Annotated in this window: 47 protein-coding genes; 29 read left to right on the top strand and 18 right to left on the bottom strand. The window is 75.5% G+C overall.

The genetic code is table 11. The features are described 5' to 3' along the window. The first annotated feature begins 142 nt into the window (after positions 1-142). On the top strand, positions 143-1,519 hold the full coding sequence (locus ACIQBJ_RS00235; RefSeq protein WP_400700883.1) for a collagen-binding domain-containing protein: 1,377 nt from the start codon (positions 143-145) through the stop codon (positions 1,517-1,519). Positions 1,520-1,576: 57 nt separating this feature from the next. Here ACIQBJ_RS00235 and ACIQBJ_RS00230 read toward each other — a convergent pair whose 3' ends face one another. Continuing rightward, positions 1,577-2,092, bottom strand: a complete 516-nt coding sequence (locus ACIQBJ_RS00230) for a protein phosphatase (protein ID WP_400700880.1) — start codon at positions 2,090-2,092, stop codon at positions 1,577-1,579. Positions 2,093-2,328: 236 nt separating this feature from the next. On the opposite strand from ACIQBJ_RS00230, the gene ACIQBJ_RS00225 reads away from it, so the two are divergent. After that, complete coding sequence (locus tag ACIQBJ_RS00225) at positions 2,329-3,711, top strand: lamin tail domain-containing protein (protein ID WP_400703406.1); 1,383 nt, start codon at positions 2,329-2,331, stop codon at positions 3,709-3,711. Between the two features lie 53 nt (positions 3,712-3,764). Here ACIQBJ_RS00225 and ACIQBJ_RS00220 read toward each other — a convergent pair whose 3' ends face one another. Together ACIQBJ_RS00220 and ACIQBJ_RS00215 are read right to left on the bottom strand one after the other, a co-directional pair. Beyond that, on the bottom strand, positions 3,765-4,781 hold the full coding sequence (locus ACIQBJ_RS00220; protein WP_400700877.1) for a hypothetical protein: 1,017 nt from the start codon (positions 4,779-4,781) through the stop codon (positions 3,765-3,767). A gap of 166 nt (positions 4,782-4,947) precedes the next feature. After that, the gene (locus ACIQBJ_RS00215) at positions 4,948-5,610 is read right to left on the bottom strand and encodes a hypothetical protein (protein ID WP_400700874.1); all 663 of its coding nucleotides are present in this window, start codon (positions 5,608-5,610) and stop codon (positions 4,948-4,950) included. 79 nt (positions 5,611-5,689) lie between these two features. Here ACIQBJ_RS00215 and ACIQBJ_RS00210 point away from each other — a divergent pair, with 79 nt between their 5' ends. Then, entirely contained in the window at positions 5,690-6,112 is a 423-nt protein-coding gene (locus tag ACIQBJ_RS00210) for an SRPBCC family protein (RefSeq protein WP_400700871.1), read from the top strand. A 24-nt stretch (positions 6,113-6,136) separates the two neighbouring features. Here ACIQBJ_RS00210 and ACIQBJ_RS00205 read toward each other — a convergent pair whose 3' ends face one another. Beyond that, complete coding sequence (locus ACIQBJ_RS00205; protein WP_400700868.1) at positions 6,137-6,844, bottom strand: TetR/AcrR family transcriptional regulator C-terminal domain-containing protein; 708 nt, start codon at positions 6,842-6,844, stop codon at positions 6,137-6,139. Between the two features lie 124 nt (positions 6,845-6,968). On the opposite strand from ACIQBJ_RS00205, the gene ACIQBJ_RS00200 reads away from it, so the two are divergent. Together ACIQBJ_RS00200 and ACIQBJ_RS00195 are read left to right on the top strand one after the other, a co-directional pair. Then, positions 6,969-8,510 (top strand): FAD-dependent monooxygenase, encoded by a 1,542-nt coding sequence (locus ACIQBJ_RS00200; protein WP_400700865.1) that lies wholly within the window; start codon positions 6,969-6,971, stop codon positions 8,508-8,510. Between the two features lie 55 nt (positions 8,511-8,565). Next, complete coding sequence (locus ACIQBJ_RS00195; RefSeq protein ID WP_400700862.1) at positions 8,566-8,916, top strand: hypothetical protein; 351 nt, start codon at positions 8,566-8,568, stop codon at positions 8,914-8,916. Between the two features lie 64 nt (positions 8,917-8,980). Here ACIQBJ_RS00195 and ACIQBJ_RS00190 read toward each other — a convergent pair whose 3' ends face one another. Then, the gene (locus ACIQBJ_RS00190; protein WP_400700859.1) at positions 8,981-10,669 is read right to left on the bottom strand and encodes a glycoside hydrolase family 13 protein; all 1,689 of its coding nucleotides are present in this window, start codon (positions 10,667-10,669) and stop codon (positions 8,981-8,983) included. Positions 10,670-10,974: 305 nt separating this feature from the next. Here ACIQBJ_RS00190 and ACIQBJ_RS00185 point away from each other — a divergent pair, with 305 nt between their 5' ends. Continuing rightward, positions 10,975-11,478 carry a PadR family transcriptional regulator gene (locus tag ACIQBJ_RS00185; RefSeq protein ID WP_400700856.1) on the top strand — a complete coding sequence of 168 codons (504 nt, stop codon included), beginning with the start codon at positions 10,975-10,977 and terminating at the stop codon, positions 11,476-11,478. Positions 11,479-11,543: 65 nt separating this feature from the next. On the opposite strand, the gene ACIQBJ_RS00180 is transcribed toward ACIQBJ_RS00185, so the two are convergent. Further along, positions 11,544-12,308 (bottom strand): TetR/AcrR family transcriptional regulator, encoded by a 765-nt coding sequence (locus ACIQBJ_RS00180; RefSeq protein ID WP_400700853.1) that lies wholly within the window; start codon positions 12,306-12,308, stop codon positions 11,544-11,546. Positions 12,309-12,495: 187 nt separating this feature from the next. Then, on the bottom strand, positions 12,496-14,076 hold the full coding sequence (locus ACIQBJ_RS00175) for an MFS transporter (RefSeq protein ID WP_400700850.1): 1,581 nt from the start codon (positions 14,074-14,076) through the stop codon (positions 12,496-12,498). 193 nt (positions 14,077-14,269) lie between these two features. Between ACIQBJ_RS00175 and ACIQBJ_RS00170 the strand changes: the two genes are divergently transcribed. From ACIQBJ_RS00170 to ACIQBJ_RS00160, 3 genes are all read left to right on the top strand, one after another. Next, the gene (locus ACIQBJ_RS00170; protein WP_400700847.1) at positions 14,270-14,551 is read left to right on the top strand and encodes a DUF1905 domain-containing protein; all 282 of its coding nucleotides are present in this window, start codon (positions 14,270-14,272) and stop codon (positions 14,549-14,551) included. Further along, positions 14,545-15,123, top strand: a complete 579-nt coding sequence (locus ACIQBJ_RS00165) for a GNAT family N-acetyltransferase (RefSeq protein ID WP_400700844.1) — start codon at positions 14,545-14,547, stop codon at positions 15,121-15,123. Before ACIQBJ_RS00170 ends, ACIQBJ_RS00165 begins: the two co-directional genes overlap by 7 nt. Positions 15,124-15,259: 136 nt before the next feature. Beyond that, complete coding sequence (locus tag ACIQBJ_RS00160) at positions 15,260-15,928, top strand: DUF6193 family natural product biosynthesis protein (protein WP_400700841.1); 669 nt, start codon at positions 15,260-15,262, stop codon at positions 15,926-15,928. A gap of 34 nt (positions 15,929-15,962) precedes the next feature. Here ACIQBJ_RS00160 and ACIQBJ_RS00155 read toward each other — a convergent pair whose 3' ends face one another. Beyond that, on the bottom strand, positions 15,963-16,280 hold the full coding sequence (locus ACIQBJ_RS00155) for a hypothetical protein (RefSeq protein WP_400700838.1): 318 nt from the start codon (positions 16,278-16,280) through the stop codon (positions 15,963-15,965). 661 nt (positions 16,281-16,941) lie between these two features. Then, positions 16,942-17,511, bottom strand: coding sequence for a GNAT family N-acetyltransferase (locus ACIQBJ_RS00150; RefSeq protein ID WP_400700835.1), 570 nt, complete (start codon positions 17,509-17,511; stop codon positions 16,942-16,944). A 590-nt stretch (positions 17,512-18,101) separates the two neighbouring features. Here ACIQBJ_RS00150 and ACIQBJ_RS00145 point away from each other — a divergent pair. From ACIQBJ_RS00145 to ACIQBJ_RS00110, 8 genes are all read left to right on the top strand, one after another. Continuing rightward, on the top strand, positions 18,102-18,281 hold the full coding sequence (locus tag ACIQBJ_RS00145; protein WP_400700832.1) for a thiazolylpeptide-type bacteriocin: 180 nt from the start codon (positions 18,102-18,104) through the stop codon (positions 18,279-18,281). A gap of 168 nt (positions 18,282-18,449) precedes the next feature. After that, positions 18,450-18,617, top strand: coding sequence for a thiazolylpeptide-type bacteriocin (locus ACIQBJ_RS00140; protein WP_400700829.1), 168 nt, complete (start codon positions 18,450-18,452; stop codon positions 18,615-18,617). A 142-nt stretch (positions 18,618-18,759) separates the two neighbouring features. Next, on the top strand, positions 18,760-18,954 hold the full coding sequence (locus ACIQBJ_RS00135) for a thiazolylpeptide-type bacteriocin (protein ID WP_400700826.1): 195 nt from the start codon (positions 18,760-18,762) through the stop codon (positions 18,952-18,954). Between the two features lie 215 nt (positions 18,955-19,169). After that, positions 19,170-21,938, top strand: a complete 2,769-nt coding sequence (locus tag ACIQBJ_RS00130) for a lantibiotic dehydratase (protein ID WP_400700823.1) — start codon at positions 19,170-19,172, stop codon at positions 21,936-21,938. Beyond that, the gene (locus ACIQBJ_RS00125; RefSeq protein ID WP_400700820.1) at positions 21,935-23,071 is read left to right on the top strand and encodes a hypothetical protein; all 1,137 of its coding nucleotides are present in this window, start codon (positions 21,935-21,937) and stop codon (positions 23,069-23,071) included. Before ACIQBJ_RS00130 ends, ACIQBJ_RS00125 begins: the two co-directional genes overlap by 4 nt. Next, entirely contained in the window at positions 23,068-24,774 is a 1,707-nt protein-coding gene (locus ACIQBJ_RS00120; protein ID WP_400700817.1) for a hypothetical protein, read from the top strand. The genes ACIQBJ_RS00125 and ACIQBJ_RS00120 overlap by 4 nt, the downstream gene beginning before the upstream one ends. A gap of 69 nt (positions 24,775-24,843) precedes the next feature. Further along, complete coding sequence (locus ACIQBJ_RS00115) at positions 24,844-26,793, top strand: TOMM precursor leader peptide-binding protein (RefSeq protein ID WP_400700814.1); 1,950 nt, start codon at positions 24,844-24,846, stop codon at positions 26,791-26,793. 19 nt (positions 26,794-26,812) lie between these two features. Next, positions 26,813-28,417 (top strand): thiopeptide-type bacteriocin biosynthesis protein, encoded by a 1,605-nt coding sequence (locus ACIQBJ_RS00110; RefSeq protein WP_400700811.1) that lies wholly within the window; start codon positions 26,813-26,815, stop codon positions 28,415-28,417. 112 nt (positions 28,418-28,529) lie between these two features. Here ACIQBJ_RS00110 and ACIQBJ_RS00105 read toward each other — a convergent pair whose 3' ends face one another. The 3 genes from ACIQBJ_RS00105 to ACIQBJ_RS00095 all read right to left on the bottom strand — a co-directional run bounded on the left by ACIQBJ_RS00105 (position 28,530) and on the right by ACIQBJ_RS00095 (position 35,034). Continuing rightward, positions 28,530-29,189 carry an Ig-like domain-containing protein gene (locus tag ACIQBJ_RS00105; RefSeq protein ID WP_400700808.1) on the bottom strand — a complete coding sequence of 220 codons (660 nt, stop codon included), beginning with the start codon at positions 29,187-29,189 and terminating at the stop codon, positions 28,530-28,532. Positions 29,190-29,601: 412 nt separating this feature from the next. Further along, the gene (gene yicI / locus ACIQBJ_RS00100) at positions 29,602-31,872 is read right to left on the bottom strand and encodes an alpha-xylosidase (protein ID WP_400700805.1); all 2,271 of its coding nucleotides are present in this window, start codon (positions 31,870-31,872) and stop codon (positions 29,602-29,604) included. 246 nt (positions 31,873-32,118) lie between these two features. Next, positions 32,119-35,034 carry a glycoside hydrolase family 3 C-terminal domain-containing protein gene (locus tag ACIQBJ_RS00095; RefSeq protein WP_400703403.1) on the bottom strand — a complete coding sequence of 972 codons (2,916 nt, stop codon included), beginning with the start codon at positions 35,032-35,034 and terminating at the stop codon, positions 32,119-32,121. Positions 35,035-35,262: 228 nt separating this feature from the next. On the opposite strand from ACIQBJ_RS00095, the gene ACIQBJ_RS00090 reads away from it, so the two are divergent. The 8 genes from ACIQBJ_RS00090 (at position 35,263) to ACIQBJ_RS00055 (ending at position 46,868) form a co-directional block, all read left to right on the top strand. After that, positions 35,263-36,945 carry an ABC transporter substrate-binding protein gene (locus ACIQBJ_RS00090; protein WP_400700802.1) on the top strand — a complete coding sequence of 561 codons (1,683 nt, stop codon included), beginning with the start codon at positions 35,263-35,265 and terminating at the stop codon, positions 36,943-36,945. Continuing rightward, positions 36,942-37,922: an ABC transporter permease gene (locus ACIQBJ_RS00085; protein WP_400700799.1), complete on the top strand. Its 981-nt coding sequence runs from the start codon at positions 36,942-36,944 to the stop codon at positions 37,920-37,922. Before ACIQBJ_RS00090 ends, ACIQBJ_RS00085 begins: the two co-directional genes overlap by 4 nt. Continuing rightward, positions 37,919-38,914 carry a carbohydrate ABC transporter permease gene (locus ACIQBJ_RS00080; protein ID WP_400700796.1) on the top strand — a complete coding sequence of 332 codons (996 nt, stop codon included), beginning with the start codon at positions 37,919-37,921 and terminating at the stop codon, positions 38,912-38,914. The genes ACIQBJ_RS00085 and ACIQBJ_RS00080 overlap by 4 nt, the downstream gene beginning before the upstream one ends. Before the next feature lie 114 nt (positions 38,915-39,028). Next, on the top strand, positions 39,029-40,126 hold the full coding sequence (locus ACIQBJ_RS00075; protein WP_400700793.1) for a LacI family DNA-binding transcriptional regulator: 1,098 nt from the start codon (positions 39,029-39,031) through the stop codon (positions 40,124-40,126). A gap of 6 nt (positions 40,127-40,132) precedes the next feature. Continuing rightward, positions 40,133-41,593 (top strand): glycoside hydrolase family 43 protein, encoded by a 1,461-nt coding sequence (locus tag ACIQBJ_RS00070; RefSeq protein WP_400700790.1) that lies wholly within the window; start codon positions 40,133-40,135, stop codon positions 41,591-41,593. Positions 41,594-41,610: 17 nt separating this feature from the next. Then, positions 41,611-43,605, top strand: a complete 1,995-nt coding sequence (locus tag ACIQBJ_RS00065) for a beta-galactosidase (RefSeq protein ID WP_400700787.1) — start codon at positions 41,611-41,613, stop codon at positions 43,603-43,605. After that, on the top strand, positions 43,602-45,881 hold the full coding sequence (locus ACIQBJ_RS00060; RefSeq protein ID WP_400700784.1) for a glycosyl hydrolase family 95 catalytic domain-containing protein: 2,280 nt from the start codon (positions 43,602-43,604) through the stop codon (positions 45,879-45,881). Before ACIQBJ_RS00065 ends, ACIQBJ_RS00060 begins: the two co-directional genes overlap by 4 nt. 6 nt (positions 45,882-45,887) lie before the next feature. After that, positions 45,888-46,868 (top strand): acetylxylan esterase, encoded by a 981-nt coding sequence (locus tag ACIQBJ_RS00055; RefSeq protein WP_400700781.1) that lies wholly within the window; start codon positions 45,888-45,890, stop codon positions 46,866-46,868. 78 nt (positions 46,869-46,946) lie between these two features. Here the strand turns inward: ACIQBJ_RS00055 and ACIQBJ_RS00050 are convergent, their stop codons facing one another. Further along, positions 46,947-49,121, bottom strand: coding sequence for a tetratricopeptide repeat protein (locus ACIQBJ_RS00050; protein WP_400700778.1), 2,175 nt, complete (start codon positions 49,119-49,121; stop codon positions 46,947-46,949). A gap of 171 nt (positions 49,122-49,292) precedes the next feature. On the opposite strand from ACIQBJ_RS00050, the gene ACIQBJ_RS00045 reads away from it, so the two are divergent. Further along, entirely contained in the window at positions 49,293-50,156 is an 864-nt protein-coding gene (locus tag ACIQBJ_RS00045; protein WP_400700775.1) for a CHAD domain-containing protein, read from the top strand. A 64-nt stretch (positions 50,157-50,220) separates the two neighbouring features. Here the strand turns inward: ACIQBJ_RS00045 and ACIQBJ_RS00040 are convergent, their stop codons facing one another. Further along, positions 50,221-51,057: a uracil-DNA glycosylase gene (locus tag ACIQBJ_RS00040; protein ID WP_400700772.1), complete on the bottom strand. Its 837-nt coding sequence runs from the start codon at positions 51,055-51,057 to the stop codon at positions 50,221-50,223. A 159-nt stretch (positions 51,058-51,216) separates the two neighbouring features. Here ACIQBJ_RS00040 and ACIQBJ_RS00035 point away from each other — a divergent pair, with 159 nt between their 5' ends. After that, a complete protein-coding gene (locus ACIQBJ_RS00035; RefSeq protein ID WP_400700769.1) occupies positions 51,217-52,149 on the top strand; it encodes an SPFH domain-containing protein in 933 nt (310 codons plus the stop codon). Here the strand turns inward: ACIQBJ_RS00035 and ACIQBJ_RS00030 are convergent. Further along, entirely contained in the window at positions 52,121-52,975 is an 855-nt protein-coding gene (locus tag ACIQBJ_RS00030; protein WP_400700766.1) for a hypothetical protein, read from the bottom strand. The two genes, ACIQBJ_RS00035 and ACIQBJ_RS00030, sit on opposite strands and share 29 nt — an antisense overlap. Positions 52,976-53,140: 165 nt before the next feature. On the opposite strand from ACIQBJ_RS00030, the gene ACIQBJ_RS00025 reads away from it, so the two are divergent. Beyond that, positions 53,141-53,590 carry a CBS domain-containing protein gene (locus tag ACIQBJ_RS00025; RefSeq protein WP_400700763.1) on the top strand — a complete coding sequence of 150 codons (450 nt, stop codon included), beginning with the start codon at positions 53,141-53,143 and terminating at the stop codon, positions 53,588-53,590. 112 nt (positions 53,591-53,702) lie between these two features. Here the strand turns inward: ACIQBJ_RS00025 and ACIQBJ_RS00020 are convergent, their stop codons facing one another. From ACIQBJ_RS00020 to ACIQBJ_RS00010, 3 genes are all read right to left on the bottom strand, one after another. Beyond that, positions 53,703-54,647, bottom strand: a complete 945-nt coding sequence (locus ACIQBJ_RS00020) for an SGNH/GDSL hydrolase family protein (protein ID WP_400700760.1) — start codon at positions 54,645-54,647, stop codon at positions 53,703-53,705. 133 nt (positions 54,648-54,780) lie between these two features. Continuing rightward, positions 54,781-55,569 (bottom strand): metallophosphoesterase, encoded by a 789-nt coding sequence (locus ACIQBJ_RS00015; protein ID WP_400700757.1) that lies wholly within the window; start codon positions 55,567-55,569, stop codon positions 54,781-54,783. 321 nt (positions 55,570-55,890) lie between these two features. Then, complete coding sequence (locus tag ACIQBJ_RS00010; protein ID WP_400700754.1) at positions 55,891-56,313, bottom strand: PaaI family thioesterase; 423 nt, start codon at positions 56,311-56,313, stop codon at positions 55,891-55,893. 108 nt (positions 56,314-56,421) lie between these two features. On the opposite strand from ACIQBJ_RS00010, the gene ACIQBJ_RS00005 reads away from it, so the two are divergent. After that, on the top strand, positions 56,422-57,579 hold the full coding sequence (locus tag ACIQBJ_RS00005) for a PP2C family protein-serine/threonine phosphatase (RefSeq protein WP_400700751.1): 1,158 nt from the start codon (positions 56,422-56,424) through the stop codon (positions 57,577-57,579). The last annotated feature ends 92 nt before the right edge of the window (positions 57,580-57,671 follow it).

Genomic DNA, 57,671 nt, shown 5'->3' with positions numbered 1-57,671 from the left:
GCCCGTGGCCCCGACCCCGGGGCGGGCCCGGTGGCCGTTCTGTCGCGGACGCGCCGGTGGGGCCGGACGGGGTACGGCCGTACGGTGGACGGGCCGCGTGGCGTGGCGGGATCGGGGGCCGCGCCTGCCTAGTGTCCCGGCTATGTCCGCACGCCCCCTCGTGCTCGCCGCCGCCTCGCTCGGCCTCGCCGCCGCCCCCGTGCTCGCCCTGCTCGCCCCCGCGGCCGGGGCCGCCAGGGTGTCGGGCCGGGCCGTGATCGGGAACCCGGTCGCCGGGAACCACGGCTACAACGCCTTCGTGGAGCAGGACGCCACACTGGGCAGCACCGAGGCGGAGGGGCCGGTCGCCGTCGGCGGGAACCTCGCCTTCGGGTCCGGCTACAACGTCAGCCTGCACAGCACCGGGACGTTCACCGCCCCGGGCGACGCGCGGCCCGCCGCGCTGCTGGTCGGCGGACGGGTCGACTTCGCGGGCAGCTCCCCGGACGGGGTGCTCAAGGTGCTGAGCGACGGCTACCTGAAGATCGGCGACCTGACGGGCTCCACCGTCCTCGCCACTGACAGCAACAACGCGCAGGTCGACACCCAGGTGGTGGCCGCGGGCACGGCCCACGACTCGGTGCCCCGGATCGAGCTGACCACCCGTCAGCCGGTCGCCTCGGTCGGCCCCGCGCCCGGGCTGATCGACTTCGGCGCGGCCTTCCGGACCTTCCGCGAGCGGGCCCGGGCGATGGCCGCCTGCCCGCAGAACGTCACCCTGGTCGACGACGCCGGACGCCCGCTCCCCGCCGACTTCGCCCCCGGCACCACCGGCCGCCTCACCCTCGTCCAGGGCCGCACCAACGTGCTGCACCTGACGGGCGCCCAGCTGAACGACCTCGCCGAGATCAACTTCCAGAACCGGCCGACCCGGGACACCCCGCTGGTGGTCCTCGTCGACACCACCGCCGAGGGCGGCGTGTACGCCTGGTACAACCCCAACACCCCCGGCATCAGCGGCCCGCAGGTCCCCTACGTGCTCTGGGACTTCCCCGACGCCACCGAGATCACCATGGTCGCCGGGGACTCGCTGGAGGGCACGGTCTACGCCCCGAGCGCGCACCTGAAGGACGTCAACGCCTCCAACATCGAGGGCGACGTGATCGCCCGCGCCTACGAGGCCGGTCCGCTGGTCGGCGGCGCCGCCGCAGGGGCCGGCGAACTCCACTACCGGCCGTTCGACGCCACCGTCTCCTGCGAGGACACCAGCCCGAGCCCCAGCCCTTCGCCCAGCTCCAGCACGGCGGCACCGACTCCGAGCCCCAGCGCCAGCACCGCCGCGCCCACCCCGTCCCGGACGCTGCCCGCGCCGACCCCGAGCGCGACCGGTCCGACCGGCCCCGGGGGCGAACTCGCCGAGAGCGGCGCGGCCACCACCCTCCCGCTGACCGCCGCCACGGCCGCCGCCGCGCTCGGCGCGGGCGCGCTCCTCGTCCTGCGCCACCGGGAACGCGGGGGACGCGGGGGACGCCGGGGCTGACCGGGTTGACCGGGCGGACGGGGCTGACGGGTGTTCGGGGCCGACGGGTGTTCGGGCTCAGGGCGGCGGCGGGGACAGCGCGGCCAGCAGCCGCGCCGTCTCCAGGCCGGTCGCCAGGTAGTCCACCAGCAGGCCGTCCCGCAGCGCCAGGGGCGAGCGGCGCTCGCGGACCAGGCGGACCGCCTCGTCCGGCGCCGACCCCAGCTCGACCAGGGCCTGCGCGGCGACCAGCGCCGAGCGGTTGCGGCCGGTGCGGCCCCGCACCAGCACGCTCTGGCCCGAGACCACCGCCTCCGCGACCGTCCGGGACAGCGACTGCACGGCCGTCAACTGCCAGGCGTCCAACGGCCCGTCCGGCAGCGCCAGCACCCGGTGCGGCCGCCCCGGGGCGGGCCCGTGACCGGCCGCCGCGCACAGGCTGACCACCAGGTCGAACTCCGCGTCCACCACCACCGGCAGGCGCCGCCCCGCGGCGTCCGTCCGGTGCAGGCCGCCGAGCCACAGCCCGGGGGCGATCTCGTTCCACGGCGCCGACGGCTCGGGCGCGCCGCTGCCGTTCTGACGGGTACTCATCCCAGCTGCCTCCCGCCCTGGAACGCGGACGGCCGCGCGGTGGTTCCCGCCCGGGCCGGAAAACCGGTTCGGGGCCCGGGGATTCGCCCGGCGTTCACGGGGGGAACAGGCCCCGGTGAGGCCGCGTTGGGGCGGGGCCGGAACGTTGGTCGGCACCGCTCCGCACACCCACGACCCGAGGGACGGAACCCGTGACCGAACCGCGCGCCCCCAGGTGGCGTCGTCGACTCTCCCCGCTGCTGGCCGCCGTCGTCCTGCCGGCCGCCGCCCTGGGAGCCCTGACCGCGCCCCCCGCCGCCGCCGCGCCGGCCGCCGACATCCGGATCAACGAAGTGGTGACCACCGGATCGGTCGACGACTCGATCGAGCTGTACAACAAGGGCACCGCGACGGTCGACCTGTCCGGCTGGGTCCTCAAGGACAACGACAACAGCAGCAAGTACAAGGTCGCCTCCGGCACCACCCTCGCCCCCGGCGGCTACAAGGCGTTCGACGTGCACGGCAGCTTCGGCCTCGGCTCCGCCGACAGCGCCCGGCTCTACCTGGCCGACGGCACCACCCTGGTCGACTCCTACAGCTGGACCTCGCACTCCGACCCGTCCTGGTCGCGCTGCCCCGACGGCACCGGCGCCTGGGGCAAGGCCGCCGCGCTCACCCTCGGCAAGGCCAACAGCTGCTCCGGCGGCGGCGGTTCGACCAGCCCCGTCGCCTGGCCCGGCAGCTCCGCCGTGACCACCGCCGACGCGGCGAACGTGTTCGGCGAGGACCTCTCCGGCCTCCAGTTGGAGGGCGGCGTGCTCTGGGGCGCGCAGAACTCCGGCAAGCTGTGGCGGCTCGTCCCGAACGGCTCCGGCGGCTGGAAGCCCGACACCGCCAACGGCTGGGGCAGCGGCAAGGCCCTGCGCTTCCCCGGCGGCAGCGGCACCCCCGACGACGAGGGCGTCACCCTCACCGGCGCGGGCTCGGCCGGCGGCGTCTACGTCTCCAGCGAGCGCAACGCCGACTCCTCCTCCACCAGCCGGCTCTCCGTGCTGCGCTACGACGTCTCCGGCAGCGGCGGCACGCTGACCGCCACCCGGGAGTGGAACCTCACCCCCGACCTGCCGTCCACCGGCGCCAACCTCGGCCTGGAAGGCATCACCTGGGTGCCCGACGGCTACCTGACCGGCGCCGGCTTCAAGGACGCCGCCACCGGTGCCGCCTACGACCCGGCCCGCTACGGCGCGCACACCGGCGGCGTGTTCTTCGTCGGCGTCGAGGGCACCGGCACCGTCTACGGCTACGTCCTGCTGGAGGCCGGCGGTTTCACCAAGGTCGCCACCGTCGCCAGCGGCATGGCCGGCGTGATGGAACTGTCCTGGGAGCCGCAGGCGAACCGGCTCTGGGCGGTCTGTGACGACACCTGCTCCGGCCAGCTGCGCACCTTCAAGGTCAACGCCTCCGGCGCGTTCGCCCTCAGCGCCGTCCACAACCGCCCCACCGGCATGCCGAACCTCAACAACGAGGGCTTCACCCTGGCCGGCGCGGGCGAGTGCACGGCCGGCAGCAAGCCCGTCTACTGGTCCGACGACAGCAACACCGGCGGCCACGCGCTGCGCAGGGGCAGCATCACCTGCTGAGCCGCCCGCCGGCGCTCCGTCCCCCGGAAGGCGACGGAGCGCCGGCGCGACGGTCAGGTGCGGAAGCCCGCGTGGACGTGGTCGTGGTGGGTGTCGTCGCTGAAGAACTGGTTGGCCGTCCCCCCGCCGGGGAGCAGGTACGGGCCGCCCACGTTGTACGAACCGGCCGCCGCCGCGTCCCGCATGAAGGACCGCACCAGCTCCGCCGGGGTCGCCGGGTCGACCACCGGGTGCCCGTCGATCCGCCAGGTGTCGAAGGCCCGCCCCTGCGGATGGTCGCTGGGCCGGTCGGTGCCGAACACCAGCAGCGGGTGGCCCGAGCGCAGCACGCTCGGCTCGAACGCGTACGTCCCCGCCAGCGCCAGCATCGCCGCCAGCACCGACGCGTGCACCTGCCCCGAGCGGACGTCCGCCGCCCCCGCCGGGGGCAGCACGATCCGCGGAGAGGCCAGCACCCGGGTCGCCGGGTCCGGCAGCGCGGCCGCCGCCGCGCCCGGGTCGGCCGGGTGCAGGGCGGTGACGGTCCACCGGGGCGCCGCCCGGGACAGCCGGACGTCGACCGTGCTGCCCGCCGACACCACCGCGCCGTCCGGGCCCGCCAGCCACTGCCGACACACCACCAGCACGCTCGCCGAATCCGCCAGCAGCCCGCCGTACTGCGCGTACACCACCTCCAGGGCCGCCCGCGGCGCGTCCGCGAGCAGCGCGCCGCCCTGCTCGGCCAGCCCTGGGTCCAGCCCCAGCGCCGCCACCCGCGCCCGGGCCGCCGCCACCCCCTGCCCGCCCGCCGGCCACCCGCCGACCGCCTCCACCAGCTGCGCCGCCCGCAGCTTCACGTCCGGCCGCAACTCGCCCGCGCCGGGCTGCCAGGCCGCGGGGGAGGGGAAGGGCGACGGGCTGGCGACGGGGCTGCTGGGGCTGCTGGGGCTGCTGGGAGTACCGCCGGGGGTGCTCGGGGTGCTCGGGGTGCTCGGCGGGGTCGTCGCACCGGACGAACACGCCGTCAGGGCGCAGCCGAGCCCGGCCAGCAGGACGGCCCGGCGGCCCGGGACGGCATCGGGGAGGCGCACGCTCCCACTATCGGCCGCCCCCGGCCGGACGGGAAGGCCGACCCGCCGGGGACGCCCCCGAGGGTCAGCCGGTCGGGGCCCGCCAGGAGCGGAACCACGGGTCGGGCCAACTGCTCGGCGGGCGGCTGCGCCGGGCTCGTGACGAGGTGACGGGCCGTCGGGGGCGTCAGGTGAGTTGGAGGAGCAGGTCGGCGGTGAGGGTGAGGGTGAGGACGGCGGCCGCGGTGGCGGTCAGGCGGCGGATCAGGGTGGGGCGGCGGAGGGCGGGGAGGCGGGTCGGGGCGAAGGTGCGGGTGAGAATGACGGTCAGGGCGCAGAGGCAGGCTCCGGCGAGGAGGGGGCCGCCGGTGGTGATCAGGGCGGTGACGGCGTGTCGGCCGACGCCGAGGGTGGTGCAGGAGCCGTCCGGGGCGCAGTGGACGTCGGCGACGGTGCCGGGCCGGTAGGAATCCGGTGCGCCGTCGTAGGTCAGCGGCCGCCCGGCGGGGTCGGTGCCCCGGCAGTGGCGGGTCAGGTTCCGGTACTCGCCGGTGGTGCGGCACTCGGTGACGGTCATCCCCAGCACGGGTTGGTGGTGCCGGTCGCGGATCTCCGCCGAGGCGATGGCCCCGGCCACCGTCAGGGCCACCCCGAGCGCGACCCCGGCCAGTGCGAACAGGGCGCCGAGCAGGGCGGCGGCGAGGGCGGCCGAACGCCGCCCCGGCCGGTCGCGTCCCGCGTCGCGCCTCGGGGTGGGGCCGTGCTTGGTCCGGTCCGTCCCGGCGGTGCGCGGCCTCCCGGCTCGCGGTCCCCCCGACGGCGATTTCTTGGCCTGCGGCTTCCCGGACATGGCTGGACCTCGGACTTTCCCCCGTGCGACGCGACGGCACACCGTACCGCCGACCGCGACCGGTGGGTAGCATCGGCGGGTGACCGAGTTCCGGATCGTGCAGGCCGTCCCGCTGGACGTCGAGGAGACGTGGCGGCGGGTCACCGACTGGCCCCGGCACGGCGCCTCGGTGCCGTTCACCCGGCTCGACGTGGACGCGGACGGACGGCGCCTGGTGGCCCGCACGGGCATCGGCCGGTTCGGGTTCGACGACGTGATGGACGTCGTGCGGTGGGAGCCGCCGCGGGACGGCGGCCCCGGCCGCTGCCGGCTCGTCAAGCGCGGCCGGGCGGTGACGGGTTGGGCCGAGATCGAGGTCCGGCCGCTGCGCGACGGGACCGGGTCCGCGGTGCGCTGGCGCGAGGACCTGCGGTTCGGCCCGCTGCCCGCGCTGCTCGACCGCCCGACCGCGTGGGTCGGGCGGATCGTGTTCCGGCAGGCGCTGCGGGCGCTGCTGCGCTGAGCCGGGGCACCGAGCCGGGCCTGCTCAACGGGCGGTGCGGGTGGCGAGGCCGTCCAGGACGCAGGCCAGGCCGAAGGCGAACTCGGCCTCCGGGTCCGGCTCGTCGGTCTCGGCGATCCGGCGGGCGATCAGCGGGTGCTCGCCCGCCGCGATGACCTGCCGGACGTACGGGCCGACGCTGTGCTGCCACTGCTCCTCGGTCAGGCCGGTGCGGCGCTCGGCGCTCCGGGCGGCCTGCTGGGTCGCCACCGAGCCGAGCACGTACGCGCGCACCACGCCGAGCGCCCGCGAGGCCGCCGCGATGTCGGGCGTCAGCGTGACGGCCGCGCGCAGCGCCGACTCGGAGCGGCGCAGCGCGTGCGGGCCGAGCGAGGGACGCCCCGTCAACTCGCCCTCCAGCAGCCACGGGTGGGCCAGCAGGCTCGCGCGCAGCGCGTGCGCGACCGCGGCCAGGTTGGCGCGCCAGTCCGCGCCGGGCTCGGGGAGCGGGTGCTCGCCCTGCGCCGCGTCGACCATCAGGTCCAGCAGTTCGTCGCGGTTGGTGAGGTAGCGGTAGAGGGTGGCCGTCCCCGACCCGAGGTCGCCCGCGACCCGGCGCATCGACACCGCGGCCAGCCCCTCCGCGTCGGCGACGGCCAGCGCGGCGGCCACGTACTGGTCCACCCCCGGCGCCCGCCGGGCCGGTTCGGGACGCGGCCTGCTCCACACCAGGGGCGGAGTGGGGTCGGTCATGGGGCGGTTCCTTTCCTCGTTGCCCGCCATCCTAGCTTCTGGATACGCTGTAGCCATGACGGAAACGCTGTATCCAGAAGGATCGCCGCCCCGGTCGGGACCGAAGACCGGGGCGAGGGAGCAGGTGCCGGTGCTGGTGGTCGGCGGCGGGAGCGTCGGACTGCTCGCCGCCGCGCTGCTCGCCCACCACGGCCTGCCCCCCGTGCTGGTCGAACGCCGCCCCGGCCCCTCGGTCCACCCGCGCGCCACCGGCATCGGCGCGCGCAGCGTCGAGATCCTCCGCGAACTCGGCCTCGACGCCTCCGTCGACGCCACCGCCGTCGACCTCCGCGGCGGCGCGGGCAAGGCCGCGGCTCGCACCGTCGTCGAACTCGGCGCGGGCGACGTGACGGCCGTGCCGATGCCCGCCCCGCCCGCCGACGCCGACGACCCCGCCCCGTTCCGGCTGCGCGGCGTCTGCGCCCAGGACCGCCTGGACGCCGTGGTCGCCGCCCACCTGGCCCGCCGGGGCGCCGACCTGCGCTGGTCCACCCGGCTGACCGGCCTCGCCCAGGACACCGACGGCGTCGACGTCGAACTGACCGGCCCCGACGGCCGCCGACTGCTGCGCTGCGCGCACCTGGTCGCCGCCGACGGTGCGCAGAGCACCGTCCGGGCCGCGCTCGGCGTCGGCACCTCCGGGCCGGGCGACCTCGGCGGCACCAAGGTCAACATCCTGTTCCGCGCCGACCTCCGCCCCCACCTGCGCGGCACCTCCTTCGCCACCTGCACCCTCACCGTGCCCGGCGCGTCCGGCCTGCTGGTGACCATCGACGGCGCCCGGGACTGGGTCTTCCACGTCGCCTGCGACACCGGGCGCGGCGAACGCCCCGAGGACTTCACCCCGGAGCGCTGCGCCGCCCTGGTCCGCACGGCCGTCGGCGACCCGGAACTCGACGTCGAGGTGCGCAGCGTCCTCCCGTGGCGGCCCCGCAGCGCGCTCGCCGAGCGCTTCACCGCCGGCCGGGTCCACCTGGTCGGCGACGCCGCGCACACCGTGGCGCCGATCGGCGCGTTCGGCCTCAACACCGGCCTCGCCGACGCCCACAACCTGGCCTGGAAACTCGCCGCCGTGCACCGCGGCGAGGCCGGGCCCGGACTGCTCGACAGCTACGCCCGGGAACGCGAACCGGTCGCCGCGGCGACCGTGCACCAGGCGCTGCTCCGCTTCGCCGACCCGGGCCTGCACTGGGGACGCGGCCCGGAGGCCGACGCGGCCCGGGCGGCCGCGGGCGCGTGGGCCCCGCCCGTCGTGCACCTCGGGCAGCGCTACGACTCGGCCGCCGTCCTCGACCCGCGCCCGCAACTCCCCTCCACGGTGGACCTGGCGGCGGTCCTGGACGGCACCCCCGGCTCCCGCGTCCCGCACGCCCGGGTCGACGGCACCTCCACCCTCGACCTGGTCGCCGCCCGCTGGACCCTGCTCACCGGCCCCGCCGACACCCCCTGGCACCCCGCCGCCACCACCCTCGGCCTCCCCGCCCACCGGGTCCGCGCCCCCTGGCTCCCCGCCACCGGCGCCCTCCTGGTCCGCCCCGACGCGATCGTCGCCCTCCGCGCCGAGACCCCGCCCCCGGACCCGACCCGCTTCCTCACCGAAGCCCTCGACCACCTGCTCGCCCGGTAGCCCCGGCAGCCCCGGTAGCCGACCGGATGTCGGGAGCGGCACCTACCCTCCGGGGATGGGCCACGACATCCACATCACCCGCCGCCGCCACCACTGGTTCGACCCGGAGGGGCCGGAGATCGGGTTCGAGGAGTGGCGGGCCGCCGTGGCCGCCGACCCGGTACTGGAGCTGGTCGCGTACGGCGAGGGCGAGCAGACCGAGTGGTGGGCCGAGCTGTTCGACCCCGACCGGGGCTACCGGGAAGGCATGTGGTGGCGGGACGGGAAAGCCTCCGTCAAACACCCGAGCCGCCGCTTCCGGGCCAGGATGCACGCGGTCGCGCAGGCCCTGGGCGCGCGCGTGCAGGGCGACGACTGCGAGTACTACGACGAGAACGGCGACCAGATCGGCCCGGACGAGGACTGACGACACGCCGCAGCCCTCCCCCGGCAGGAGAACGGGGGAGGGCTGCGGCGGTGCTGACGGTGGGTCAGCGGCGGGGCTGGATCCACCAGGCCGTGGTGGCCGGGGGGAGGGTGTCGGGCGGGCAGGGGCCGGAGGCGAGGAGGGGGGTGCCGGTGACGGGGGCCGGGGCGGGGACGGTGCCGAAGTTGGTGGCGACCAGGAGGCCGTCGCCGCGGGTGAAGGCGAGGACGTTCGGCGGGGTCTCCAGCCAGCGCAGCGTGCCCTCGCCGAGCTGGGGGAGCAGCCGGCGCAGGTGCAGCGCCTCGCGGTACAGGTGGTACGGCGAGGTCTGGTCGGCCAGCGCCCGCTCCGCCGTGTGCCGGGCGAAGGAGGCCGGCTGCGGCAGCCAGGTCGGGGCCGAACCCTCCGGGCTGAACCCGTACGGGGCGCGGCTGCCCGCCCACGGCAGCGGGACGCGGCAGCCGTCCCGGATGCCCTTGCGGCTGCCCGTCCGGTGGAAGATCGGGTCGGTGATCACCTCGTCCGGCAGGTCGTCGACCTCCGGCAGCCCCAACTCCTCGCCCTGGTACAGGTAGGCCGCGCCCGGCAGCGACAGCATCAGCAGCGCCGCCGCCCGGGCCCGCTCGGGGCTGCCGAACCGGGTCGTGGTGCGGACCTGGTCGTGGTTGTTCAGCACCCAGGTGACGGTGGAGCCGGTCGCGGTGATGTCGCGCACCGCCGCGTCGATCACCTGGTGGAAGTGCCCGGCGTCCCACGGCGCGTGCAGCAGGTGGAAGAAGAACGCCTGGTGCAGCTCGTCCCCGCGCACGTACTTGGCCTGCTCGGCGGGCGTCGGCACGGACGCCTCGCCGACCAGCAGCCGCTGCCGCCCGTCGCGGACCGTGTACTCCTCGCAGATCGCCCGCCAGGACCGCCAGATCCCGTGCACCTCCGGCTGGTTCCAGGCCAGCGGGTTGACCGAGTCGCGGGTCCGCTCGTCGGCCTCCGGGTCGGGCGAGTCCGGCAGTTCGGGATGCTTGTACAGGCCCGCCGCGACGTCGATCCGGAAACCGTCCACGCCCCGGTCCAGCCAGAACCGCAGCACCTTCTCGAACTCGGCGGGCACCTCCGGGTTGCGCCAGTTCAGGTCCGGCTGCTCCGGGGTGAACATGTGCAGGTACCACTGGCCGGGCGTGCCGTCCGGCTCGGTGACCCGGCTCCAGGCCGGGCCGCCGAACATCGCCCGCCAGTTGTTGGGCGGCAGCTCGCCGTCCGCGCCCCGGCCGTCGGCGAAGTGGAACCGGGCCCGCTCGGCGGACCCCGGGGCGGCGGTCAGCGCCTCCAGGAACCACGGGTGCTCGGCCGAGCAGTGGTTGGGCACGGTGTCCAGCACCAGGCGCAGCCCCAGCTTGCGGCAGTCCTCGACCAGCAGGTCGAAGTCCTCCAGGGTGCCGAACATCGGGTCGACGCCCTTGTAGTCCGCCACGTCGTAGCCGTGGTCGTGCTGCGGCGACGGGTAGAACGGGTTCAGCCACACCCCGTCCACGCCGAGCCGCTTCAGGTACGGCAGCCGGGCCCGGACGCCCGGCAGGTCGCCGATCCCGTCGCCGTTCGAGTCCTGGAAGCTGCGCACGTACACCTGGTAGATCACCGCGTCGCGCCACCAGAGCGCGTCGGCGGCGGGCGGTGCCGCCTGTTCCTCCGGGAGCGGGTGCTCGGCGGGAAGGACGGTGGAGGAGCGCGGCGGATCGCCGGGGACGACGGACGTGATCATGCGTCACCTTCACGGGAGCGCGCGAGGGAGGTCGCGCTGACAGGCACGGGCCCCGCCTGACATACCGTCAGTTCCTCGGGGATACCTAGATGTTAGGTATAGGCCAAACTGTGTGTCCAGGAGCCTGCCGGTGGAGATGTCACCTTCTGGGGCTCAGGGTGCCATCAGCCGGGACGAATCCGGGCGAATAAGTGGGAGCGCACCGGGGTAGACCAACGCCCAGGAGCGCCGCCCGGCGTACGACCGATGATGCCCGACCGCGCAGTGCGCTCCCCCGCCACCCCCCTCGAAGGAGGCACCCCGGAGTGCGGCTACCGCTGCTCGCTCTGCTCGCCACCGGCCCCGCGCACGGCTACCAGCTCCGGCGCGCCCTGGAGTCCGCGTTCGGCCCCGGCTACCCCCGGACCAACGACGGTCAGGTCTACATCACGCTCGGCCGGCTGGAGAAGTCCGGCCTGATCGAGGGCCAGGAGGTCGCCCAGGACCGGCGGCCCGCGAAGCGGGTCTTCGCGCTGACCGAGGACGGCCGCCGCGAACTTGCCGCCTGGTTCGCCCGGCCCTCCGAGGGCGGCAAGGTCCGGGAGGACTTCTTCCTCAAACTGGTGCTCGGCCCGCACACCCGGCTGGCCGAGCCGCGCGCCCTCATCGACCTCCAGCGCTCGCACTGCCTGGCCGCGCTCCGCGGCCTGCACGCCAGCGCCGACGGCTCCGCCCAGCACGGCGTGTCGCGGCTGCTGATCGAGGGCGAGGTGCTGCACCTGAAGGCCGAACTCGACTGGCTGGAGCGCTGCCAGCAGGAGTTCACCTGACCGGGGGCCGCCCCCGGTGCGCGTGACGCCCGCCCCGCCCGCCGAACCCACCGTGCCCACCGCGCTCACGGTGCCGGGGCGGCCGTCATGCCGGCCAGCAGCCAGTCCAGGGCGCGGTGGAACTCCCGTTCGCGGCGCGCCAGGTCGGCCTCCTGAGGGCGCTCCACCAGGGCGCCCGAGTCGGCGATCTCCGGGATCTCCAGCACCGCCTCGGTGATCTCCGTCATCAACCCCTCCACCGTGGTGCCCGCCGCCGTGGCCTTCTCCTCCCAGTTCACCTCCGTGACCGTGAACCCGTAGGTGTACTGGAAGACCGCGGACAGCGCCGCCGTCGCGTCCTGCGGCGACAGCGGGGAGGCGTGCGCCACCTCCACCGCCCGGGCCGAGAAGCGCACCGAGTTCGGGCCGATGTTCAGGTAGTTCGCGTAGACCCGGACCGCCCACGGGTGCGCCAGCATCGCCGCCCGCCACGCCACCGCCAGCGCCCGCAACCCCGCCTGCCAAGACGCGCCGTCACCCGCCTCCGGCAGCACCATCTCGCCCGCCACCACGTCCAGCGCCAGCTCCAGCAGGTCGTCCTTGTCGCTGACGTACCAGTACAGCGACATCGGCGTCACGTCGAGCCGCGCCGCCAGCGCCCGCATCGAGAACCGCGCCTCGCCCTGCTCGTCCAGCAGCCGCACCGCCGCCGCGACCACCACGTCCCGGTCCAGGGCGCCCGCGCCGCCGGCCGCGCCGTCCCGCGCCGCCCGCGGGGAGCGGCGGCCGCGGACGGGCGGCGGGGCGAGCCACACGCTCTTCTTGATCTGTGAGGCGCGCTCGGCGGACACGCTGCTCCAATCCTCGGGTCGGGCGGGGGTGCGCAGGGGGCGCGGGGGGCGGGGGCACGGGGGCACGGGGGTGCGGGAGTGCGGGAGTGCAGGGACGGGGGTCGACGGGGTCGACGGTGCGGCACCACCGTACGGCCCCGGGCCCGCGCGGTGTGCGCGGGCCCGGGGCGACCGGTCGGACGGTTCGTCAGGAGGAGGTGGCCGGTTCCGCCGTCCGGCCCCCGGGCTGCTCGCCGGGGGCGGCATCGACGGTGGCATCGGCGGTGGCGTCGGTGTCGGGCGCGGTGGTGGGCCGGTCGGCGCGGTGGAGCAGGGCCGCCGAGAGCAGGCCGCCGAGCAGGACGGCCGCCGCGCCGATCAGCTGGCTGGCCGTCAGGCCGTGCGCGAACGCGCTCCGGACCGCCTGCGCCGCCCCCGCCGGGGCCGCGGCCAGCGCCTCCGGCAGCGACTTCGCCGCCTCGGCCGGCACGCCGTCCGGCAGGCCCGCGACGAAGCGGGAGCCGAGCACCGCGCCCAGCACCGCCACGCCCAGGCCGCCGCCGAACTCGGTGACGGTGCCCTGCACGCCGGCGCCCGCGCCCGCCCGCTCCGGCGGGATCGCGCCCATCACGGCCGAGGCCATCGCCGGGTTGGCCACCGCGATGCCCGCGCCCATCAGCAGCAGGCCGGCCAGCAGCCCGCCGTACCCGCCCGAACCCCACTCGGCGATCACCGCCAGGCCGCCCGCCAGCAGCGTCATGCCGACCGCGACCGCCCCCGCGAAGCCGAGCTTCGGCAGCAGCCGGGCCCCGACGCCCGTCAGGTTCAGCACCACGATCACCAGGGCCAGCGGCGACATCCGCAGGCCGGCCTCCAGCGGGTCGTAGCCGAGCACCAGCTGCAGGTACTGCGTGAGCAGGAACAGCGAACCCGCCATGCCGAAGGCGACCAGGACGCCGCCCGCGACCGCGCCGTTGAAGCGCCGATTGCGGAAGAAGGCCATGTCCAGCATCGGGGTCGGGGTGCGCAGCTCCCAGGCCACGAAGGCGGCCAGCGCCGCCAGGCCCACCGCCCCCGCCACCAGCACCCGGCCGGAGCTCCAGCCGCCCGCCGGGCCGGAGATGATCGCGAACACCACGCCGACCATGCCGATGGTGGACAGCACCGCGCCCGGCACGTCCGGCCGCCGACCCGCCGGGTCCTTGGTCTCCGGCAGCAGGCGGGTCACCGCGAACAGCCCGAGCAGCGCCACCGGGACGTTGATCAGGAAGATCGAGCCCCACCAGAAGTGCGCCAGCAGCACCCCGCCGAGCAGCGGGCCGCCCGCGAAGCCGAGCGAGCTGACGGCCCCCCAGATCCCGATCGCCTTCGGCACCTCGGGCCCCTGGAACACCTGCATCACCACGGCCAGCGTGGTCGTCATCAGCAGCGCGCCGCCGACGCCCATCCCGGCCCGGGCCGCGATCAGCTGCCCCGAGGACTGGGCGAACGCCGCCGTCGCCGACCCCAGCCCGAACAGGGCCAGACCCAGCAGCAGGGCCCGCTTGCGCCCGTACCGGTCGGCCAGGCTCCCGGCCGTCAGCAGCAGGCCCGACTGCACCAGGGCGTACGCGTTGATCATCCACTGGACGTCGGCCGTGCCCGCGCCCAGATCCTCCGTCAGCGAGGGGACGGCCACGTTCAGCACGGTGTTGTCGAGCAGCACCACCAGGGTGGCCAGGCACACCACCGCCAGGATCACCCAGCGGCGGGGGTGGGGGGCGCTCGGTGGAACGACGGGGTGTGACAAAGGGACTCCTCGGACAGGACGGCGCGACCGGCCGGTCGGCCGTTCGTTCTACACCGTAGAGGAGTACTTCTACGGTGTACAACGAATTTCCGGCGGCAGTTCCGCGGGCCCGTTGAGACCCGTTGAGGCCGGGTGGGCCGGGGCGGGCGGGCCGGGGCGGGGCCGTGGTGGGGCGGGAGGATGATGGGGGGTCATGGAGATCACCTTCAGCGCCCGGCTGATCGAGTGGCGGGGCCCGTCGCCGTACTACTTCCTGCCGCTGCCCGCCGAGGAGGCCGACGACGTCCGCGAGCACGCCGCCCGCACCAGCTACGGCTGGGGCGTCGTCCCGGTCCGGGGGGTGATCGGCGGCACCGCCTTCACCACCTCGCTCATCCCGCGGGACGGCACCTTCCTGCTCCCCGTCAAGAACGCCGTCCGCACGCCGCTCGGGCTCGCCCCCGGCGACGAGGTCACCGTGAGCCTCGGATGCTGAGCGGCGCGGGCGAGGGGATCGAACAGCCCTGGGGGCGGGTCGAGTTGGTGCCGCTGCGGGCCGAGCACGCGCCCGCCGTGCTGGCCTTCGAACGGGCGAACCGCGCCTACTTCGCGGCCTCGATCACCGACCGGGGCGACGCGTTCTTCGCCCACTACGCCGACCGGCACCGGGCCCTGCTGGACGAGCAGCGGGCCGGTATCAGCGCCTTCCACCTGGTCCTCGCCGAGGACGGCTCGGTGCTCGGCCGGTTCAACCTGATGGACCTGGTCGACGGCACGGCGACTCTCGGCTACCGGGTCGCCCGGCGCGCCGCCGGGCGCGGCCTGGCCACCGCGACCGTCCGCGAGCTGTGCCGCCTGGCGCCCGGCCGCTACGGCCTGACCACGCTGCGGGCGGCCGTCGCCGAGGGCAACGCCGCCTCCCGGCGGGTGCTGGCCAAGGCGGGCTTCGTCCTCCTCGGCCCCGCCGACCCGGCCGAGATCGGCGGGGAGACGGGAAGTTGGTACGTGTGTGACCTGATGGCGGAAGCCGCGGACACGGTGGGCGCGGTGGGACGCGACGAGAACTGAGCGGGGCGGGTGGCCGGTCGGCCGGGCGGAGTCCGGGCGGAGTCCGGGCGGAGGAGGGGCGTCCGATCGGCCGTGGCCGCCGATGCCGCGCGGCGGCATACTGGCGGGCGTGCGTGACGGGGGCGGTGGCGGTGGTGTGACTCTCGGGGAGAGCCTGGGGCGTGCGGCCGAGGGCCTCGGGGTCGTTCTGCCCGCGTCGGAAGCGGGGCGGGGCGGCACGGCGGCGTACGCCGACGCGGGGCGCGGCCGCCGGGTGGTGGTGCATCCGGTCGACGAGGAGCGTCGGGCCTGGTGGGTGCACCTGCAGAGGGACGGCCTGCGGGTGGCCGGCGGCCGGACCGCCGACCTGGCCGAGGTGGTCGGGGCGGTGCTGGCCTGGACGGGTGGAGCGGGGCTGGAGGAGACCGAGCGGCACGCCCCGTGCATCGGGTTCCGCCCCTGGGCCCTCGCGCACGAGCGGGAGCCGCTCGGTGTCGTCGAGTTGGAGTGGTGCCGCAGGCTCGACGGCGTCCACCTGCCGCCGATGAACCGCTTCCCGCGCGTGCACGCGCTGCTGGCGGCGGCGTACGCCCAGCCGGTGCTCCGTCGGCTGATGCCGGTGACCAGCCACTTCAACCTGTGGTTCTCCACCAGCAGCACGGCGAACCGGAGCACGACGAGAGTCGGGCCCATGGTCCGGCCGCACGACGAGGGGTACTACGGGGTGCGGGACCGGAGCGAGTTGCTCGCGCGTTTCGAGACGCCGGAGGAGGCCGTCGCCTTCGTGGTGGCCGTCCTGCCGGAAGGGGTCGGTCCGGCGCGTTGAAGCGGTGTCCGGGCGGGCCGGGGCCGGGCAGGGGCTACAGCACGGTGCCGGCGATCCGGGCGGCCATGCGGAGGCGGCCCTGGACGGTGCGGGCGGTCTCCCGGGTGACGGGGTCGGGGTGGTCGAGCAGCAGGGCGAGGAGTTCCGCCGCCGCGGCGGCCACCGGTACCGGGACCTCGACGGTGCGCAGTTGCAGGAGCCGGTCGGCGGCGCGGCGGCCCGCGGCGGCGGGGGCGGCGGGCGCGGGGACGGCCGCGGGCGGGGCCTCGGGAGCCGGGGCGGCCGCGCTGCCGGTCGGGACCAGGGCGTTCAGCCCGATGCCGAGCACCCGGGCGTAGGAAGAAGAGCTCACGCACCGTCAACCGCCCCGCGTCCGTTCAGGTCACGGCCGCCGCCGGGGTCGGGGGCGCGCGGTGTGCGGGAGCCGCCGGGGCTCGGGGCCCGGGCGTCCGGTGAACTCCCTCACCCCGGGCGGGCGTTCCTGGCGGCGGCCCGGAGGAGCGCGGGGCGGACGTGTGGGTGGGCGGACGAGTGGGCGGGCGGACGAGTGGGCGGGCGGACGTGCGGGCGGACGTGCGGGCGGACGTGCGGGTGGACGGGAACGCCGGGGCGTGCGCATCGCCTTCGTCCTGGTGGGCCTGCCGCCGGTCCTCCTCGGAGCCTTCGAGGAGCGGGCCGCCTGCCGGAGGGCGGCGGCGGCACGGCGAAGCGGGCCTCCGGCACCTGCGCGTCGTGCGCGGGACGGGCCCGGCCCGGGAGTACGGGGTCGACACGTTCCCCCGTCGGCAGGTGGCGTCCGGTGCCGCCGTCGGCCTGGGGGTCCGGAAGGGGCCGGTGGTCCGGACCGTCCTCGGCGGGCACGGGGTGGGCGTCCCGCGCCTGTCCCGGCAGGGGCGGCCCTGGCGGCCGGGACGGGCGTGGTGCTGCTCGTGCCGGTCCGGTGGCCCTTTCCGGTGGCGCCGGGCCCGTCGTTGCGGCCCGGCGGCGGTCCGGTGCCTGCGTACGTCCTTCGGTCAGGGCGCGGTGTCGGCGGGGGTGTGGTGGGCACGCGGGGCGGAGTGCCAGCGGATCTCGCCGTCGACCAGGGTGTCGGTCGGGGTCAGGCCGAGGGCGCGGGCCACGGCCGCGGAGGCGTGGTGCTCGGGGTGGACGTGGGCGATCAGGTCGGTGACGCCCTGGGCGCGCAGCCAGGCTGCCACGGCGCGGGCTGCCTCCTTGGCGTGGCCGTGGCCCTGGTGGGCGGTGCCCACCACCCAGGCGAGTTCGGCGGTCGGGGCCGCCGGGTGGGGGAGGGGGCGTTCGAGGGTGGCCTGGACGGTGCCGACCAGGACGCCGTCGGAGGTGCGGCGGAGCATCCAGTTGAGCCAGCCCTGCGAGCCGTCGGGGGAGTGGCCGACGGCCTGGCGGCGGTAGGCGTCGGCGAGTTCCGCCGGGGTGCGGGGCGTGCCGCCGGTGAAGGCGTGCAACTGCGGGTCGGCGAACAGGGGGTGGGCCTCCGCCGCGTGCTCGACCCGGAGGGGTTCGAGGCGGAGCGCGGCGGTGCTGATCTCGGCGGCGACGGGCCACTCGGTGGGTGCGGGCATCCGGGGAGCCTAGTACGGCGACGGGACCGTGACAGCCACCGGGACCGTGACGGTCACCGGGTCCGTGACGACCGGTGGGTTCGGCGGGTCGGGGCAGCGGCCGGGCGGCGGTCGTCCGGGTGGGGAAGGACAGGCTGGGGTGTGTCGGGCGACAGGTTTTCGCCGCTCTTCGTCAGGGGTTCGGGGAGTGGTCCGGGAGATCGTCGACGGCGGGCCGACAGTGCCCTGACGAACCGTCAACTTCCTTGTCAACAAGGCCAGTTGGGGATTGTTGAGTCAGGGTCGGTTTTCGGTCGTTGCGGGGGGCCGGCCGGGGGTCGGCGATCCGGGGAGTGCGGGTGCGGCCTGCGGGAAGGCCGGTGCGGGGGTGTGGACGGCGGCGGAGGGCAATCGGCCAAGCCGTCGAGGCCCTGTCCTCCCGGGGGGTGCTTCCTCCCTAGACTCGGCAACGGGTCGGCGCGAAGTCCGGGGGACATCGGAATCCCGGATCGCGACCAAGGGGGGCCCGGTCACCGGCACGGCCGCACCACCTGCGGGCACGCATGCCGCAGTCATCCCGGCACGTCCACCACCCCACCAGAGGAGTAGCCATGTCCGAGCTGTCCCGTTCCGTGGAGTTCGAGTCCGCTCTCGACCTGCGGGACCTCGACCTCAGCGAACTCACCGTCACCGCCCTGCGCGACACCGTCGCGCTGCCCGAGAACGGTGCCTCCTGGGGTTCCTGCTCCTGCCAGGGCTCGTCCTCCTGCGCCCAGCCGCAGGAGCTCTGACCCGATCGGACCCGAGTTCGGGCCCGAGTCCGAGTGTGAGCCCGACTTTGAGTTCGAGTATTGCTAGGTATTCGAGTGCTGATTAGACTCTGAATACTGCTTCAGCTTCGCATGCCGGCCGGGCGTGCCCGCCCCGGGCGTGACCGGCCCCGACCGAACGGAGATCCGATGACCGACCACTCCGCCACCACCGACCTCGCGCTCGACGACCTCGACCTCGCCGAGCTGACCGTCACCGCCCTGCGGGACACCGTCGCGCTGCCCGAGAACGGTGCCTCCTGGGGTTCCTGCTCCTGCCAGGGCTCGTCCTCCTGCGCCCAGCCCCAGCAGCTCTGACCCGTCCGGGTCCGGTCCGGCCGGAACCTCCGGACCGGACACGGACCCGGATGCCGCTGGGCACCCGCGTACCGCCCATCCTTCGCACGCCGGCCCGACCCGCTCACCCGGGACGGGCCGGCCCCGACCGAACGGAGGCCCGATGGCCGACCACTTCGGCGACACGCTCGCCGCGACCGGCCTCGCGCTCGACGACCTCGACCTCGGCGAACTGACCGTCACCGCCCTGCGGGACACGGTCGCCCTGCCCGAGGGCGGCGCGTCCGGCGCCCCCAGCTCCACCTCCTGCGGGTCCTCGTCCTGCGCAGTCCCGCACCCGCCGACCATGCCCTACTGAGTCGGCTCCGGTGACCCGACCCTGCTGATCCGGCCCCCCGCCGATCCACGCGGGGCACGGGAACCCGGCACCGCCCGCGACCGCGGGCACGCCGGGCTCCCGTGCCCCGCTCCGCCCCTGCCGGTCCTGCCGCCCCTGCCGGTCCTGCCGCCCCTGCCGGTCCTGCCGGTCCAGTCCTGTTCGTCCCGTCCGACCGCCGGAGGTGTTCGCCCGCCGTGTCCAGCCCCGCCCGCCCGTACCGCCGGTCCCGGCCCGCCGCACCGGCCGTCCTCGCGCCCTACGCGCTCGTCCGCTCCACCGTCGTCGCCCGGCCCGCCCAGTCCGCGCAGAGTGCCGCCGTCCGCACGGCGCTCACCGAACTCTGCGATCTGGAAGCCGAGTTGGAGCAGCTTCGGCCGCTCCTCGCCGACGACCTGTACGCCAGCCGGTCCGGCCACGGCGAGGAGTTCCACCGCCGGGTGGTGCTCCCGCTCCGCCGCGACCTGCACAACGGGCGGCCGCCGCGCCCGCTGCCCGCCGACCGGCTCGGCGACCTGCCCGAGCGGCTGCCCCGGCTCGCCCGGTGGCTCCGGGGCGCCGCCCGGCGGCAGGAGCTGCTGCTCGCCCTCACCGTCGACGTCCCGCCCGCGCTCGCCGCCGAACGGGCCGCGCTGGCCGCGCTCTGCCGCGAACCGGCCTTCACCCGGGCTGTCGCCACCACCAGCGCCGACCTGCTGCGCGCCGTCACCGCCACCGCCGACGGCGGCCCGTCGGCCCGCCGCCCCAAGGGCGAGGCCGCCGTGCTGCGTCACGTCCTGCGGGCGACCTGCAAGACCAGTCCGCTGTCCTGGTTCACCTCGGTCGGCTGGTCGAGCGGCGAACCGGTCGACGGGGAAGGCGAGTCGGGCCACGGCCTGTGGAACGTGGTGCGGGAGAACCGGACGCTGGTCGGCGCCCTCGTGCTGGCGCTGCTGGACCTGTCCCGGCGCAGGCGCTCGCTCCCGCACCGGATGGCCAGTGCCGCCGACCGGGGCGCGGGGGCCGAGGGCGGCCGGGACGCGAGGGCCGAGGGCGGTGGCCGGGTGGGGTACGCCCGGACCCGGACGGTGTTCGCCGGTGGCCGCTACCTGGTGGCCCGGGAGGAGCGGATCGAGCTCGCCGCCCGCCCCGAACTCGCCCTGCTGGAAAGACTGGTGGCGGACCCCGAACACCCGGACCGGTTGGCCGTCCGGCTGGCCGGGGCGCTCGGCCGGCCCGCCGGCGACCCGGCCGTCGGCCGCTTCCTGGACCAACTGCTCGACGCCGACCTGCTGGTCCCCGTCGAACCCGTCGACCCGCAGCGCCCCGCGCCGCTCGCCGCCCTCGCCGACTGGCTCGAACAGTGGCCGCAGGACGCCGAGTTGGTGCGGCGCATCCGCCGGATCGACACCGCCACCGGAGCCTTCCGGGACGCACCCGCCGCCCGCCGCCCCGCCGCACTGGACGAACTCGCCGAGCAGTGGCGGCAGTTGCTGGCCGAAGCAGGCCGACCCGTCCCCGCCGACGCCGCGCCGCTCACGGTGCTCGGCGAGGACGTCCACGCCCCCGCCCCGGTCGGCCCGGTCGGGTCCGCCGCCGACCGCGCCGCCCTGGCCGAACTCGGCGCGGTCGCCGAACTGTTCGACCACGGCCACCTGATGCGACGGGCGGCCCGCGACCGCTTCGTCGCCCGGTACGGCGTCGGCGGAGTCTGCACCGCCCCCTGGGAGTTCGGCGCGGACACCGCCGACGCCTGGTCCGAGCGCCGGATACCCGAAGAACTCGCCTCCCTGCGAGCCGAGTTCGCCGGGATCGAGGAGACCGACGGCGAACTGGTGCTGCCCGCCGGGGCGGTGCGCGCCCTCGCCGACCGGCTCCCCGACTGGACCGCCGCCCGCCCGCTCGGCTACTCCTGGTTCGTCCAACGGGACGCGGCCGGGGGCCTGCTGTGCGTCAACCACGTCTACGGCGGGTGGGGGCGGTTCACCAGCCGCTTCCTGGACGCGGACGCCCACGCGGGCGCGGGCGGGAGCGGGGCGGTCGGCGGCCGGGCCGGGGAGGTGGCCCGGCAGATCCGTGACGGGCTGGGCCCCGGGGCCCGGGCGGCCCAACTGCGGCCGGTGGGCGGGTTCAACGCCAACCTGCACCCGCTGCTGCTGCCCGAGGAGATCGGCCCGGACCGCCACCGCACCGCCCTCGCCGAGGCCGACCTCGACCTCGTCCACGACCCCGCGAGCGACCAACTCCGGCTCCGGGTAAGGTCGTCCGGCGAACACCTGGACGTGCTCTACCTCGGCTTCCTGGCCCCGATCATGCTCCCGCAGCGGCTCGGACCGCTGCTCAACGACCACCCCAACGGCGTCGTCGACCTCCGCTCCTGGCTGCCCCGCACCGCCCTGCCCGCACCCGGCGGCACCGTGCACCGCACCCCCCGGCTGCGCCACCGGCACGTCGTGCTGGCCCGCCGCCGCTGGCACCTGCCGCCCGCCGTCCTGACCGCGCTGCGCACCGAACTCGCCGACGGCGAAAGGGCGTCCGGTGTTCCGGCGGCGGCCGTCGCCCGCTGGCGGGCCCGGCTCGGACTGCCCGAACAGGTCTTCCTGCACCCCGTGCCCGCACCCGCCGACCACGACCGCGCCCCCGCCGAAGCCTTCGCCGCCCACCTGCGGGCCGCCAAACCGCAGCCCGTCGACCTCGGCAACCCGCTGCACCTGCTGCACCTCGACCGCTGGCTGTCCCGCCACCCGCACGGCGCCGTCCTGGAGGAGGCACTGCCCGCGATCGGCGGCGACAGCGAGGCCACGCACACCGTCGAGTACGTGCTGGAGAGCCACCGCCCGGCCCGGGACGGGAGAAGACCCGGCCGGCAAGAGCCAAGGAACGAACAGGCGGAACAGGAAGAACGGGAAGAACAGGCCGGACAGGCGGGACACGCGCTACGGGAAAGGGAGTTGGCCGCAGTGGCGAGGACGGGGAACGGACGATGAACGGCGCGCACGACGTGGTGCTGACGTACTACCGGCCGATCAAGGCGCGGGCACTGCGCGAGGCCGTGCTGCCGCTGGCCCGGGCCGCCACCGCCGACGGGCTCACCGCCCAGGTGGAACGGCACTGGCGGTTCGGACCGCACCTGCGGCTGCGGCTGTCCGGACCGGCCGACGCCACCGCGGCCGCCGCCGCGCACGCCGCGGTACGGCTGCGCCGCTGGGTCACCGCCCACCCGTCGACCGACGACCGGAGCGAGGCGCAGCTGCTCGCCGAGGCGGAGACGGCCGGCCGCGCCGAACTGGTCGCACCCCCCTACGGCCCGCTCACCCCCGACAACACGGTGCGCACCACCCCCGCCGACCCCGCCGCCACGGCCGCGCTGCACGCCCTGCTCGGCGTCGAAGCGACCGCCCTGCGCGACGAGTTGCTGCAGCACGGCCTCCCCGCGCTCGGCTCCGGCGCCGAGTACCTGGGCCGGCACGGCGACACCGAGGCCGCCCGCGTCCACCTCGCCGCCGCCGCGTTCGCCGCCCACGCCGCCGCCCACCCCGACGGCCTGATCGGCGCCCACTACTCCTACCTCTCGCACCTGGAGGACTTCCTCCTGCACGAGGACCCCGACGGCCGCCTGCGCGCCGCCTTCGACCGCACCTGGGACCGCTCCGGCCCGACCGTCACCGCCCTGGTCGGCCGGATCACCGGCGGCGGCGCCCGCGGCTTCGAACGGGACTGGGCCGCCTGGTCCCGGACGGCCTGGCGGCTCGCCGGGGCCCGGCACGCCGCCGGGGCCGACCTCGGCGGCAGCCGCGCCGAGTACCGCGACCGCGCCGCCGCACTCGGCGACCCCGCCACCGCCAACCGCTGGGACCCCGAACGGCGGCTCCGCTACAGCGACTTCCACCTGCTGCTGCACCGCTCCGACCCCGACGGCACGATGTGGACCCGCCCCGACTACCTGATCCACCGCGCCGCCACCAACGGCCTCTACCGCCTGCTGGCGATCTGCGACGTCCGCCCGATCGAACGCTACCTGGCCGCGCACCTGGTGGTCCGCACCGTCCCCGGCCTCACCGGCCACCACTGGCAGGACCGCGTCGCCGAGGTCACCGAAGCCGTGGAGCGTGTCCGGTGAACGCCCCCGGCGGCGGGCCCGTCCGGCCGAGGCTGCGCCCCGGCGTCGCCGTCACCCCGCTCCGCGACGGCCTGCACCTGCGCGGGCGCGGCGCGGCCGTCACCCTCGAGGGCAGCCGCGCCCTGCCCCGGCTGTGGCAGCTCCTGGCGGAACGGCTGGGCGAGACCCCGCCGGTCGCGGCCGCCGGACTCGACCCGGCCGTGGAACGGGCGCTGGCCACCGTGACGGCCCGGCTGCGCGAGCACGACCTGCTGGTCGACCACCCCGACCACGCCCAACTCCCGCCCTGGCCCGGCGCGGTGGCCGCCGACCCGCAGGCCGCCGTCCGCGCCCTCGCCGCCGCCCGCCCGGTCCTCGCCGCCGCCGACCCCGCCGATCCGCTGGCCCGCGCCCTCGCCACGGCCCTCACCGCCGCGGGCACCGCGCCCGCCCGGACGTCCGCCGACCCCGCCCTGCCCCCGGGCCTGGTGATCGCCACCGCCGGAGGAACCGCCGTCGCGGCGGGCCGCCACCCGGGCGGAGGATTCGCCACCGCGCCCACCGACCCGGAACGGGTACGGGAACAGGCGGCGGCGCTCGCCGCACGGCTGCGGGCGGACGGCGAAGGAGCGCCGGACGAAGGAGCGCCGGACGAAGGAGTGTCGGGCGAAGGAGAGTCGGGCGCGACCGGGAGCCGGCCCGGGTTCGACGGGGAGGTGCTGGCGGCGATGCTCGGGGCCGCCGCGGGCCAGCGCTTGGTGTGCGCGGTCGCGGGGCTGCCCGACCCCGGGGAGACGGTGGACGATCCGCGGCTGCCGGTCGGCCGACCGGCCGTGCTGGTGGTGCGGGAGCGGCCGTTCGGGGCCGCGTACCACCCGTGGGCGGCGGGGCCCGGGAAGCCGGCGGCCGCGCCCGCGGACCTCGGACAGGCGCTGCACCGGGTGGCCGCGCTCGGTGACGAGCGGCTGGGGGTGCTGGACGCGCCCTCGGCGGGCGGGCTGCCGCAACTGCCGGTCGCCCTGGTGTCCTGCGCGACCCCCGCCGGGACGCTGCTCGCCGGTGCCCCCCGTACCGACCTGGCCCGGCTGGAGGCCGCCTGCCGGGCCGCCGAACTGGGGCTCGCCGCCGAGGGGACGGCCGCCGGGGCGGTGGTCGGTGCCGACCCGGCGCACGCGTACGGCAGGGCGCTGCGGAGGTCCGCGCGCCCCGCGCCCCGCGAGCCGGCCCGGCCGCCGCGCGCCGAGCACCTCGACCACCCGCAGACCGCGCACTGGCTCGCCGCGCTGACCCGGAGCCTGGGCCGGGCCCCCGAACTGACGATCAGTCGACTTGTCGGCACGGACGTCTGGTGGGCCGAGGCGGAGGGCGCCCGCGCGATCGAGGCCACGCCCGCCGCCGCCCTCGCCTTCGCCGCCCTCGCGGCCCTGGCCCGCCGCACCGCCGAGACGCACGGACCGGCCCCCGCCCACCGCACCGCGCCCGGCGGCGCCCTCGCCCCCCTCGCCGCCACCGGGCTGCGCCCCGCCGCCTGGGCCGACGCCGGTCACACCGACCGCTGGCTGGTCGAACTGGCCGAGCGGGAAGGCGCGTTGCAGGATGACCTGCGGAAGCTCGCCGGCCCGTGGACCGAATCCGAGGCGGCGCCGGGCAGCCCGACGGCGGCCGCGCTGGCGGGCTGCGGGTTCACGGTGCTGGTGCCGGGAGTGCCGGGAGGTGCGCGGTGAGCGCGGTGCCGTCGGTGGTCGCGGTGTCGGGCGTGGGCGAGTTCGGGCGGTCCGGGTCGGAGGTGTGCGATGAGCGGTGAGCCGTTGCCCGTGCTCGATGTCGAGCAGGCGTTGGCCTCGTCCGAGGGGGCCGCGGTCGTCCGGCTTCCGGCGTGGACGCTGGAGACGGCCGAGCGGCTGAGCCGGGCCGCGTCCGGGCGGGCGGTGCGGTGGGTGCCGGTGCGGGAGGACGGGGCGCTGACCGTGGTGGGCCCGGTGCTGGGGACCGGGTCGAGGGCGTGCCTGGTGTGCGTGGAGCGGCAGCGGCTGGCGACCGCGGGCGGCCGGGTGCCGTGGCCGAGCGGGACGCTGGCGCTCGGCGGGGCGGGGACGCCCGCGTTCTCCGCCGCGGTGGCCGCGCTCGCCGCCGCGCTCCTGGCGGAGCAGGACCCGGAGCACGGGGCGACCGTCCACCTGGTCGACGGCGACCGGGCCACCTGGTCCACCCACCTGGTCCGCCCCGTCGGCGGGTGCCCGGTCTGCGCGCCGCTCCCCGAGGACGCCGCCGACCGCGACATCGAGGCCGGGGGAACGCCCCGCCCGCTGCCGGACCCGCAGGTGCTGCGCGGGCCCAACGACCGGACCGGCGACGACCGGACCGGCGACGACCGGACCGGCGGTGACGGGAGCGGTGGTGACGGGAGCGGTGGGAGCGGCGGCGAGCGGATGCGCGCCGCACTGTCCGACGAACGCTTCGGCCCCGTACGGCGGTTGTTCCGCACCGAGGACTCGGCGTTCGCGCTCACCACCGCCTGGGTCACCGAGGGGCGACTGCTCGACGACGGCGGCTACGGGCGGGCCGCCGACTACCGGACCAGCGAACGCGTCGCCCTGTTCGAAGCCGTCGAACGGCTGGCCGGGATGCGGCCGCTCGGCCGGCGCACCGCGCTGCACGGCTCCCCCCGCGAACTGGCCCGGACCCTGGGCGCGGACGCCGTGCTGGACCCCGTCCGGCTCGGCCTGCCCGACGAGACCCCGGCCGGGCAGCCCGGCGTCGCCGCCGTCCCGTACACGCCCGAACTGGACCTCGACTGGGTGCACGGCTGGTCGCTGACGCACCGCCGGGCCGTCGCCGTGCCCGAGCACGTCGCGTACTGGGACGTGCCGGGCCGCACCCGGGTGGTGTACGAGTCCTCGAACGGGTGCGGGCTCGGCAACAGCCCCGAGGAGGCCGTGCTCTACGGGCTGTTCGAAGTCGCCGAACGGGACGCCTTCCTGATGGCCTGGTACCCGGCGACGCCGCTGCCCGCCGTCGCCGTCCCCGAGGACGACCCGGAGGTCGCCGCGCTCGCCGACCGGGCCCGGCTGCTCGGCCACCGGCTCACCCTGCTCGACGCCACCAACGACCTCGGCATCCCCGCCGTGATCGCGGTCTGCCGCTACACCGGACGGCACCCCGACGCGCCCAGGGCGTTCCTCGCCGCCGGCGCCCACCACGACCCGCGGGCCGCGATCCGCTCCGCCGTCGCCGAGGTCGTCACCAACGTCCAGGAGGCCCCGCACCGGGACGCCGCACAGGGCGGCCCGCGCGACCCCGCCCGGCTGCGCACCCTGCTCGACCGCCCCGAACTGGTCGTCTCGCTCGACGACCACGTCGGCGTCAACGCGCTCCCCGAGGCCGCCGACCGGCTGGAGTTCCTGTTCCAGGGCCCGCCCCCGGTCCCCTGGCAGCAGCGCTGGCCCGGCGCCCCGCAGCCCGTCGACGACCTCGGACGGCTGCTCGACGACACCGTCGATCGGCTCGCCCGGCAGGGCCTCGAAGTGATCGCCGTCCGACAGGACGAGCCCGGCATCCGCGACCGGCTCGGCCTGCACGCCGCCAAGGTGATCGTGCCCGGCACGCTGCCGATGACCTTCGGCCACGCCAACCGCCGCACCCGCGGCCTGCCCCGCCTGCTCGACGTCCCGCACCGCCTCGGCCGCACCCCCGCACCGCTGCGGCACGCCGAACTCCCGCTCCACCCCCACCCGTTCCCCTGACCGCCCCGGGAAGGCCGCCATGATGACCACCGACCACCCGCGGGCCGCCACCGCCACCGCCTGGCACAGCCTGCACCTCGCCCTGCCGCTGCCCACCGCCGACACCGACGCCTTCCTGGTCGAGGACCTCGCCCAGCTGATGGACCGTCACATCTCGACCGAGGACTGGTTCTTCATCCGCTACGGCGAAGGCGGCCCGCACCTGCGCATCCGGTTCCGCGCCGGGACGGTCGAACCCGAGGCACTGGCCGCGGAGTTGGCCGACCTGCCGGTGGACGGCCGCGGCGCCGTCACCGCCGTCCCCTACCGGCCGGAGACCGAACGGTACGGCGGCGCGGGGCTGCTGCCGATCGCCGAGGAGGTCTTCACCCGCTCCACCCGCACCGCACTGCACGCCCTGTGCGCCCTGCGCTCCGGCGGCGACCGCCTCACCGTCGCCCTCGACCTCGCCCACGCCACCGCCCACGGCCTCGGCCTCGCCCCGCTGCCCGCCGCCCGCTGGCTGCGCCGGCACGCCGCGTCCTGGCGCTGGGTCACCGAATACCGGCCACTGCCCGGCGCCGCCGTCCACAGCAACGTCAACTCGGTCTACGCACAGCAGCGTTCGACCCTCGCCCGGCGCGCCGCCACGCTGCGCACCACCCTCGACGCGGGCACCGCCGCCCCCTGGCTGCAGGACTGGTCGGTCCGGGTCTCCGACGCCGCCGCCCGGATGCGCGCCGCCGACCCCGAACGGCTCGGCTGGGTCTGGGCCTCCCAACTCCACATGCTGTTCAACCGCCTGGGCGTCGGCCCCGACGAGGAGCGCGCCGTCTGCCGACTGGCCGGCCGCACCCTGCTGGAGACCGAACCGCCGTTCACCTTCTTCCCCGACGACGACCCGCACGCCGCCGACCTCCAGTACCTGGAACGCAGCAAGTTCCAGATCGGCCGCGGCCAGGACACCGAACTGCGGCAACTCCCGCCCGCCCCGGCCGTCCCGCCCCGCCCCGACGACCTCCCGCTGCCCGCCGACCCGCTCCCGCCCGTCACCCTCGCCGCGGCACTGCACGCCCGCCGCTCCACCCGCGGCGCCCTCACCGGACCTCTCACCGCGGGCGCCCTCGGCGGCCTGCTCTGGCACGCCTGCGCGCCGACCGGCACCGGCCGCCGCCCCTACCCCAGCGGCGGCGCCCTGCACAGCGTCCACCTCCGCCTGCTCGCCCTCGACGTCGACGGCCTGCCCGCCGGCACCTACCACTGCCTGCCCGAGACCCGCAGCCTGCGCCGGATCGGCCCGGCCCCCGCGCTCGACGACCTGAAAGCGCTTTCCTCCTACCTCTCCCGCCCGCTCGCCGACCCCGACGCGGTCGGCGTCGACGACGCCCCCGCCGTCCTCGCCGTCCACCTCGACCTGCCCCGGCTGCGCCACCGCTACGGCCTGCGCGCCCTGCGCCTGGGCCTGCTGGAAGCCGGTCACCTCGCCCAGAACCTGCTGCTCACCGCGCCCGCCTACGGCCTGGGCAGCATCCCGCTCGGCGGCCTGCACGACGACCTCGCCCACGAACTGCTGGCCCTGGACGACCTCGACCAGCCGATCCAGTACCTGCTCCCGCTCGGCCGCCCCGCCGGCGAGGACTCCTGACGGACCGTCGGTACCGCGACGCCCGGCCCGGCAGCGCAGCGTCCGGCCCGATGCCGCGACGCCCGGCCCGGCCCCGTGGGCGGGGGCCGGGCCGGGCGTCGCGGGGGTCGGGTCAGGGGCAGGCGACCTGGACGGTGACCTGTTCGACGTCGTAGCCGCCGTCCGGGGTCTGCACGGTGATCAGGAAGGTGTCGGTGCCGGAGAAGCCCGCCTCGGGGGTGTAGACGACGGTCGAGCCGGGGCCCTCGACCGCGCTGCCGTGGGCGGGGGTGTCGACCGCGGTCAGCACGGTGCCGGGGGCGCGGCCGTCCAGGGCGGACACGGTCACGGGGGTGCCGGGGGTGGTGGAGGCGGGGACGAGCGCGGTGACGCTGCTGCTGTCGGCCAGCACCTCGACCTTCAGTTGCTGCTTGAACATGACGCCGCCCGGAGTGCGGGCCGTGTAGTACAGGCAGTCCTTGCCGACGAAGCCGGGCGCCGGGGTGTAGCGGATCGTCGAGTCCGGGTTCACCACGACGGTCCCGTGGTCGACGTCGTACACGTCCAGCACGGCCCCACCGGGGAGGCCGTCGGCGGCGAGCACGTCCGCGACCACCGGCGAGCCGGTGGTGGTGACGGCGTGCGCCACCCGGCCGAGGGCGTGGCTGTGGCAGGAGTGCGAACAGGCCGACGGCGCGGTGCGCGGGGCCGCGGCGTGCGCGGCCGGGGCCAGCAGCAGGCCGGCGGCGAGCGCGGGGGCGGTGAGCGCGGCGAGACGACGGGCAGAGATCAAGGGAGTTCCTCACCTCGGGGAACCGGCCGGGACCGTGGCGGCCCGGCCGGGGGGACGCTTCCCCGGCGGCCCGGCCGGTCGACCGGGACCGCCGAAGGAATCGACGGGACGGTAACCACCTGCGGGCGCGGCCATTCCGGAGCGGCCGGACATTCCCCCGAATGCCGCCCTCCCCGCCCGGCCCCGGTCAATCGGGCGGCGCGGCAACCGACTTGATCCGTATCCGCACCACACGCCGCACCGCCCGGCCCCGTCTCCCCGGGCAGGGCCATTGCGGCGAAACGGACCCCGAAGAGGTGCCCCGGGCCCGGCCGCCGGGGAACGGCTCCGGTCGGAGGGCGGCTCCGGGAACGGTTCCGGGGGCGGCTCCGGGAACCGTTCCGGCCCCGCCCCGAGGGGAGACCGACGGTCCTCAGGACAGGGCGAGTTCGGCCTCCGCCGTGCCCGCCGGGAAGGCGTGCAGCCGTCCGCCCAGGCGGACGTTCCACGCCTTCGCGCTGTCCGTCGACACCCGCAGGCGGTCGCCGGCGCGGCGGACCAGGAAGGTCGCGGCGGTGCCGGTCCCGGAGGTCTCGGGGATCGGCACCTCGGTGACCGCGCCGTCGGCGAAGGCGTGCACCAGCAGCGTCACCCCGTCGGCCCAGTCGGAGACCGGGCGGCTGTCGTCGGCGGCCAGCGGGACCACCGAGTCCGGGCGGGCCAGCAGCGGCAGGGTGGCGGAGCCGTGCCGCTCGCGCACCCAGCGCGGGCCCGAAACCCCTTCCCCGGTCAGCAGGTTGGTCCACTCGCCGGCCGGCACGTAGTAGTCCACCGTGCCGTCCTCGGTGAACACCGGCGCCACCAGCAGGTCCCCGCCCAGCAGGTACTGCCGGTCCAGCGCCGCCACCGCCGGATCGGCCGGGAACTCCAGCAGCATCGCCCGCATCACCGGCGTGCCGTCCAGGTGGGCCTGCTGGGCGGCCCGCTGGAGGTAGGGGGCGAGGCGGTGCTTGAGCCGGGTGAAGGCGCGGGTCACCTCGACCGCCTCCTCGCCGTAGTCCCACGGCACCCGGTACGACTTGGAGCCGTGCAGGCGGCTGTGCGAGGAGAGCAGGCCGAACTGCACCCAGCGCTTGAACAGCGCCTCGCTCGGGGTGCCCTCGAAACCGCCGATGTCGTGGCTCCAGAACCCGAACCCCGACAGGCCCAGCGACAGGCCGCCGCGCAGCGAATCCGCCATCGCCGTGAACGTCGACTCGCAGTCCCCGCCCCAGTGCACCGGGAACTGCTGCCCGCCCGCCGTCGCCGACCGGGCGAACAGCACCGCCTCGCCCTCGCCGCGCACCTCGCGCAGCAGCTCGAAGACGGCCTCGTTGTACCGCTGGGTGTACAGGTTGTGCATCTGCTCCGGGTCGTTGCCGTCGTGCCACACCACGTCGGTGGGAACCCGCTCGCCGAAGTCGGTCTTGAAGCAGTCCACGCCCTGGTCGAGCAGCCGGCGCAGCCGCCCGGTGAACCAGGCGGCCGCCGCCGGGTTGGTGAAGTCCACCAGCGCCATGCCGGGCTGCCACAGGTCCCACTGCCAGACCGTGCCGTCGGTGCGCCGCACCAGGTAGCCCTCGCGCAGGCCCTCCTCGAACAGCTCGGAGCGCTGCGCCAGGTACGGGTTGATCCACACGCACAGCTTCAGGCCCTGCTCCTTGAGCCGGGCCAGCATGCCGGCCGGGTCCGGGAAGGTGTCCGGGTCCCAGACGAAGTCGCTCCAGTGGTAGCCGCGCATCCAGAAGCAGTCGAAGTGGAAGACCGACAGCGGGATGCCCCGCTCGGCCATGCCCCGGGTGAACCGGGTGACGGTCGCCTCGTCGTAGTCGGTGGTGAAGGAGGTCGACAGCCACAGGCCCAGTGCCCAGGCCGGCGGCAGGGCCGGGCGGCCGAGCAGGCCGGTGTAGCGGCTCAGCACCTCCTTGGGGGTGGGCCCCTGGAAGACCAGGAACTCCATCGACTGGTCCTCGACGCTGAACTGCACCTGCCCGACCGCCTCCGAGGCCACCTCGTACGAGACCCGCCCGGGGTGGTTGACCAGCACGCCGTAACCGCGGCTGCTCAGGTGGAACGGCACGTTCTTGTACGCCTGTTCGCTGCTGGTGCCGCCGTCGGCCTGCCAGATGTCCACGCTCTGGCCGTTCTTGACGAACGGGGTGAACCGCTCGCCCAGCCCGTACACCGACTCGCCGACGCCGAGCGCCAGTTGGGCCACCATGTGGTGCCTGCCCTCGGCGTCGACGGCGAAGCCGAGGCCGCGCTCGCCGAGCGAGGTGACCGGCTCACCGTCGGAGCGGAACTCGGCCCGCCACGGGCCCTCGGTGTCCACCCGCAACACCAGCGAGCCGGACCGGAGTTCGACCGCGGAGCCGTCCCGAACCACCGTGCCCGCGCCGTTCTGACGGCCCGTCAGTTCGAAGCCGCCGCCGGGGCGGACCGACCCGGCGTGGTGGGTGAACCGGACGGCGATCACCCCTTCCGCCGGGGAGTGGCAATCCACCGTCAGCAAGGGGGAGTTGAGGGTGTCGGCCCGTCCGGTGACCCGGCGCAGCGGGGCCCAGAGAGTGAACCGGTCCGACTCCGCCCGGACGTCGGCGACCTCGGCGGCGTAGCGGTTGGTCACGCCCGGGCGCATCAGCCAGTAGCCGTCGGTGAACTTCATTGCGGGATCTCCAAGCGGAAGGGCGGGCGGGAGGAGGGCGGGGAGAGGAGGGGAGAGGCGGGGCAGGCAGGAGGAGGGCAGGCAAAGGCGCGCGGGGGAGGGGCAGGAGGGCGGAGCGGCGGGTGGGCCGGGAGGAGGGTGCGGCGGGGCCGCGCCCACGGCGGTCAGGTGCGCGTGGGCGCGGCCCCGCCCGGCCCCGGGGGCGGAAGCGGGTCGCGTTCCCCGGGGCGGTCGGGCGGTCGTCGCTCAGGCGACGGTGAAGGCGGCGAGCCGGAGCGGCCCGCGCAGGATGACCCGCAGGTCGTGCACGCCCTGGGGCGGGTCGGACAGCGTGGCCGTGACGGTCGTCCAGGCGTACCGGCCGCCGGTCGGCGGGACGGTGAGGGTGGCGAGCACCTGCCCGTCCGCGGTGAACTCCACCTCGGCGCCGGCTGCTGCGCCCTCCAGCGCGACCTCCGCCGAGACTTCCCGGGCGCCGGTCAACTCGACGGTGGAGAAGAGGAGTTCGGCCTCGGTTCCGGCGGGGGTGACCGCGTCGCCGGCCTCCCGGGTGGCGTCGACCAGGGCGATGTCCCGGTGCGCGTCGAAGTCCGCGGCCGCGGTGCGGCGGCCCAGGACGGTGCGCGGCGCGGGGGCCGGGCCCTCGACGGTGACCTGGACGGTGGCGCGGACGTCCTCGGCGGAGGCCGCGGCGAGCAGCTGGTAGCGGCCCGGGTCGACGGTGAACGCGCCGGTGGCGACGTCCCAGTGCGCCAGGTGGTCGGCGGCCGGGAGGTCGAAGACCAGGCGGCGGCTCCGGCCGGGCGCCAGGGTGATCTTCCGGAAGTCGGCCAGCTTGCGGCGCGGCGCCTGGTAGCGGGCCTCCAGCGGGCGCACGTACAGCTGCACGACCTCGGTGCCGGGGCGGCTGCCGGTGTTGCTGACGGTCAGGGCGGCCCGGATGCCGCCGTCCTGGCCGACGGTGGCCGCGTCGACCTCCAACTCGCCGTACTGGAAGGCGCCGTAGGACAGGCCGTGGCCGAACGGGTAGCGCGGCGCGGCCCGGTGGTACTGGTACGTCCAGCCGGCCTGGACGATGTCGTAGTCCAGCGGGTGCGGCAGCTCGTCGTCGCCGCGGTACCAGGTCTGCGGGAGCCGGCCGGCCGGGTCGGCGTCGCCGAACAGGACGTCGGCGAGGGCGTGGCCGGTCTCCTGGCCGCCGTGCGAGGTCCACAGGACGGCGGGCAGGTGCTCGTCGGCCCAGTCGACGGCGTACGGGTAGCTGCTCATCACGATCAGCGCGGTGTCCGGGCGGACGGCGGCGACCTCCTTGAGCAGTTCCTCCTGGGCGGGCGGCAGGGCCAGGCCCCGACGGTCCTCGGTCTCGCGGCCGTGGATCAGCGGGTGGTTGCCGAGCACCACCACGGCGAGGTCGGCGGCGGCGGCCGCGGCGACGGCCTCCGCCCGTCCGTCGCGCAGCAGTTCGCGGGAGAAGCGCTCGGCGCCGGCGGCGTCCTCGGCGGTGACCCGTAGGGCGCCGTCGGTGCCGGCGGCCGCGTACCTGCCGGTCAGCACGGACTGCAGCAGCACGGCGCCGCCCGCGGTCCCGCCCTCGGTCCCGCCCTCGGTCCCGCCCTCGGCCGTGCTGTCGGCCCCGCCTTCGGCCGCGTCGGACGCCTCGACCAGCCGGAAGGTCTCGTGCACGTCCCAGCTCTTGACGACGGCCCGGTCGGCGACCAGCGAGCCGTCCTCCTTGACGGAGAGGAACCGCCCGTTGTCGGTGGCGCGCAGGGTGAGCACGCCCAGGCCCCAGTCGCCGAGGTCGAAGGCGGTGCCGTTCAGCGGTTCGCCGGTGGAGGCGGCCCGCAGCAGGACCCGGTCGATGCCCTCGTGCACCGTCAACTCGCCTCCGGCGGGGGCGAGTCGGGCGCGCAGGCCGTCGGCGACGGTGACCGCGTAGGGCAGCGTGCCGGAGTACCAGTCCTCGAACAGGGCGTCGCCGTGCGGGCCGATCACGGCGATCTTCTTCGCCGGGTCGGTGAGCGGCAGCAGGCCGGTGTTCTTCAGCAGGACGGTGGAGGCGGCGGCGGCCCGGCGGGCCAGCGCGCGGTGCGGGGCGCTGTCGACCACCTCGGCGCCGATGGTCGCGTACGGGTCCAGCTCGGGATCGAACTCGCCCATCCGGAAACGGAGTTCGAACTGACGGCGGACCGCGAGGTCGATGTCGGCCTGGTCGACCAGGCCGCGTTCCAGGGCCTCGCGCAGCCGGCCGATCACGGTCGCGCTGTCCTCGCCGTGGTCGGTGAAGGAGTCGATGCCGGCCTTCAGCGCGGCGGCGTGGCCCTCGGCGTGGTCGTCGAAGTAGCGCTCCGGGTCGACCAGGTTGGACGGGGCCTCGGCGTCGGAGACCACGAACAGCTCGCGGCCGGTCGGCTCGGCCCAGCGCCGCAGCTCGGTCGCCAGCAGCGGGGAGACGTGGCAGGGACGCCCGTTGACCAGGTTGTAGGCGGCCATCACGCCGGTGGCCGCGCCGGAGGCGATCGCGGGCCGGAACGCGGCCAGGTCGTACTCGTGCAGGACGCGCGGGCGCAGGCCGGAGGAGGTGGTGCAGCGGTCGTCCTCGTTGTTGTAGGCGAGGAAGTGCTTGAGCACCGGGGCGGCCCGCAGGTAGGTCGGGTCGTCGCCCGCGAGGCCGCGGCAGAACGCCTCGCCGAGGCGGGCGGTGTGCACCGGGTCCTCGGAGTAGCCCTCCTCGTTGCGGCCCCAGCGCGGGTCGCGCAGCAGGTTCAGCACCGGCGCCCACGCCTGCAGGCTGTTCGGGCCGCGGTCGGGGGCGATGGCGGCCGGGCGGTGGTGGTGGAAGGCGCGCAGCTCGGTCGAGACCGCCTCGGCGACCTCGCGGACCAGCTCCTCGTCCCAGCTCGCGCCGAGGCCGACGGCCTGCGGGAACGCGGTGGCGACGCCGAGCCAGGAGACGCCGTGCAGGGCCTCCGCTCCGGTGCGGAAGGCGCCGATGCCCAGGCGGGGCACGGCGGGGGCGTACTGGTGGAGCATCGCCAGGCGCTCGGCGGGGGAGAGCCTGGACAACAGGTCGTCGACGCGCTTGTCCAACGGAAGCGCGGAATTATGGAACGGGTACCGCTCGGCCGGGGTCTCGGCGGCGGACGGGGACGGGGAACTCAACGGGCTCACCCCAGGATGATGGTGCGGTGCGGTTGGTCGTCGAAGCGAATCGACGCTGACATGAAGCATGAACCCTGTCAACTCCCCCTGGCTACGGGGGAAATGAATTTGTCCAGGCACTTGTCTAACCGGAAACGCGTCGTTAGTGTCGCCGCAACATCAAGCGCTTCGACAGTCAAGCGCTTCGACAGCGCCCAGCGCAGGGCGCCGCGGAAGGGCCTCCCCACCATGAGAACCGAGCTGAACCGCAGATCCTTCGTCACCGCCGCCGTCTCCGTCGCCGGAGCAGCGGCGATGACCCCCCTGCTGGCCGCCTGCGGGGGCGGTGGCTCGAAGCACAGGACCGGCGCCAACTCCGCCGACGGCGTCAAGTCGGCCCTGCCGGCCTTCGCCGCCAGCACCTCCGTGACCCCCGACATCCCCTCGGTCCCCGGCACGGACGGCGCGGTGACCGACCCGGCCTTCCTCACCTACCCGGCCGGCCCGGTGGCCACGGTCAACGGCGTGCCCGGCAAGGGCGGCAGCTACTCGGCCGTCACCCCGCTGTGGGGCACCGTCCCGCCCGCGGGCAACTCGTTCTACACCGCGATGAACAAGGCCCTCGGCGTCACCCTGGAGATGAAGCCGGCCGACGGCAACAACTACGCCACCATCATCCCGACCATGACCGCGGCCAAGAAGCTGCCGGACTGGATCCAGCTCCCGACCTGGTGGAACCCCAACTTCAACGTCGGCGAGCTCGCCGCCTCCCAGTTCGCCGACCTCACCCCCTTCCTGGCCGGCGACAGGATCGGCAAGTACCCGAACCTGGCCGCCATCCCCACCGGGGCCTGGCAGGCGGGCATCTGGGGCGACAAGCTCTACGGCATCCCCTCCTTCTCCACCGGCTTCTCCATCGCGGGCACCACCTTCTACCGCCGCGACCTCTTCGAGGCCCGGGGCATCACCGCGGACCAGGTGAAGACCCTCGACGACCTGATGAGTCTGGGCAAGGAGCTCACCGACGAGAAGGCCGGCACCTGGGCCTTCGACGACGTGTGGACCTACCTCTTCCCGTTCTTCGACGTCCCCAACAGGTGGAAGCTCGCCGACGGCAAGCTCGTCCACAAGTACGAGACCCCCGAGCTGCTCGAAGCCCTCGACTGGCACTACAGGCTCGCCACCGCCGGCTACCTGCACCCCGACGCCGTCGCCGGCAACAACGCCGACGCCAACACCCGCTTCTACGCGGGCAAGACCCTGATCCAGGGCGGCGGCACCGGCGCCTGGAACCTCGCCGACAGCCTGTCCGGCACCGCCGCGACCCCCGGCTTCCGGCGCGGCTCGTTCACCTTCCTCACCTCGAAGGCCGGCGGCACGCCCAAGCTGTTCATGGGCTCCTCCACCAGCCTGATGAGCTACCTGAACGCCAAGCTCAAGCCCGAGCAGATCGAGGAGCTGCTCGCCGTCGCCAACTACCTGGCCGCGCCGTACGGCACCGCCGAGTACACGATGGTCAACTTCGGCGTCGAGGGCGTCCACCACACCCGGGTCAACGGCGTGCCGACCTTCAACGACGAGGGCAAGAAGGACGTCCAGGCGCAGACCTACCCGTTCCTGGCCAGCCCCTCCTCGGTCATCTCCAGCCCCGGCGCCGACCAGGTCGCCAAGGACATCGCCGCCTTCCAGGCCGCCAACGTCAAGTACCTGTACAAGCCGCTGTTCTGGAACATGAACATCTCGATGCCGCAGAACATCGCCACCATCGACACCGCGCAGGCCGTCGAGGACGCGATCAAGGACTGCTACCACGGCAAGAAGAAGGTCTCCGACGTCCAGGCCGCCATCTCGACCTGGAGGACGAACGGCGGCGACCGCCTCAAGCAGTGGATGACCGACAACGTCCTGAGCAAGTACGGAACGGGTCAGTGAGCACAGCGCGATCGGAGCGGGGCAAGAGCGGCCCGGGCAGGGGGGCCGCCGGGAAGAACGGTGCCGTCCGGCTGAACTGGCGGGTCAGGCTGCGGCGGGACAGGACGCTGCTGCTGATGACCGTCCCGGCCGTGGTCCTGCTGCTGGTCTTCAACTACGCGCCGCTGTTCGGCCTGGTCACCGCGTTCCAGTACTACGACCCGCTGGTCGGCGTGCGCGACAGCGAGTGGGCCGGCCTCGCACAGTTCCAGCAGCTCTTCCACGACCCGCTGTTCTGGGGAGCGCTGAAGAACACCCTCTGGCTCAGCCTGGTCCAACTGGTGCTGTTCTTCCCCGTTCCGATCGCGCTGGCCCTGCTGCTCAACACGGTGCTCAGCGAACGGCTGCGCAACTTCGTCCAGTCCGTGGTCTACCTGCCGCACTTCTTCTCCTGGGTGCTGGCCATCACGATCTTCCAGCAGATGCTCGGCGGCGCGGGAATCCTCAACCACTTCCTGCGGCAGAACGACATCGCCCCCTGGGACATCACCACCGACCCGCACACCTTCGCCCTCCTGGTCACCTCGCAGGCGATCTGGAAGGAGGCCGGCTGGGGCATCATCGTCTTCCTCGCCGCACTGGCCGCCATCAACACCGACCTGTACGAGGCGGCCGCCGTCGACGGCGCCGGACGCCGACGCCGGATGTGGCACATCACCCTGCCCGGCCTGCGCGGCGTGATCGTGCTGATGCTGGTGCTGCGCCTGGGCAACGCGCTGACCGTCGGCTTCGAGCAGTTCCTGATCCAGCGCGAGGCGGTCGGCCACGAAGCCGCCGACGTACTCGACACCTTCTCCTTCTACTACGGCATCGCCACCGGCAACTACAGCTTCGGCGCCGCGGCCGGCCTCTTCAAGAGCGTCATCTCGCTGCTGCTGATCTGGGGCGCCAACAAACTGGCACACGCCTTCGGCGAGGACGGGTTGTACCGCAGATGAGCCAGACACCCACCACCGTCCGCGCGGACGCCCCGACCGCGGCGCCCACCGCGGCCAAGCCCCGCCCGGCCCGGACCGGCCGCCCCCGCGCCCGGGCCGGACGGGCCCCCTGGGAGGAACCGCCCACCCCGATCGGCCAGGGCGCCAAGGGCATCACCCTGGCCGGCGTGATCGCCGCCGTCGCCGTCCCGCTCTGGATCATCGCACTGACCAGCATCTCCACCCCCGGTGCCGTCAACCGGGCCGGCGGGCTGGTGGTCCGGCCCGACGGCATCACCTTCGACGCCTACCGGCAGATGCTCGGCGACGGCACCGTCCGCACCGCCCTGATGGTCAGCCTCGCCATCACCGTCGTCGGCACCCTGGTGTCCATGATCGTCTCGGTGACGGCGGCCTACGGCCTGTCCCGCTCCGAGTCCTTCGCGCACCGGCCGATCCTGACCCTGCTGATCGTCACCATGTTCGTCAGCGGCGGCCTGATCCCGAGCTTCCTGGTGGTCACCGGACTCGGCGGCTACGACCGGTGGTGGTCGCTGATCCTGCCCAGCGCCGTCTCGGTGTTCAACATCCTGGTGCTGCGCTCGTTCTACTCCACCACCTCCGCCGACCTGATCGACGCCGCCCGGCTCGACGGCGCCGGCGACTGGCGGATCCTGTGGTCCGTGGTGCTGCCCACCTCCCGGGCCGTCACCGCCGTCATCGCGCTGTTCTACGCGGTCGGCTACTGGAACTCGTTCTTCAACGTGATGCTCTACATGCCGACCTCGGCCGAGAAGTGGCCGCTGCAGTACGTGCTGCTGACCTACGTCAACCGCGGCAACGGGCTGCCCGGCTCCGTCAACTCCGGCTTCGGGGCCGCCAACGCGCAGACCGCGCCGCTCACCCTGCAGATGGCCGTCGTGGTCCTCACCCTGGTGCCGCTGCTCATGGTCTACCCGTTCATGCAGAAGCACTTCCGCACCGGCGTGCTGACCGGCGCCGTCAAGGGCTGAACCGGGCGGGAACAACGCACGATCCGGAGCGGGAACAACGCACGACCAGGCGTCAGTAACCTGAGGCCACCGGGGCCGCACACCCCACCGACCAGGAAAGCAGGAACCGAACCCATGGTGACTCTCGCCGACGTCGCCCGGCACGCGGGCGTCTCGCCCAGCACCGTCAGCTACGTGCTCAGCGGCAAGCGCTCGATCTCGGAGGCCACCCGCCGCCGCGTCCAGCACGCCGTCGAGGAACTCGGCTACCACCCCAACGCCGGCGCCCGCGCGCTCGCCGGACGGCGCTCCCACATCATCGCCCTCGTCGTGCCGCTGCGCACCGACGTCTACGTGCCGATCATGATGGAGATCGCCGTCTCGGTCACCATGGCGGCCCGTCAGCACGGCTACGACGTGCTGCTGATCACCAACGACGAGGGCCCCGACGGGGTCCGCCGGGTCGCCGCCAGCGGCCTCGCCGACGGCGTCATCCTGATGGACGTCGAACTCGACGACGAACGCATCCCGGTCCTGCGCGACCAGGGCATCCAGGCCGCCACCATCGGCCTGCCCGCCGACCCCGCCGGACTCTCCTGCGTCGACCACGACTTCGCCGCCGCCGGCGCGCTGTGCGCCGACCACCTCGCCGACCTCGGCCACCGCGACATCGCCTTCATCGGCTACGCGCCCGCCGTCTACCACCGCCACGCCGGCTACGCCGAACGCACCCTGACCGGCTTCCGGGAGCGCGCCCGCGAACGCGGCCTGAGATTCCTCCACCGCCCTTGCGAGGGCACCTACGAATCCACGGCCGGCACCCTGGCCCGGGTCCTCGCCGACCGCCCCGACACCACCGGCTTCGTCGTGCAGAACGAGAACGCCATCGGCCCGCTGCTGCAACTCCTGCCCACCAGCGGACGCACCGTCCCCGAGGACGCCTCGGTGGTCGCGCTCTGCCCCGAACAGCTCGCCGAGCAGTACGCCCCCGGCCTCACCGCCGTCACCGGACCCGCCCAGGAACTCGGCCGGGTCGCCGTCGACCAGGTGATGCGCCGGATCGCCGCCGCCGAACGCGGCACCGGCCCCGAGGACGAACTCGTCCTGCTCGCCCCCGTCCTGACGCCCCGGCAGAGCAGCGGTCCGCTGCTTGCCCCGCTCGCCCCGCTCGCCCCCGTCCCGACGGCCGCGGCCCCACCGGCCCCGCCCGCCCCGTTCGCCCGAAGGAGGTAGCCCCCCATGCCGGCGACCAATCCGGTGCTACCCGGCTTCCACCCCGACCCCAGCGTCTGCCGGGTCGGCCCGGACTACTACCTCGCCTGCTCCAGCTTCGAGTACCACCCCGGCGTGCCGATCCTGCACAGCCGCGACCTGGTGCACTGGCGGCAGATCGGCAACGCCCTCGCCGACCTGCCGCTGCCGCCCGGCACCCCGTCCTCCGGCGGCGTCTACGCCCCGACGCTCCGCCACCACGACGGCCGGTTCCACCTGATCACCACCGAGGTCGGCACCGGCACCCTGCTGGTCACCGCCGAGGACCCGGCCGGCCCCTGGTCCGCGCCGGTCCGCCTCCCCGACGTCCCCGGCATCGACCCCGACCTCGCCTGGGACGAGGACGGCACCTGTTACTGCACCGTCGCCGGGATCGCTCAACTGCGGATCGACCCGGCGAGCGGAAAGGCCCTGGAGGAGCCCCGCCCGCTGTGGTCCGGCACCCGGCAGGCCCCCGAGGCCCCGCACCTGTACCGGATCGGCGACCGGTGGTACCTGCTGATCGCCGAGGGCGGCACCGAACGCGCCCACAGCGTCTCCGTCGCCCGCTCCCGCCGCCCCGACGGCCCGTTCGAGCCCTGCCCGGACAACCCGCTGCTCACCCACGCCGGACGCCGCAGCCCGATCCAGAACACCGGCCACGCCGACCTGGTCCAGGGCCCCGACGGCAGCTGGTGGGCCCTGCTGCTCGGCGTCCGCCCGCGCGGCGGCACCCCCGGCTGGCACCCGCTCGGCCGCGAGACCTTCCTCGCCCCGGTCCGCTGGGTCGACGACTGGCCCGTCATCGACGAAGTGCCCGTCGAACTCCCCGACCTTCCATGGGAGTCGCACCCCTGGCCGGCCGAGCCGACCCGCGAAGACTTCGACGGCCCGCTGCCCCCGCAGTGGCTCTCGGTCCGCGACCGCCCCGCCGACCGCGTCACCACCGGACAGCGCCCCGGCTCGCTCACCCTGCACGCCCGCGACGGCCACCTCGACGACACCTTCACCGGCCTGCGCCAGCAGCAGCACGCCGTCCGCGCCCGCACCCGGGTCGACACCGCCACCGGCACCGGCGGCCTCGCCGTCCGCCTCGACGACGAACACGCCTACACCGTCGAGGCCGACGGCCGCCACGTCCGGGTCACCACCCACCTCGGCGGACGGGCCACCGTCGCCGCCGAACGCGCACTCCCGCACCACGACGTGGTGCTGCGGGTCGAGACCGCCCCCGCCGCCGAGCGCGGCCCGCGCACCGGCCCCGACGCCCTCGCCCTCGGCTTCGAACAGCCCGACGGCGCCTTCGAGCCGCTCGCCACCCTCGACGGCCGCTACCTCACCACCGAGGCGGCCGGCGGCTTCACCGGCCGCGTCATCGGCCTCTACGCCGCCCGCGGCACCGCGCACTTCGACTGGTTCGAACTCCAGCCCCTCGGCCGGGGCGACTGAACGGACAGGAACACCCCATGCCCGACCTGCACGACGCCACCCGCGGCCGCCTCCTCTACGGCGCCGACTACAACCCCGAACAGTGGCCCGAGGAGACCTGGCAGGAGGACGTCCGCCTGATGCGGCAGGCCGGCGTCACCACCGTCACCGTCGGCGTCTTCTCCTGGGCCCGACTCGAACCCACCCCCGGCGCCTACGAGTTCGGCTGGCTCGACCGCCTGCTCGACCTGCTGCACGCCCACGGCATCGGCGTCGTCCTGGCCACCCCCACCGCCTCCCCGCCCCCGTGGCTCGGCCACCTCCACCCCGAGACCCTGCCGCGGGCCGAGAACGGCACCACCGTCTGGTACGGCTCCCGCAACCAGTTCTGCCCCTCCTCCCCGACCTACCGCCGCCACGCCGCCGCGATCACCGAACAACTCGCCGCCCGCTACGGCGCCCACCCCGCGCTCGTCATGTGGCACATCAACAACGAGTACGGCACGCACTGCTGGTGCGACGCCACCGCCGCGCACTTCCGGCGCTGGCTGCGCGACCGCCACGGCACCCTCGACGGACTCAACTCCGCCTGGGGCACCGCCTTCTGGAGCCAGCACTACGCCGACTGGGACGAGATCCTGCCGCCCCGCCAGGCCCAGTACATCCGCAACCCCGCCCAGCTGCTCGACTTCGCCCGCTTCACCTCCGACGCCCTGCTGGAGTGCTACACCGCCGAACACGCCGTCGTCGCCCGGCACAGCCCCGCCGTCCCCGTCACCACCAACCACATGCCGTTCTGGCGCGGCCAGGACGGCTGGGCCTGGGCGAAGGAACAGGACGTCGTCGCGCTCGACATCTACCCCGACCCCGCCGACGCCCTCGGCGCCCAGCACGGCGCCCTCGTCCAGGACCTCGCCCGCTCGCTGGCCGGCGGCCCCTGGATGCTGATGGAACAGGCCGCCGGCGCCGTCAACTGGCGCCCCGTCAACCGCCCCAAGCCCGCCGGGCTGATGCGCCTGTGGTCGCTGCAGGCCGTCGCCCGCGGCGCCGACGCCGTCTGCTTCTTCCAGTGGCGCCAGTCCCGGCAGGGCGCCGAGAAGTTCCACTCCGCGATGCTCCCGCACTCCGGCCCCCGCAACCGGGTGTACCGCGAGGCCGCCGCCCTCGGCGCCGACCTCGACCGGCTCGGCCCCGCCGTCGCCGGCGCCCCCGTCCCCGCCGACACCGCCCTGCTGCACGACTGGGACGCCTGGTGGGCGGGCGAACAACCCGGCCGCCCCTCCGAGTTGCTCGACTACCGGGAGAACGTCACCGCCTGGCACCGCGCCCTCTGGGAGGCCAACCACACCACCGACCTGGCCCACCCCGCCGCCGACCTCACCCGCTACCGGATGGTCGTCATCCCCTCGCTCTACCTGCTCACCGACACCGCCCTCGACAACCTCGCCCACTACGTCCGCACCGGCGGCACCCTGGTCTGCGGCTGGTTCACCGGCGTCGCCGACCACCAGGACCGCATCCGCCCCGGCGGCGTCGACGCCCGACTGCTCGACGTCCTCGGCCTCGCCGCCGTCCACCAGTGGTGGCCGCTGAACGAGGGCGAGACCCTGCGGTGCACCGGCACCGAGGACTTCCCAAGCTCGCTGTGGGCCGAGGAGTTGGAGACCGCCGGGGCCGAGACCGTAGCCCGCTACGCGGACGGCGACCTCGCCGGACTCCCCGCCGTCACCCGGCACGCGTACGGCGCGGGCGCCGCCTGGTACCTCTCCACCCGCCCCGAACCCGACGCCCTGCGCGCCCTGCTGACCCGCGCCGCCCGCGCGGCCGGACTGCGCCCGACCGTCGAGGGACTGCCCGCCGGAGTCGAGGCCGTCCGCCGCGGCGAACTGCTGTTCCTGCTCAACCACGGCCCCGAGCAGGCGAAGTGCGAAGTACCCGGGCACTGGGACGACCTGCTGACCGGGCACCGCCTCGCCGCCACCGTCGCCCTGGAGCGCCACGGCGCCGCCGTCCTGCGCCCGGCCGCCCCGTGAACGGCCCGCGCCGACGCGGAAGTTGGGAACCCGCCCCGGCCACCCGCTGGGAGGACGCCTACCTCACCGGCAACGGCACCCACGGCGCCATGGTGCACGGCCGCACCGGCGAAGAACTGATCGTCGTCAACCACCACCTGCTGCTGCGCCCCAACGGCGGCGAGCACGCCCTCGCCCCCGACCTCGCCGGGGAGTTGGAACACCTGCGGGACGCCGTGCTGACCGGCCGGGCCCGCGCCGCCGTCGCCCGCCACGTCACCGGACCGCTCCAGTGGGTCCGCCCCTTCCACCCCGCCCTCGCCCTCCGCCTGCGCCGCACCGCCGCCGTCCCCGCCGCCCCCGCCGCCGCCCCCGTCATCCCCGCCGCCTACCGGCGCGAGATCGACCACCGCACCGGCGTGGCCACCACCCGCTGGGACGGCCACCGCGCCGACACCTTCGCCTCGCGCGCCGACGACCTGATCGTCCACCGCGAAGTCCGCACCGGCACCGTCCGACTGACCCACCACTGGCAACTCGACGCCGCCCCGCAGGACCTGGCCGTCGACACCGCCGCCGCGACCGAACCCGGCGGCGCCGTGCTGCGCACCGACGTCCGCCACCCCGGCGGCTCCGGCCACGGCTACACCTGCTGGACCCACGTCCGCGCCACCGGCGGCACCCTGCGCACCGAGCAGGACGCCGTGCACGCCGAGGGCTGCGCCGAAGTCCTGCTGCTCACCCGGGTCCACCCCTGGGAGGACCCGGAACCGCCCCCGCTCCCCGACCTCCCGTACCCCGAACTGCTGGACCGGCACACCGCCCGGCACACCCCCGCCTACGACCGGGTCGACCTCGACCTGCACGCCCCCGAGGAGCACCGCGCACTGCCCGGCTCCGCGCTGCTCGCCGACCCCGACACCCACCGACTCGCCCTGCTGGAGCGGCTGTTCGACGCCGGGCGCCACCACCTGCTCAGCTCCGCGGGCGTCCTGCCGCCCCGGCTCACCGGCCTGTGGACCGGCTCCTGGGACACCGCCTGGAGCGGCGCCCTCACCTGCGACGCCAACCTCAACCTGCAGATCGCCGCCGCCACCACGGCCGCCCTCCCCGAAGTCAGCCACGCCCACGCCGCCTTCGTCGCACGGCAGTTGGACGACTGGCGGAGCAACGCCCGCCGCCTGTTCGGCCTCCCCGGCCTGGTCGCCCCCGCCCACACCGACGGCCGCACCGGCCACGCCTACCACTACAGCGAGGACCACCCGCTGCACCTGTGGACCGCCGGCGCGCACTGGCTGCTGCAACCCCTGCTCGACCACGTCGACACCACCGGCGACACCGCGCTCGCCGACACCCTGGTCCGCCCCGCCCTGCACGAGACCGCCGACTTCTACCGCGCCTTCCTCACCCGCACCGGCCCCGACGGCCGCCTCCAGTACGTCCCCTCCTACTCGCCCGAGAACACCCCCGCCGGCGCCGACAGCCCGATCACCGTCAACGCCGCCATGGACCTCGCCGCCGCCCGCCACACCCTCACCGCCACCGGCCACCACGCGCTCGCCGACCGGCTGCCCCCCTACCTGCTCAACTCCGAAGGCGCACTCGCCGAATGGGCCTGGCCCGCCGCCCCCGACCGGCAGCAGCACCGCCACCTCAGCCACCTGCACCCGGTCTGGCCGCTCGGCGACATCAACCCCCTCGACACCCCCGCCCTCGCCCGCGCCGCCCACCGCGCACTGCGCCTGCGCGGCAGCGAGAACCACTCCGCCCACGGCCACCTGCACCGCGCCCTGATCGCCGCCCGCCTCGGCGACGCCGCCCTGCTCGGCGAAGCCCTCGACGCCGTCCTCGACGGCGCGTTCTTCCACCCCTCCCTGATGAGCTCGCACTACCCCCGCCTCGACGTCTACAACGCCGACGCCGCCCACACCCTCCCCGGCGTCCTGATCGAGGCACTCCTGCACTCCACCCCCGACCGCCTCGTCCTGCTCCCCGCCCCGCCCGCCCGGCTGACCCGCGGCACCGTCCACGGCCTGCGCACCCGCTGCCGGATCGAACTCACCACGCTCTCCTGGGACCTGACGACACATCAGGTCTCCGCGACGCTGACCGCCGACACCGACCGCAGCGCCACCGTCCACCTCGGCACCGACCCGCACCGCCCCCCGCTCCACCTCGACCTGCGCGCCGGACACCCCACCCTCGTCCACCTCGACCTGCGCGCCGCACACCCCGCCCCCGTCCGCCCCGTTCCCGCGCACCCCGGACCCGCCCGCCCCGAACCCGACCGGAGCTGAACCGCCGTGCCGCTCACCGACCTCGACCTCGACGAACTCCTCGCCTACCGGCCCGAGTTCACCGAACCCGCCGGATTCGACGCGTTCTGGGCCGACACCCTCGCCACCGCCCGCGCCCGCACCGGCCCCGTCACCGCCGAACTCCGTACCGACACCCGCCTCACCGCCTTCGACGTCCACGACGTCCGCTTCCCCGGCTGGAACGGCGAACCCGTCGCCGCCTGGCTGCTGCTGCCCCGCGGCACCACCGCACCGCTGCCCGTCGTCGTCAAGTACCTCGGCTACACCTGCGGCCGCGCCCTGCCCACCGACCACCTCGTGCCGCCCGCCGCCGGCTACGCCCACCTCGTCGTCGACAGCCGGGGCCAGGGCCACGACACCCCCGACCGCGGCGAGGGCGACGGCACCCAGTGGGCCGAGGGCTTCATGACCCGCGGCATCGAATCCCCGGCGACCTACTACTACCGCCGCCTGATCACCGACTGCGTCCGCGCCCTCGACGCCCTCCCGCACCTGCCCGGCACCGACCCCGCCCGCGCGATCGTCTCCGGCGCCAGCCAGGGCGGCGGCCTCGCCCTCGCCACTGCCGCCCTCGCCCCCGACCGGGTCGCCGCCCTGCTCGCCGACGTCCCCTTCCTCTGCCACTTCCGCCGCGCCGTCCGGATCACCGGGGACGGCCCCTACCCCGAGATCGCCAAGTACCTGCGCTGGCACAGCCGCGAGAAGGAGGAACAGACCCTCGCCACCCTCGACCACTTCGACGGCGTCCACTTCGCACCCCGCGCCACCGCCCCCGCCCTGTTCGGCGTCGGCCTGATGGACCCGGTCTGCCCGCCCTCCACCGTCTTCGCCGCCTACCACCGCTACGCCGGCCCCGCCGCCATCGAAACCTGGAACTTCGGCGACCACGGCGGCGGCCACGGCTCCACCCCCGGCCGCCAACTCGCCTGGCTGGCGTCGATCGGCCTCACCCCGAAGGCCCGGTGACGGAACCGCCCCGCCGGGACCGCCCGCCGGAGCCACCCCGCCGGAACCGCCCCGCCGGAGCCGCCCCCGTCCGCCGGGTCAGGCGTTGCGCATGGCCACCAGCAGCCGGGCGGCCTCGACCACCAGCGGATGGCGGTCGCCCCACTCCGCCCGGGCGTCGGCCAGGACGCCCCGCAGCATCCGGGCGGCCCGCAGCCGCTGCCCGGCCCAGCACTCGGCGACGGCGAGGCCGATCCGGCTCCGGAAGGTGTGCGGATGGCGCTCGCCGAAGACCCGCAGGTGATCGTCCAGCACCGTGCGGAACATCGACACGGCCACGGCCGCGTTCCCGGCATCGAGGTGCGCGCTCGCCAGGTTGTGCCCGATCCTGAGGGCGTGCGGGTGATCGGCGCCCATCGTCCGCACGCAGTCCGCCAGCGCCTGTTCGATCACCGGGACGGCCTGCGCCGCCCGGCCGGCCGAGCTGTGCGCGCTCGCCAGGTCGACCCGGGCGTTCAGCGTCTCCGGATGGTCGGCGCCCAGCACCCGGACCGCGTCCCGCACCGCCTGCTCCAGCAGGACGATCGCCTCCGCGAGCCGGCCCGCCTCCTTGAGGGCGGACGCCAGGTGATCGCGGCAGTAGCCGATCCGCAGATCGTCGGGGTCGAGCAGCCGCAGTTCGTCGGCCAGCAGCTCCTCGAACAGCCGGACGGCCCGCGCGGAGTCCCCCGCCCGCAGACAGGCCCGGGCCAGCAGCGAGCGGGCGTCGAGCAGCTGCACGCCCTCCCGGCCCGCGCCGCGCAGCTCGTCCAGCGCCGCCTCCAGCAGCAGGACGGCCTGCTCGACGGCCCCGGTCTCCAGCAGGGCGGTGGCGAGATTGGCCCGAGCGGTGAGACCGTCCGGATGGTCCGCCCCGTGGCGTCGCGCGAAGCCGGCGGCCGAGCGCTCGAAGTGGGCGATCGCCTGTTCGAGCCGGCCGTGGTGCAGCAGGACGACACCGCTCCGGTTGACCAGGTTGTCGAGGGAATCGCCGTCCGCCTCCGCCGGCGCGTGGCGGACGAGCGCCTCGACGTGCGGCAGCAGGGCCCGCCAGACCGACCAGGCCGTCGGGTCGTTCGGATCGGGAGCGGCCAGGTCGAGCAGCCCGACGGCCCGGTCCCGCGCCGCCACGACGTCCCCCGGCTGCCGGTGCGGGTCCGCCGGGTCCGGGGTGCGGGCCAGCGACTGGAGCAGGCGATGCACCGTCAGGGTGCCGTCCGGGGCGGTCCGGAGCATGCTGTACGCCGCCAGCCGGCCGATCGCGTCGTCGACCTCCAGCGGCGTGCCGAGCGGGCCCAGCAGCGAGCGGGGCACCCGCTCCGGCGCGTACCAGGCGAGGACCCGCAGGACCTCGACGGCGAGCGGGGTGCCGGCCAGCCGGTCCAGGGTCAGCCGCCAGACCAGGGCCGTGGTGCGGGCGCCGTCACGCCCCTCGCCCGTCCGGTGGTACATCTCGGCCGGGTACGCGGCCAACAGCTCCAGGTACCGGCGGGCCGTGGTCCCGCTCTGCGCGACGTACGCGCCCGCCTGCTCCACCGCCAGCGGCAACTGCCCCAGCTCCGCGCACAGTTCGGCGCCCCCGTCGGCCGCCGCGGCCGCCCCGGCGATCCGCGCCAGCAGGTCGTACGACTCCGCCGGGGCCAGCACGTCCAGCGGGACGGCCGTCGCCGTGTCGTGCCACCCCGTGGCCCGCCGCGTGGTGATCAGCACCCGGGTGGTCCGCAGGCGCCCCAGCAGCCGGGACACGTCCCCCGGGTCCTCCACGTTGTCCAGCACCAGCAGGCAGTCCTCGTGCGCCGCCAGCCACTGCACGGCCCGCTCGCCCAACTGCTCCGGCGGCAGCGCCGAGAGCTCCGGCTGCAGCACCCGCGCCAGCTCCGCCAGACCCGCCTCCAGGGCCTCCGGGCCGTCCGCCGTGATCCACCGCACCGGGCGGCCGCCGCGCGCCCACCGCTCCGCCCAGGCCGCCGCCAGCGCGCTCTTGCCGATCCCGCCCAGCCCGTGCACGGCCTGCACCACGGCCGCCCCCGGAACCTCGAACGCCGCGTCCAGCAGGGCCAGTTCGCGCTCCCGCCCGACGAACGCCGCCTGCCGCGAAGGCAGATCGGCCAACCCCGGCGGCGCGGCCACCTCGGCGACCGGACGCACCGCCCCGGCCGGCAGCCGGACGATCGTGGTGTGGTCGCCCGTACTGACCACCCCGGTGAACGCCCCGCCCCCCGTGTGCAGGCCCACCGCCCGGGTACCCGAGGCCGTGACCCGGCCACTCCCGTCGGCCGCCGGTCGCACCACGACACCACCCCCTCACCGCCCGTCATCGTAGTGCGCCCACCCGCCCGGCGCGGCGCGCCCCCGGAACGGAGCGGACCCGACCTACCCTGGAAGCACGGAAGGACGTGGCAGCGGATGGGACACCGGATCGGCGGCACCGCGGGGGACGTCCTCACCGCGCGCCTGCGCACCCAGACCGCCCGCCTCGCGGCCCTCGAACCCGACGTCCGCGCCGACCGCCCCGACGCCGTCCACCGGATGCGGGTCGCCGCCCGCCGCCTCCGCAGCGCCCTGCGCACCCACCGGCGCCACCTGCGCGGCGACCGCACCCGCACCGAGGACGAACTCCAGTGGCTCGGCCGCGCCCTCGGCCGGGCCCGGGACGCCGAAGTGCTCGGCACCCGCCTGCTCGCCCAGGCCCGCGAACTCCCCGACGGCACCGACCGGGCCCGCGTCCTCGCCGAGATCACCACCTGGAGCGAACGCGAAGCCCGCGAAGCCCGCCCCCAGGTGCTCGCCGCCCTCGACGGCGAACGCTTCCGCCGCCTGCTCGCCGAACTCACCGCCCTCGCCGCCGACCCGCCCCTCACCGCCCGCGCCGCCCGCCCCGCCGCCCCCGAACTCACCCGCACCCTGCGCCGCGAACACCGCCGCACCGCCGAACGCCTCGCCGCCGCCCGCCGCGCCCCCGACGGCCCCGCCCGCGAACGCGCCCTGCACGACGCCCGCAAGGCCGCCAAACGCGCCCGCTACGCCGGCGAGAGCGTCGGCCGCCCCGCCCGCGGCTTCACCCACCGGATGCGCGTCCTCCAGGACGTCCTCGGCCGCCACCAGGACGCCGTCGTCGCCCGCGACACCGTCCGCACCCTCTCCGACGGCGGCTTCGGCTACGGCGCCCTCTACGGCCGCCAGACCGCCGAACTCGCCTTCGCCCGCGAACTCCTCCCCGCCACCTGGGAACAGGCCGCCCGCCGCCCCCAACGCCTCCGCCGCGCCTGAACGCCCCCACCGCCACCCCATCGCGCGCGCGGGACGGGTGCCGTCGGCATCGGGCGGCGGCTTCCTACGGCTCCCGCGGCGCGGTCGGCTCCTGCGGCGCGGTCGGCTCCAGGCCGGCCGCGAGGGCGGCGGTGCGCAGCAGTTCGTCGACCATGGCGGGAGTGAGCCGCCCCGTGTACGTGTTGCGCGGGCTGACGTGGAAGCAGCCGAACAGGTGCAGCGGCGCGCCGCCGTCCGCGGCCGGCAGGACGGCGTGCGCCCCGTGCCCGAACTTCGGCTTCGGGCGCGGCACTCGCCACCCCGAGGCGGCCAGCGCCGGCAGCACCGCCTGCCAGGCGAAACCGCCGAGGGCGACCACGGCGCGCACCGTCGGCCGCAGGTACGCCAGCTCGCGGACGATCCACGGGCGGCAGGTGTCGCGCTCCGCGTTGGTCGGCCGGTTCTCCGGCGGGGCGCAGCGCACCGGATCGGTGATCCTGACACCGGCCAGCTCCAGCCCGTCGCCGCGCCACACCGAGTGCGGGCGGTTCGCCAGCCCGAGGCGGTGCAGCGAGGCGTACAGCAGGTCGCCGGACGGGTCGCCGGTGAAGATCCGCCCCGTCCGGTTGCCGCCGTGCGCGGCCGGGGCCAGCCCGACCAGCAGCAGGCCCGCGTCGGCCGGACCGAACCCGGGGATCGGTCGCCCCCAGTACTCCTGGTCCTGGAACGACCGGCGCTTGACCCGGGCGGTCTCCTCCCGCCACTCGACCAGCCGCGGACAGGCCCGGCAGTCCACCACCCGCGCGTCCAGCCCCGCCAGGCCGTGCACCTGTTCGAGCTGCCGGAGCGGTGATTCGGGCCCTTCGAGCGGCGCGGGTGGTTCGAGCGGTTCCGGACGTTCGGGCGGTGCGGGCGGTCGCATGCCGCCGATCCTACGGCGGAGCACCCGGCAGCCGGGGAGCGCCGCAAGGCGGGGCGGGCGGAGTAGCGTGGAGGTACGGGCCCGCGGTGCCGCCCCGGATCCTTCCGGACCGTTCCGGCACCGGCTCGGCGCCCGCGTGCTCGGGGCGAGGTGACGGCGATGGTCGTGGTCGACGCGGTGATTGCGCTGCTGGTGGTGCTGGCGGTCTACGCCGGCCTGAGCGTGCGCATGGTCCAGCAGTACCAACTCGGCGTGGTGTTCCGGTTCGGCCGGGTGCTGGACGGGGTGCGGGGCCCCGGCCTGGCCCGGATCGTCCCGGTCGCCGACCGGATGCGCCGGGTGAACGTCCAGATCGTCACCATGCCGGTGCCCGCCCAGGACGGCATCACCCGGGACAACGTGACCGTCCGGGTCGACGCGGTGGTCTACTTCAAGGTCGTCGACCCGGTGAAAGCCATCGTCAACGTGCAGGACTACGGCTTCGCGATGTCCCAGGTCGCCCAGACCTCGCTGCGGTCGATCATCGGCAAGAGCGAACTGGACGACCTGCTCGCCAACCGGGAGCCGATCAACCAGGGGCTCGAACTCATGCTGGACAGCCCGGCGTTGGGCTGGGGCATCCAGATCGACCGGGTCGAGATCAAGGACGTCGCACTGCCCGAGTCGATGAAGCGCTCGATGGCCCGGCAGGCCGAGGCCGACCGGGAGCGGCGGGCCCGGATCATCACCGCCGACGGCGAGTTCCAGGCCTCCGCCCGGCTCTCGGAGGCCGCGAAGGTGATGGCGCAGACCCCCGCCGCGCTCCAACTGCGCCTGCTGCAGACCGTGGTGGAGGTCGCCGCCGAGAAGAACTCCACCCTGGTGCTGCCCTTCCCGGTCGAACTGCTGCGCTTCCTGGAGAGCTCCACCGAACGCGCCACCGCGGAGGCCGCCCGCGCGACGGCGGCCGGGCCTGCGGGGGCCGGGCCTGCGACGGCCGGACCCTCGGCGGTGGAGCCCGGGGCGGACGAGGGCGTCGAACAGTTGGAGCTGCCGGAGCTCCCGCGGCTCCCCGCCCCGGCCGTCAACCGGCCTGCGGCGGCTCGACCGTGATCGCGTCACCGGTGGCGGCGTCCAGCAGCACCCGGTCGCCGAGCGGGCGCGAGAGCCGGTACTCGACGGGCGTGTCCACCAGCAGGTCGACGCAACTGCCCGACCGCACGGTCGTCCGGCCGATCAGCACCACCACCCGGTCCGTCTCGTAGACCCCGCCCGGGAGCACCTGGTCGCAGGCCCCGTGGGCGACGGACACGCCGACCGTCGACCCGTCCGCCGAAGTCGCCGTCCAGCGGTGGACCGCGGCCAGCCCGCCCATGCCCGCCTCGGGGACCGGCGGACGCCCCGGGCCGGCCACGGTCGCGGCCACCGCCGGGTAGCCGAACGGCCCGGAGTAGCCCTCGACGCTGAACTCCCAGGTCGGGACGGTCGCCTGCCACCGGCTGGTGAGGATCTGCCGGGTACCGGCGCGGACCGCGTCGATGACCAGCGGAGCGGAGCAGTCCGTACAGGGCCCGCCCGCGGTCAGGCGCGCGGCGACCCGCGCCGCCGGGACCAGGGGCAGTGTCAGGCTCGCCCCGCCCGACCAGCGGACCTCCCCGCTGCCCGGGGCGTCGGGCAGCGCCACCCGCAGCGTGAGCCGGCTGGCCTCGAACGCCCGCCGGTCGGCATCGTCGTGGAACCCGCCCGGCGGCAGCCACTGCTCCGGGAGGTTCCACGGCCAGTACTCGGCCAGCCAGGCCCGCTCCTTCGCCGACCCCGGCCAGGCCCGTGCCACGTCGGCGGCACGCCGGGTCGACGCGCCCTCGACCGGGGGCGCCGCACCGACGGGGGAGGACCCCGTGGCCGCTCCCACCACCACGACAAGGAACAGGGCGGACAAGAACGTTCGAGATCGCATCGGGCACCCCCCGGGTTCGGGTACGGCGGTGGCGCGGCGGTGGTACGACGACGGTCCGGCGGCGTCCGGTGGCGACCGTCCCGGGCCCGGGGCGAGCATGGAAGTCGGCAACGGACACAGGACACAGCGACCTCGGGAGGTCCGGCCATGACCACCGCGAAAGAGATCATGCATCCGGGAGCGGAGTGCGTCACCGGCGAGCAGACCCTCGCCGACGCCGCCCGGATCATGCGGGAACGCGACGTCGGCGCGCTGCCGATCTGCGACGAGCGGCAGAAGCTGCTCGGCATCCTGACCGACCGCGACATCGTCCTCAAGTGCGTCGCCGAGGGCCGCGACCCGAACACCGTGCGCTGCCTCGAACTCGCCGTCGGACGCCCGATGGTGATCGAGGAGGATGAGGAGACCGACCTGGTCCTGCGCATCATGGAACAGCACCGGGTCCGCCGCCTCCCCGTGATCAACCACCCGGAGCACGAACTGGTCGGGATGATCAGCGAGGCCGACATCGCCCGCCGCCTCCCGCAGGACCGCCTCGCCGAGTTCGTCACCGCCGTCACCGCCCCCGCCACCCCCACCGCCCCCGCCGCTCGCTGACCACGGGCGTTCCGGCGGGGACGGTCGGGACGGGTGCGGTGCCGGCGGGTGCGGCTCGGATGCACGGGGTGCCAACGGGTGCGGTGCCGGCGGGTGCGGTGCCGACGGTTCGTCAGCGCGGGTACTGCCGGGGCAGTTCGGCGAGGAAGGCGTCCGCGATCACCCGGTAGCCCGCGTCGTTGGCGTGGATGTCGCCGCGCGCCATGTTGGTCCACTGCAGCACCCGGGCCACGTTCAGCGGCACCTGCTGCCCGCCCAGCGGCACCGACGGGAAGAACGAGTACGTCGAGAATGCGCCCGCCACGTTCGCGGTCGGCACCCCGTGGCGGGCGTCCACCGCACCGATCACGGCGTTCAGCGCGCCCGCCAGCGGCACCGACGCGGTGGCCGTCGCCCGCCCCTGCGCACCGGTCGTCCAGACCGCCAGGAACGGGTCGTACAGGTCCATGCCCACGATCCGGGTCCGCGGACCGGCCGCCGCCCGCAGTTCGCCGAGGATGCGGTCCAGACCGGTCCGGACCTGGTCGATGCCCTTGAGCGCGCACGGCAGGTCCAGCGAACCGCCCGCCGCGCACCGCTGCACGTCGTTGGCGCCGATGTCGATCGTCACCAGCGTCTCGTCGTTCCGGTGCGCCCTCAACCAGGCCACCGCCGCCGCCAGTTGCGAACCGGAGAAGCTGTGCGGGTACGGGCAGCCGCCGTCCGCCATGGTGCCGGTGGTCTCGCCCGGGCAGCCCAGGTCGGTGAACTCGAACGGTCGGCCCTCCGCCGCCGCCCGCGCACCCAGCGTTCCCGCCAGGTCCTGCGCGTAGCCCCGGCCCACCACGTGCCCACCGCCCGGCGTGGACTGGTAGCCCGCCGCCAGCGAATCGCCCAGCGCCAGGTAGTACGCGGTGCGGTGCGCCCCGCTCCGCCCCCGATCCTGGCCCTGGTTCCCGTCCGCGGCGGCGGGCACGGTGGCCGCGCCCAGCAGTGCGACGGCGGTCAGCGCGGCGGAGAGCAGGGTGCGACGCAGCGGCGCCGGACGGGACGAACGGGACGGGCGGGACGGGTGCATGAGTGGTTGCCTCCGGACGGCGAGGGATCGGCCAGGGGAGGCTACTGCCCGGTACGCCCCGAGGGGTAGGGGTGTGCACGGGCGAACACCCGGCGTGCGACGGGCAGTTGCGCGCCCGACCGGCCACGGGCCCTCACCCGGCGGGGCGGATCAGCCGCAGCGCCCCCTCCGGCGAGCGCTCCAGCAGGGCCAGCGCGTCACTGCTGTTGCTGTCGCCGCCGTGGTGGTCGCGCAGGATCGACAGGCAGGTGACCGTCGTCGAACCGATCCGGGCGTCCAGCGGGCGGTGCATGTGGCCGCAGAAGTGGTGACGCGGCCTCAACCGCTCGACCAGCGAACGCAGTTCGGGACGCCCGACCGGCCGCTCGCCCGGCGCCCCGGCCGGCAGCAGCCCGGCCGGCCAGTCATGGGTCAGCAGCACGTCCACCCCGCCCGGGACACGCCGTCCCTCGGCCGACAGGCGGGCCACCTCGGCCGCCGTGTAGTAGGTGCGGTCGCGGACCGACGTGCGCACCGGCCGCGCCGCGTCCGTCACTCGCGCGGAGTGGATGCCCGAGAGGAACGCCACCCGCAGCCCCGCCACCTCGGTGACCCCCGCCCGGCCCAGGAACCGCACCCCCGGCGCCCACTCCCCGGGCCCCGCCGCGTCCAACGCCGGCCACGGCTCGTGATTGCCGCCGATGAAGAACAGCGGCGCGCCCAGCGCAAGTTCACCCGTCGCCACGAACGGGAAATCGCCGAGCCTGCGGTACTTCGCCGGACCGTGCACCCCCGCCGCGTCCACCTCGTCCCGATTGGCCTCCACATCGCCCACCGCGAGCACCGCGTCCAACGGGCCGTACGCCGCCCGCACCGCCGCCACCCGCTCCGCGAGCAGCAGGAACTCACCGTGCACGTCACCCACCACCAGCACCCGCGACACCGGTCCCCCTCCGCCCTGTTCGCCGCCGGAACCGGACGGTAGCCGGGCCGGGGCGGGGACGGAAAGCGATTTCCCGTTGGGGTGCGGAGCTGTCCGGGCGGAGATGGAAAGCGGTTTCCCGTTGGGCGCGGGGCGGTCGGGGGAGAGGGGGAAGCGGCTTCCCTTTGGGCGGAGGGCAGTCGGAGGGAGGGTGGAAAGCGGTTTCCCGTTGGGCGCGAGGCCGCCCGGAAGCAACGGGGAAGCGCTTTCCCGCCGGGGGAGGGACGCCCGGGCGACAACCGGGAAGCGCTTTCCCGCCGCCCCGGGAGAACCGGCGCCGGATCAGCCGGGGAAGGCGTACACCGTGGTGGCGTGGGCGACCGGGTCGTCCGGGGCCTGCGGGGTGGCCAGCACGATCTCGGCGAAGGCCATCCGGCGGCCCAGCTTGGTCAGCCGGGCGGTGACCAGCAGATCGGTGTCCCGGGCCGGGCGCTGGAAGGTGGTCGACAGCTGGACGGTCGTCATCGGGGCGAAGCCGCCCAGCGCCGCCGACACCGCCACCACCGTCGCGGTGTCCGCCGCGGCCATCATCGCCTGGCCGGACAGCCCGCCCCCGTCCCGGGCCAGCCGGTCCGACCAGGGCAGCCGGAGCACCGCGTGGCGCTCACCGGTCTCCACGACCGTCAGCCCCAGGTCCTGGACCCAGGGGGCGAAGTGGTCGGCGAGGATCTTGTCCGCCTCGGCGGGCGTGAGGGTGGTGGCCATGGCGCGATGGTAGGACCCGGCGGTCACACAGCGCCATAGGCCCTGTGCGCAGCGTGCCCCGGGCGTGGCCGTTCGTGGTCCGCCGCCCGCACGATGCATGGTGGTCGGATGGGAGTACGGCGGAAGCTGGCGGGGCTGCGCGGCGAGTGGCGCGCCGGGCACCTCATGGTGCTCGTGCCGCTCGCCCTGATCGTGCTGATCTCGGTCGTCGACACCTCGCTCTCCCCGGACATCCACCTCGGCCCGCTGCTGGTGATCGCCCCCGCCCTCACCCCGTCCTTCGCCGGCAGCCGCACCACCGCCCTGATCGGCCTCCTCGCCGTCCTCGCCCAGGCGGTCGTCGCCGTCCTGCACGGCGGCCTGTTCACCCCCAACCACGAGGCCCAGCTCGCCGCCCTCGCCCTGCTCACCGGCGCCCTGGTCGCCTACTGCCGGGTCCGCGAACGCCACGGCCGCGAACTCGACCAGGTCCGCGCCGTCTCCGACACCGTCCAACGCGTCCTGATCCGCCCGCTCCCCGACCGGGCCGGACCGCTGCGCCTCGCCGCCCGCTACCTCGCCGCCGCCGACGGGGCGAAGGTCGGCGGCGACCTCTACGCCCTGGTCCGCGCCGACGGAGCCACCCGCCTGCTGATCGGCGACGTCCGCGGCAAGGGACTCGACGCCGTCGGCGACGCCGCCGCCCTGCTCGGCGCCTTCCGCGAACTCGCCCACCGGCACGAGGACCCCGCCGAACTCGCCCACGCCCTCGAAGCGTCCTACCGCCGCCACCTCGCCGAACTCGCCGCCGACACCGGCCAGGACGTCCACGAGAACTTCGTCACCGCCCTCGTCCTCGACCTCCCCGACCGGCGGCCGGTCCTGCGGATCGCCGACTGCGGACACCCGCCGCCCCTGCTCCTCGGCCCCGACGGCACCCGCGCCCTCCCGCTGCGCCGCACCGCGCCGCCGCTCGGCATGAGCGCGCTCGGCCCCGTCGACCGCCGCACCGAGGAGTTCGCCTTCCCGCCCGGCAGCACCCTGCTGCTGCACACCGACGGCGTCACCGAGGCCCGGGACCGCACCGGCGCCTTCTACCCGCTGGCCGCCCGCGCCGCCCGCCTCCCGCAGCCCGCCACCCCCGCCGCCCTGCTCGACGGGTTGCGCCGCGACCTGCTCCACTACGTCGGCGGCCGCCTCCCGGACGACGCCGCCCTGGTCGCCGTCCGCCGGGAGGCACGGGAAGCAGGTGAGGCAGGGGAAGCACGGGAGGGACAGGGGGCTTAGGAGCTGTCCGGCCGATCATGTGACTGTCGCTTGATCTGCTCGTTGTTCCGGGCATGGGGCGGGGAGAACGTGGTGATCTGTCGGACGCGGAG

This window comes from Kitasatospora sp. NPDC088391 (assembly GCF_044753345.1).
GTDB lineage: Bacteria > Actinomycetota > Actinomycetes > Streptomycetales > Streptomycetaceae > Kitasatospora.
The sequence above is the reverse complement of the archived record's forward strand: the minus strand, read 5'-3'. Positions and strand labels throughout refer to the sequence as shown.

Excerpts from the sequence above, each read along its gene's own strand:
- ACIQBJ_RS00235 (WP_400700883.1), top strand. The coding sequence starts at position 143 with ATGTCCGCACGCCCCCTCGTGCTCGCCGCCGCCTCGCTCGGCCTCGCC.
- ACIQBJ_RS00230 (WP_400700880.1), bottom strand. The coding sequence starts at position 2,092 with ATGAGTACCCGTCAGAACGGCAGCGGCGCGCCCGAGCCGTCGGCGCCG.
- ACIQBJ_RS00215 (WP_400700874.1), bottom strand. The coding sequence starts at position 5,610 with ATGTCCGGGAAGCCGCAGGCCAAGAAATCGCCGTCGGGGGGACCGCGA.
- ACIQBJ_RS00205 (WP_400700868.1), bottom strand. The coding sequence starts at position 6,844 with ATGACCGACCCCACTCCGCCCCTGGTGTGGAGCAGGCCGCGTCCCGAA.
- ACIQBJ_RS00195 (WP_400700862.1), top strand. The coding sequence starts at position 8,566 with ATGGGCCACGACATCCACATCACCCGCCGCCGCCACCACTGGTTCGAC.
- ACIQBJ_RS00190 (WP_400700859.1), bottom strand. The coding sequence starts at position 10,669 with ATGATCACGTCCGTCGTCCCCGGCGATCCGCCGCGCTCCTCCACCGTC.
- ACIQBJ_RS00170 (WP_400700847.1), top strand. The coding sequence starts at position 14,270 with ATGGAGATCACCTTCAGCGCCCGGCTGATCGAGTGGCGGGGCCCGTCG.
- ACIQBJ_RS00165 (WP_400700844.1), top strand. The coding sequence starts at position 14,545 with ATGCTGAGCGGCGCGGGCGAGGGGATCGAACAGCCCTGGGGGCGGGTC.
- ACIQBJ_RS00150 (WP_400700835.1), bottom strand. The coding sequence starts at position 17,511 with ATGCCCGCACCCACCGAGTGGCCCGTCGCCGCCGAGATCAGCACCGCC.
- ACIQBJ_RS00145 (WP_400700832.1), top strand. The coding sequence starts at position 18,102 with ATGTCCGAGCTGTCCCGTTCCGTGGAGTTCGAGTCCGCTCTCGACCTG.
- ACIQBJ_RS00140 (WP_400700829.1), top strand. The coding sequence starts at position 18,450 with ATGACCGACCACTCCGCCACCACCGACCTCGCGCTCGACGACCTCGAC.
- ACIQBJ_RS00135 (WP_400700826.1), top strand. The coding sequence starts at position 18,760 with ATGGCCGACCACTTCGGCGACACGCTCGCCGCGACCGGCCTCGCGCTC.
- ACIQBJ_RS00125 (WP_400700820.1), top strand. The coding sequence starts at position 21,935 with ATGAACGGCGCGCACGACGTGGTGCTGACGTACTACCGGCCGATCAAG.
- ACIQBJ_RS00115 (WP_400700814.1), top strand. The coding sequence starts at position 24,844 with ATGAGCGGTGAGCCGTTGCCCGTGCTCGATGTCGAGCAGGCGTTGGCC.
- ACIQBJ_RS00110 (WP_400700811.1), top strand. The coding sequence starts at position 26,813 with ATGATGACCACCGACCACCCGCGGGCCGCCACCGCCACCGCCTGGCAC.
- yicI (WP_400700805.1), bottom strand. The coding sequence starts at position 31,872 with ATGAAGTTCACCGACGGCTACTGGCTGATGCGCCCGGGCGTGACCAAC.
- ACIQBJ_RS00090 (WP_400700802.1), top strand. The coding sequence starts at position 35,263 with ATGAGAACCGAGCTGAACCGCAGATCCTTCGTCACCGCCGCCGTCTCC.
- ACIQBJ_RS00080 (WP_400700796.1), top strand. The coding sequence starts at position 37,919 with ATGAGCCAGACACCCACCACCGTCCGCGCGGACGCCCCGACCGCGGCG.
- ACIQBJ_RS00075 (WP_400700793.1), top strand. The coding sequence starts at position 39,029 with ATGGTGACTCTCGCCGACGTCGCCCGGCACGCGGGCGTCTCGCCCAGC.
- ACIQBJ_RS00070 (WP_400700790.1), top strand. The coding sequence starts at position 40,133 with ATGCCGGCGACCAATCCGGTGCTACCCGGCTTCCACCCCGACCCCAGC.
- ACIQBJ_RS00065 (WP_400700787.1), top strand. The coding sequence starts at position 41,611 with ATGCCCGACCTGCACGACGCCACCCGCGGCCGCCTCCTCTACGGCGCC.
- ACIQBJ_RS00045 (WP_400700775.1), top strand. The coding sequence starts at position 49,293 with ATGGGACACCGGATCGGCGGCACCGCGGGGGACGTCCTCACCGCGCGC.
- ACIQBJ_RS00040 (WP_400700772.1), bottom strand. The coding sequence starts at position 51,057 with ATGCGACCGCCCGCACCGCCCGAACGTCCGGAACCGCTCGAACCACCC.
- ACIQBJ_RS00035 (WP_400700769.1), top strand. The coding sequence starts at position 51,217 with ATGGTCGTGGTCGACGCGGTGATTGCGCTGCTGGTGGTGCTGGCGGTC.
- ACIQBJ_RS00025 (WP_400700763.1), top strand. The coding sequence starts at position 53,141 with ATGACCACCGCGAAAGAGATCATGCATCCGGGAGCGGAGTGCGTCACC.
- ACIQBJ_RS00020 (WP_400700760.1), bottom strand. The coding sequence starts at position 54,647 with ATGCACCCGTCCCGCCCGTCCCGTTCGTCCCGTCCGGCGCCGCTGCGT.
- ACIQBJ_RS00010 (WP_400700754.1), bottom strand. The coding sequence starts at position 56,313 with ATGGCCACCACCCTCACGCCCGCCGAGGCGGACAAGATCCTCGCCGAC.
- ACIQBJ_RS00005 (WP_400700751.1), top strand. The coding sequence starts at position 56,422 with ATGGGAGTACGGCGGAAGCTGGCGGGGCTGCGCGGCGAGTGGCGCGCC.